This window comes from Streptomyces sp. NPDC002676 (assembly GCF_053592455.1).
Genome location: NZ_JBSFVT010000002.1, coordinates 449,892 through 506,502, shown reverse-complemented (window position 1 = coordinate 506,502; position 56,611 = coordinate 449,892). Strand labels below are relative to the sequence as shown.

Sequence of the window (56,611 nt, the reverse complement as noted above, 5' to 3'; positions counted from 1 at the left end):
AGCAGCGCCGCCGCCCTGCTGCCCACCCCGGGCGGGCTCGGCTCGCTGGACGCCGCGCTCGCCCTCGCCCTCACCGCGTCCGGCAGCCCCGGCGCGACCGCCGCCTCCGCCGTGCTCGGTTACCGGCTGCTGACGGTGTGGCTGCCCCTGATCCCCGGACTGCTCGTGCTCGCGATGCTGGTGCGCCGCAAGTCGCTGTGAGGGCAGGGGAGTTTCCCGCCCGCTCCCGCCAGGTAGGAGTGGATAGCGGGGTGTTGTCGTGCCACACAGAGGTGTGCCACACAGGGCTGTGCCACGCAGGAGGGGGAGCGACATGTCGGGGAACGACACCACAGGCCGGCCGCACGAGGCGTTCTTCGCGCCCGGGACCTCGTCCTTCACCGAGTTCCTGGCCGCGTACCGCCCCCGGCTGCTGCCCACCGCGCCACCGCTCCCCGAGGGTGTCCGGGCCGCCCCCGGCCGCTTCCCGCACGGCACGACCGTGCTCGCCCTGACCTACCGCGACGGCGTCCTGATCGCCGGCGACCGCCGGGCCACGATGGGCAACCTCATCGCCCAGCGCGACCTGGAGAAGGTGCACCCCGCCGACGAGCACACGGCCGTCGCCTTCGCCGGCACAGTCGGACTCGCCCTCGACATGGTGCGGCTCTACCAGGTCGAACTGACTCACTTCGAGAAGATCGAGGGCATACCGATGACCCTCAACGCCAAGGCCACCCGCCTCGCGACCGTGATCCGGCAGAACCTCGCCCAGGCCATGCAGGGCCTCGCGGTCGTCCCGCTGCTCGCCGGCTACGACGTCACCGCGCCCGGTGGCGGGCAGGGCCGCATCTTCAGCTTCGACGCGGCCGGCGGCCTGTACGAGAAGCGGGACTTCCACGCCGAGGGCTCCGGTTCGCCGTACGCCCGCGGGGCCCTGAAGAAGCTGTTCCGGCCGGACCTCACCCGCCGGGAGGCCGCCCTGGCCGCGCTCCAGGCGCTGTACGACGCGGCGGACGACGACTCGGCGACCGGCGGCCCCGACCTCAACCGCCGCATCTTCCCGGTCGTCGCGGTCATCACCGAGGACGGCTTCGAGCGGCTGCCCGAGCCGGAGACGGAGGAGCTGAGCCGCGAGATGATCGAACGCCGCGGCAGCCGTCCGGACGGACCGCACGCGACGCCCTGAGCCCAGGCGCGGGGGTGGCAGCGCTCAGGATCCGTCCGGGTTCCGGCCGGAGGCCGCGCTGGAACAAGGTGCCCGAAGTCACCGTCTACGTCTGGGTGATCAAAGATGAGGGCGCCGGGCGCGGCTGCTAGCCGGCGGGCAGGGTGAGCACGAACCGAGCCCCCGGGGCGTGTCCGGCGTCGTGGGAGACCTCGCCGCCGGCGGAGCGGGCCAGGCGTCGCGCGAGCGGCAGCCCGAGGCCCGCTCCGCCGTGTCCGTCGTCGGGGTCGGCGCGTTTTCCGGGCTGGAAGAGCAGGCCCGTGAACGCCTCGGGGACGCCGGGCCCGTCGTCCGTGACCGCCACCCGGATCCCGTCGGCCGTCGGGCCGGCCGACAGCATGACCGTCGTACTTGCGTAGCGCACGGCGTTGGCGAGCAGCGGGCTGACGATCCGTTCGAGGAGTGCCGCGGGCACGCCCGCCGTGAGCGGTCCCGGGCCGGCGGTGACCGTGACGCGCACCGCGGCGGGGGCGTCCGCCGCCGTGGCCAGGCGGTGCAGGACCGGCTGTACGGCGGCGGTGCCGGGCGCGCTCGGCACGCCTTCGCGGGCCTCGTCCAGCAGGGTGTCGCAGATGGTGCGCATCGACTGCGCGGCCTCGGCGATGACCTCGTGGCAGGCGCGGGTCTCGGCCTCGGTGCGGGGGCGGGAGCGCCACCAGTCCAGTTCGGCGACGATCCGGCTGAGCGGGGTGCGCAGTTCGTGCGACAGCTCGCCGGTCAGCTGCCGCTCGTGCCGCAGCACCGCGCGTATCCGGTCCAGCAGGGAGTCCAGCGAGGCGCCGAGCGCGGCCAGTTCGGCAGGCCGCCCCCGCCCGGCGAAACGCTCCTCGGAGGTCACGGCGCTCCATTCGGTGGCCTGGCCGGTCATGTTGCGCACCGGCCGCAGCGCCCGCCCCACCGCCAGCCGGGTCAGCGCGTAGGTGCAGGCGAGCATCACCGCGTCCAGCGCGAACGAGCCCAACAGCAGCGTCCGGGCCGAACTCCGGTACGGCGACAGGTCCAGGGCGGTGACCACGGTGGCCCACGAGGTACCGCCCGGCACCGGCTCCGCACACAGCCGGACGGCGTCGGGCCCGCCGACCGTGCGGCAGCCGTGCCCGTCGGCGGCGAGGGCGTCCGCGGCCCGGGTGAGGGAAGCGGCGGTGGACGGCGGGTGTTCCAGCAGGCGGGTACCGGCGTAGATCCACGCGTTGGTGTCCAGGAGCCGGTCGTTGGGGGTCTCCAGCACCCGCACCCGGCCCCGGTGGGTGTCGACGGTGGTGGCGACGGCCGCTGCCCGGGCGCGCAGTTCGTCGTCCGCCTCGCGTTCCAGGTGGTGGCGGACGACCATGTTGAAGATCACGGTGAGGATCAGCATCAGCAGCGCGGCCGTGGTCAGCGCGACCAGCGAGAGCCGGCCGCGCAGGGTCTGCGGAGTGAGCCGGGCCAGGAGACGGGCGGGACGTGTCATGTCAGGCGGTGGCCTATGCCGCGCGCGGTGCCGATGGTCAGCTCGCTGCCCGCCGCGCGCAGCTTGCGCCGGAGCCGGGTCAGGTACTGGTCCAGCGTGTTGTCGCTGACGTGCGCGCCCTCCGGCCAGCCCGCCCGGAGCAGGTCGCGGCGGCGTACGAGGTCCCCGCCCGCCGCCGTCAGTGCCGCCAGCAGCCGGAACTCAGTGGGCGTGAGCTCGACGCGGTCGCCGTGCACGGTGGCGCTGTGCCGTACGGCGTCCAGCACCAGACCGCCCGCCGCCGCGGGCGTCGGCGGGGGCGAGGCCCGGCGCAGGGCGGCCCGCAGCCGGGCGGCCAGCTCGGCGAGGTGGAACGGCTTGGGCAGGTAGTCGTCGCCGCCGGCCGAGAACCCCGACAGCCGGTCGGTCAGCCCGTGCCGTGCCGTCAGGAAGACCACGGGAGCGTGGAAGCCGTTCGCGCGCATCGCCTGGCACACGTCCCGGCCGTCCGCGTCGGGCAGCCCGACGTCCAGGACGGCGGCGGCCATGTCCGGGCCGGCCAGCCGCAGCGCGGTGGCGCCGTCGGCGGCGCACACCGTGTCGAAGTCCTCGTCGTGCAGGCCACGCCGCAGCACGTCACGCAGGGCGTGATCGTCCTCGACGACCAGGATCTTGGGGCGCATGTTTCTCCACCGGCGCAGTGGCCGTGTCGGCGGTGTCGGTCGCGTCGTTCGCGTTGCTGTCGTTCGCGTCGGTGTCCGGCGTTGCGTTCGTCGCCGTCCTACCGGTCGCGGTCCTGTCGGTCGTGGCCGTAGCACGGGCGGGTACGAGCCACGCCGGCAGCCACCAGGCCGCCGCGCACAGGCAGACACCGAGCCAGCCTACGGCGTACAGCCAGCCGCCGACCACGTCGGTGAACCAGTGCACGCCCAGGAAGACCCGGGTCAGCCCGACCCCCGCTCCCCAGCAGGCGACCACCGTGCAGAGCGCGGTCCGGCCCTGCGGGGCGCGCAGGCACACGGCGAGGATCACCAGCCCGGCCGCCAGGGCCGAAGTGGTGGTGTGACCGGAGGGGTAGGACCAGCCCGAGGCGTGCGTCTGCCAGTCGGCGTGCGGTGGGCGGGGCCGGGCGACCAGCTCCAGCACGCCGTACCGCACCGCCTGGCCCGCGGCCAGACAGGCCGCGCCGAGCAGGGCACACGCCAGCCGCTGCCCTCTCGTGCGGCCGACGAGCAGCCCGGCGAGCACGACCAGGGCGTAGGGGAACACTCCCGTGCCCGTGTCGGTCAGCCCGCGGGCCGCCGCCAGCGCGACCGGCGGGCGGTGGCCGAGGGACCAGGACAGCAGGCCCTGGTCCAGGTAGAGCGGGCCGCCGTGGCCGTACACGATCAGGGTCAGCACCCCGAAGGCCACCCAGGCACCGAGGCCGACGCTGCCCGCCAGCTCGGCGACTGCCTTGCGGTTCATGACGTCGTGAGCAGGGGCCGCAGCCGCGTCGCCGACAGCCGTCCCGGCAGGTCCTTCGGCAGGCGGTGCAGCGCGGCCATCGCGAGGAGCGCCACCGCCGCGCCGACCGCCGCCCCCGCGGCGACGTCGTGCGGATAGTGCACTCCGACCCACACCCGGGACGCCGCCATGGCGCCCGCGCACACAGCCGCCACCAGGCCGAGCCGACGGGAGACGAAGTACAGGGCCACCGCCGCCGCGAAGGCGATCGCGGCGTGATTGCTCGGGAACGACCAGTCCCCGCGCGCGGGACACGCCTCCAGCGTGCGGTACGCCAGGCCCCGGCAGGGCCGGTCCTCCCGCACCAGCAGCTTCAGCCCGGAGTCGGCGGCGAAGGCGAGCACCACGACCACCGGCACGGCCAGCGCCGCCAAGGCCGCGTCGGCCCCCGCCCGGCGGGCCCGCCACCAGCCGACCACCATGAGCAGCGCGAACACCGCGAGCCCGTACGCCGACCAGGCCGCGATGAGGTCGTCCAGCCAGCCGGGGGAGTGGTGGGCGAGGCCCACCACGTCCCGGTACAGCGGCCCGTCGACGGACGAGCCGGTCAGCGCGAGGACCATCAGGGGGTCTCCTTCGCAGCCTTGCGGGAGCGCAGCACCTCGGCGGCGAGGGGGACGAGCGAGACGACCACGATCAGCGCGATCACCGGCAGCAGGTACTTGTCGATGTTCGGGATCGAGGAGCCCAGCGCGTACCCCGCGAGGGTGAGGCCGAGGCTCCACACCAGGCCGCCGGTCACCTGCCAGAGGGTGAAGGTCCGCGCGGGTACACCGAGCGCGCCCGCCATCGGGTTCAGCACCGTGCGCACCACCGGCACGAAGCGGGCCAGGACGATCGCCTTCGCGTACCCGTACCGCTCCAGCAGTTCCTCGGCGCGCTGGGCGCCCTCGTGCAGCCGGGCCGATCTGCTGCGGGCGAGCAGCGTCCCTCCCGCCTTGCGGCCGAGCAGATACCCGCACTGCGAGCCGGCCAGCGCGCCGACGGCCGCCGCCGCCAGGAGCGGGCCGAGCGACAGGTGCACCCCGCGGTCGGACGCGCCCGTGCACAGCAGGCCCGCCGTGAACAGCAGCGAGTCGCCGGGCAGGAAGAAGCCGATGAGCAGGCCCGTCTCCGCGAACAGGATCACACCGACGCCGAGCACGCCGAAGGCGGCGAGCAGCGAGTGGGCGTCGAGCACGTTGACCGCGAGCTGCGACGCCAGGTGCGGGGGAGTGGCCATCGCCGCACGCCCTTTCCTTGGACAACATCCGATTGCATCCGACTACACATTTGTAGACCGACTACTGGACTGTAGACGAATGTGCGGCCCGTTTCGTTCCCGACCTTTGCCCGGCGATTGCCGATTTCCTGGACGAGTGATCATCCGGCACTTGATCCGGATCGCCCGCCCCCACCGCCGGAGGGACAATGACGCCATGGCCCCGCGACCCGGCGAGGTGAGCGCCGCTGCCCGGCTGGCCGGTGCCGACGAGGATATCGGCGCGGACGAGCTCGCCCTCGCCACCCGTAACCACGGTCTCCCGCTGGAGGCGCTGCGCTACGACGTGACCCCGCCCGGGCTGCACTACGTCCTCACGCACTACGACATCCCCTACGTGCCCCAGGCGGGCGCCTGGCGGCTGGCCGTCGACGGCCGGGTGCGCCGCCCGCTCGACCTCAGCCTCGCCGACCTGCTGTCCTTCCCGCAGGTCACCACCCGGGTGACGATGGAATGCGCGGGCAACGGGCGGGCCCTGCTGACCCCCCGCCCGGTCAGCCAGCCCTGGCTGGTGGAGGCCGTCGGCACCGCCGACTGGTCCGGCGTACCCCTGCGGCTGCTGCTGGACGAGGCGGGAGCCGACCCGGCCGCCGTGGACGTCGTCTTCGCCGGTGCCGACCACGGGGTCGAGCGCGGCGTCGAGCAGGACTACCGGCGCGCGCTGCCGCTGGCCGTGGCCACCGGCCGCGACCCCGAGGTGCTGGTCGCCACCGCCATGAACGGCGCCCCGCTGCCGCCGCAGCACGGCAGGCCACTGCGGCTGGTCGTGCCCGGCTGGTACGGCATGGCCCACGTGAAGTGGCTGCGCACGGTTACCGTCAGCGGCGTACCGTTCACCGGCTTCCAGCAGCGCGTGGCCTACCGGATCCGGCACAGCGACGAGGAGGAGGGCGAGCCCGTCACCCTGATCGAGCCCCGCGCCCTGCTGGCTCCGCCCGGCTTCCCGGACTTCATGTCCCGCACCCGCGTCCTGCGGCCGGGAAGCGTCACGCTGGAGGGCCGCGCCTGGTCCGGACAGGCCCCTGTGACCTTGGTGGAGGTCAGCACCGACGGCGGCCGGAGCTGGCGGCCCGCGGACCTCGACGCCGCCGCGGACGCGTACCGCTGGGCCTGGCGCGGATGGCGCCACACCTGGACGGCGACCCCCGGCGAGCACGCCCTGGCCGCCCGCGCGAGCGACGCCGACAGCCACACCCAGCCCCTCGACCAGCGGTGGAACCGCGGCGGCTTCGCCAACAACGCGGTGCGGTGGGTGCGCGTGGTGTGCGTCGACACGGAGGACGACCTCCCGGAGACGGCCGCCGCCACCCCGCATGCGCACACACGCTGACGCATTGCGCACACGCGCGAAGCGCCGGCCGGGCGCCACCTCGCCCGGCCGGCTTCCCCGTTCGTGTCGTTCGTGTCGTGTCTCGCGTTCCCCGGACGCCCTAGGGGGCCAGCTTCTCGACCGCCGCCTGGCCCTCCGTCTCCAGCTTGCGTCGCGCCCAGTCGAGGTTCTTCGGTGTGACGTCCCTGCCCGCCGCCATCACCAGGTCCTCCGCGGTGACATTCGCCGGCGGAGCCGAGTGGAGCAGGGCGTCCGGGGTGATGGAGTCCTCGGTCGAACGGGACCCTTCAGGTGTGGATGTCGACATGTTGCCTCCTCGTCGGTCCGGATGAGTTCATCCGTGCCGGTGCCGCCGAACGGGGCACCCTCTTACCATTCCCCGGCTCGGCGCACCCTGCATCCCGAAGGGCCCGCGCACCGGGTCGCGGAGCGCCTGCCCTGTACCGCCGGAAAGCACTCGCTCCTAAGCTGGAGAACATCCAGCACCCCGCACCGGGAGGCCCGATGGACCAGACGCCGTTCGCGCAGGACGCACTCCGCAGCTCCCGCTACCTGCCGATCGCCGAGCACGGGCTCATCGGTGACCTGCGCAGTGTGGCGCTGGTCGGCAGCAACGGCACCATCGACTGGTACTGCTCCCCGTCCTTCGACGCCCCCAGTGTCTTCGCGGCCATCCTCGACGCCGAGCGCGGCGGCTCCTTCGAGCTGGCCGCAGCCGTACCGGCACGCACCAAGCAGTTCTACTTCCCCGACACCAATGTGCTGATCACCCGGTTCTTCACCGAGGAAGGTGTCGGCGAGGTCCAGGACTTCATGCCCGTGACCGGGGACGACCACCATGCCGGCGATACCGCCCGGCACCGGCTCATCCGGCGCGTGGTGTGCGTACGCGGCACCGTGCCGTTCCGGGTGCTCGTCGCGCCGCGCTTCAACTACGGCGCCGACCCGCACACCCTGCGCATGGTGGACGGCATGGTGTTCTTCGAGTCGCCGCAGCGCTCGCTCGCGCTCACCTCGACCGTCGCCATGGAGTGCGACGACCGTGACGCACGCGCCGACTTCAAGCTCTCCGAGGGCGAGAGCGCGGTGTTCGCCCTCGACCAGGCCGGTACCGCGGTGGCCCCCCGCAGCTGCGCCCACGCCGAGGCCGAGCAGCAGTTCAACGCCACCGTCGCCTACTGGCGGCGCTGGCTGCAGCAGTCCCGCTACCGGGGCCGCTGGCGCGAGATGGTGCACCGCTCCGCGCTCACCCTGAAGCTGCTCACCTACGCTCCCACCGGCGCCATCGTCGCGGCGCCCACCACCAGCCTGCCCGAGCAGGTCGGCGGCGAACGCAACTGGGACTACCGCTACGTCTGGGTGCGCGACGCCGCGTTCGCCGTCTACGCCCTGCTGCGGCTCGGCTTCAGCGGCGAGGCCGAGGCCTTCATGAAGTTCGTGACCACGAACATCAGCCCCGGCTGCTGCGGCGGCTCCGGTCCGCTGCAGATCATGTACGGCATCGACGGCCGCTCCGACCTGCCCGAACGCGAGCTGCCCCACCTCGAAGGACACCTGTGCTCCGCCCCCGTCCGGGTCGGCAACGCCGCCACCGACCAGCTCCAGCTGGACATCTACGGCGCCCTGATCGACTCCATCTACCTCTACGACAAGTGGGCGCAGCCCATCTCCAGCGGCCAGTGGGACGACCTGTGCCACCTGGTCGACTGGGTGTGCGTGAACTGGGACCAGCCCGACGAGGGCGTGTGGGAGACCCGCGGGGGCCGCAAGAACTTCCTGTACTCCCGGCTGATGTGCTGGGTGGCCGTCGAGCGCGCCATCCGCCTCGCCAACCGGCGCGGCCTGCCCGCCGACCTGCCCCGCTGGCGCCAGGCCCGCGACGCCATCTACCGACGGATCATGGACCGCGGCTGGTCCGAGCGCCGGCAGGCCTTCGTGCAGTCCGAGGGCGGGGACGTGCTGGACGCCGCCGTGCTGATGATGCCGCTCGCCAAGTTCATCGCCCCCACCGACCCCAAGTGGCTGTCCACCCTGGACGCCCTCACCGAGGACCTGGTCTCCGACTCCCTCGTCTACCGCTACGACCCGCAGGCCAGCCCCGACGGACTGCGCGGCGACGAGGGCACCTTCTCCATCTGCTCCTTCTGGTACGTCGAGGCCCTCGTGCGGGCCGGCCGGGTCGACGACGCCCGGCTCGCCTTCGAGAAGATGCTCACCTACGCCAACCATCTCGGCCTGTACGCGGAGGAGATCGGCCGTACCGGCGAGCAACAGGGCAACTTCCCCCAGGCGTTCACCCACCTGTCCCTGATCAGTGCCGCGTTCAACCTGGACAAGGCGCTCGGCTGACCCGGCCGTGTACCCGCCGGCCGCACGGGTACCCGGGGTGTGCGAAGGGCCCATCCGCTCAGGGTCCGCACAAGGAGGAGACCCGATGGCCAGCACCGACGAGACCGGCGGCATCACCGGTACCCGCGACAAGAACTACGACCTGATCTGGTACGTCGAGGCGTGTCTGGACAACGCCCTGCGCCTGGAGACGTACATCAAGGACGCCGACCGCGACCACGACAACCAACTCGGCGACCTGTTCCGCAAGGCCCAGGCCGACAGCCGCAAGGGCGCCGAGATGGGCAAGGAACTGCTGCGCTCCCGGCTGGAGGACTGACCGCCCGGGCCGCCCGGGCCGCTCGCGCTCAGGGCAGCAGCTGCTCCGCCCAGATGATCTTTCCGTCGGCGGTGTAGCGGGTACCCCAGCGCTCGGCGAGCTGGGCGACCAGGAACAGGCCCCGGCCGCCCTCGTCGGTCGTTGCCGCGTACCGCAGATGCGGCGAGGTCGTGCTGCGGTCGGAGACCTCGCAGATCAGCGTGCGGTCGCGCAGCAGCCGTACGCCGATGGGCGCGCGCCCGTAGCGGATGGCGTTGGTGACCAGCTCGCTCAGGATCAGCTCCGTGGTGAACTCCAGCTCGTCCAGGCCCCACTCGGCCAGCTGCCTGGTCACCGAGGCCCGGACCTGTGAGACGGCTGCCGGATCCGACTGCACCTCCCACTGGGCGACCCGGTCCGGGCCGAGGACGTGGGTGCGCGCGACGATCAGCACCACGTCGTCGCTGGGCCGCGCCGCGAGCCCGTCGAGGACGGTGCGGCAGGTGTCCTCCGGGGAGGCGTCGGCCGTGCGGAGCAGCGCGTCGCGCAGCAGGTCGAGGCCGACGTCGATGTCCCGGTCGCGGCCCTCCACCAGCCCGTCCGTGTACAGCACCAGCCGACTGCCCTCCGGCAGCTCCAGGTCGGCCGTCTCGAACGGCAGCCCGCCCAGGCCCAGCGGTGGACCGGCCGGCACCTCCGGGAACTCCACGGTGCCGTCCGGGAGCACCAGCGCGGGCGGCGGATGCCCGGCCCGGGCGACGGTGCAGCGCCGCGCCACCGGGTCGTAGATCGCGTACAGACAGGTCGCGCCGGTCACCGCCGCCGCGCCGTCCGAGGCGGTCTCGTCCTGGTCGATCCGGCCGACCAGCTCGTCCAGCAGGCTGAGGAGTTCGTCCGGGGCCAGGTCGAGCGCGGAGAAGTTGTGCACGGCCGTGCGCAGCCGGCCCATGGTCGCCGCGGCGTGCAGCCCGTGCCCCACCACATCACCGACGACCAGCGCCACCCGGGCTCCGGACAGCGGCAGCACGTCGAACCAGTCGCCGCCCACTCCCGCCTGCGCCGGCAGATAGCGGTAGGCGAGTTCCAGGGCGCCCTGCTCGGGCAGCGTGCGCGGCAGCAGGCTGCGCTGGAGCGTGACCGCCATGGTGTGCTCGCGTGTGTACCGGCGCGCGTTGTCGATGGACACCGCGGCCCGTGCCACCAGCTCCTCGGCGAGGGCCAGCTCCTCCGCGTCGAACGGTTGAGGCTTCTCCGAACGCCAGAAGTTCGCCACGCCCAGCACCAGGCTGCCCGCCCGCAGGGGCACGGTGATCAGCGAGTGGATGCCGTACGTGATGACCTGCTGGGTGCGTTCCGGATCCTGCGCCTTCCAGCCGGTCGCCTCGCGCAGCCGGGGCTCCACGACCGACTGCCCGGTCGTCAGGCTGCGCGCCTGCGGCGAACTGGCGACGAACCGGATGCGCTCGCCCACCGGGTACAGCGGCGAGTCGTCGCGGATCCCGGCGCAGGCCGCGCGGTGCAGCGTGGTCCCGGGCCGCGGCTCCTCGCCGTTCAGCACCGTCTCGAACAGGTCCACCGTGGCGTAGTCCGCGAACCGGGGCGCCGCCAGCTCGGCCAGTTCCTCGGCGGTGCGGGTCACGTCCAGGCTGGTGCCGATGCCGACCCCGGCGTCGTACAGCATGTTCAGCCGCTCGCGCGCCACCTCCGCGCGGCCGGAGAGCGCGCGCAGCTCGGTGGAGTCGCGCAGCGTGGTGACGCTGCCGGCCGGGCCGCCGGCCACGTCCGTGGGCCGCTGGTTGATCGCCAGCAGCCGGTCCTTGACCAGGTGCACCTCGTCCGTCGCGACCCGCCCCGAGGCCAGCAGGGCGGCCGTCTCGTCGTCCAGGCCCAGCTCCAGCACACTGCGCCGCTCGGCGCCCTCGGGCAGGTCCAGCAGGCGCTGCGCCTCGTCGTTGGCGAGCAGCAGCCGGCCGTCGCCGCCGACGATCAGCACGCCCTCGCGCACCGCGTGCAGCACCGCGTCGTGGTGCTCGTACATCCGGGTCATCTCGTACGGGCCGAGCCCGCGCGTCTGCCGCAGCAGGCGTCTGCTCACCAGGGCCGTGCCCGCCGTGGCCAGCGCGAGAGCCGCCGCAGCCGCCGTGAGCAGCAGCGGAATCTGCTGGTTGGCGGCCCTGCCCACGTGCTCGGTGGTGACCCCGGCCGACACCAGGCCCACCACCTTGCCGCCGGCGTCCTTCACCGGCACCACGGCCTGGACGAGCGGCCCTATCGTGCCGGTGATGCGCTCGGTGACCGTCCCTCCCGCCAGCGCCGGGGCGAGGTTCCCGACGAACTTCTTGCCGATGCGGTCCGGGTTGGGGTGCGTGTAGCGGATGCCGTCGGTGTTCATCACGACGATGAAGTCCACACCGGTCGCCTTGCGGGCGGCCTCGGCGCGCGGCTGCAGCACGGCCGTCGGGTTCGGGGTGCGCAGCGCCGCCACCGTGCCCGGCGCGTTCGCGAACGTCTCGGCGACGGCCAGCGAGCGGTTGCGGGCCTCCAGGTTGCTGTCGTGCTGTACCTGGAGCACCTGCGCCACCACGGCCGCCAGGACCAGCAGCAGCACGATCACCACTTGCAGGAGGAAGACCTGCCCGGCGACGCTGCGCCCGGTCACCGCAGCCCGCAGCGCCCCCGGCGGACCGCCGTCGGCACCGCCGCCCTGCGGACGGCCGCCTCGCGACGGGCGCGGCTGCCCGAAGGGACGGGGAGGCCGCGACACGGGCCGGCCGGGCAGTCGGACCATGAGCCCATGTCTACACTGCCCGGCTCCCTCAGGCCAGAGCACGGGGGGAGGTGACAGCCGCTGCCAGGGGCGGTGTACACCGGTCACCTGCGCGGCACGGACGCCGGGCGCCGGGCGGCCAGCAGCAGCGCCACGTCGTCGGGGCGGTCGGTGGCCTGCCGGGCGGTCGCGGTCAGCCGGTCGGCCACCCCGCCCAGGGACCGCCCGCCCCGCCGCCCCGCCGCCGCACCGGCCTTGGCCAGCGCCAGCCGCAGTGCCGTGATGCCGTCGTCGATGTCCGCGCCGGGCCGCTCCACCAGGCCGTCCGTGTACAGGGCGAGGATCGCGCCGGGCTCCAGCAGCAGCTCCGTCACCGGGTACCGGGCCTGCGGATCCACCCCGAGGACGACACCGCCCGGGATGTGCAGCACCCGGGTACGCCCGTCGGGGGAACGCAGCAGCGGCGGCGGATGCCCGGCCCGCGCGATCCGGGCCAGGCCGGTTGCCGGATCCAGCCGCAGATAGCAGCAGCTGGCGAACTGGCCGGGGTCCAGGTCGATGAGCAGGTGGTTGGTGCCGCTGAGCACCTCGTCGGGCGGCCGGTCGCCGAGCGCGAACGCGCGCACCGCGCTGCGCAGCTGGCCCATGGTGGCCGCCGCCTGCACGCCGTGCCCCTGCACATCGCCGATGACCAGCGCGAGCCCGTCCCCGGACGCCACCACGTCGTACCAGTCGCCGCCCACGTCCATGCCCTGCGTGCCCGGCAGATAGCGGCCCGCGGTCTCCACCCGCGGATCCGCCGACAGCCGCCGGGGCAGCAGGGCCTGCTGCAGGCCCCGGGCCAGTGCCGCCTCGCTCTCGTACCTCTGCGCCCGCTCCAGCGCGTGCGCGATCAGTCCGGCGAGCGCCGTGAGGACCGTACGCTCCTCGGTGCTGAAGCTGCGCGACCGGTCGAAGCCGAGGATGCACGAGCCGACCGGCCGCCCGGAGGCGATCAGCGGCAGGAACGCGCGGGAGCCCTCCACGGCGTCCAGCGGGATGCCCGGATAGTCGGCGGCCAGCTGCTCCATGGACTCGAAGAACAGTGGCCGGCCGGTCGTGAGGGTCTCCACGCCGGGCAGGTGCGCGTCCAGGCCGACGCCGTCGAAGGGAGCGAGGAAGCCCTGCGGGAAGCCGCTCTCCCAGGCCAGGAACAGATGCCGGTCCTGGAGCAGGTAGATGGCCAGGCGCCGACCGCCGAACACGGGCAGCAGCTCCTGCACGACGACCGCCGACACCTGCCGGGCCGTCACCGCGTCCGTCAGCGCGATGGCCAGCGCGATCGGCCGGTACAGCGGCGCCAACGAGCGCCCGGCCGCCACCGCCTCCCGCGGGGCCTGCGCCGGCGCGACCGGTTCCGGCGGCGCGTCCACCCGGCTGGCCGGGACCATCGTGCAGGTGAGCAGCTCCGCACCCGAGTGCACCGACACGGCGAGCCAGTCGCCCTCGCCGTCCTGTGCGCGTGGCCCGGCCGGCCGCCGGACGTGGAAGTGCACCGGCTCCGGTGACAGCAGCGCCTCGCGCAGATGGTCGTCGAACGGCGGCCCGGACAGCCACGGCAGCGCCTCCCACAGCGGACGCCCGACCAGCCCCTCCGGCTGCTCGTCCGCCAGCCGGGCCGCGGCCGGGTTGACGTAGACGAGCAGCCCCGTCCGGTCCAGGCAGAACACGCCCTGCGGCAGCAGGTCCGCCGCGCCGTCCCCGGCCGCGGCCGGGGACGCGTCGAGCACGATCCCGCCGACCGGCGCCGCGCCGCCCGGGTACGCCTCCAGCCACAGGTCCAGCAGCAGCGGGGCGCCGTCCGGTGAGCGCACGCTCAGCGGCGCGCCCGGTGGCTTCCCGGCGGCGGTGTCGCGCAGCGCCGCCAGGATCCGGTGGGTGTCGGCCGGTGCCATCGCCTCCATGAGTGCCGCCGCCGTCCCCGTGCCCGCGAACTCGCCCGGCCGCAGCCCGAGGAGGGTGTGCAGCCGTTCGTCCGCGCGCACCACGGAAGTCTCCGGATCCCAGGTGAATCTCCCCATCCGGGCGTGCGGCGGCCGGCTCGAAGGCGGCCGTACGCACAGCGGCTCCCCGTCCCACAGGACCGCGCTCTCGTCCCCGTCGGCCAGGCCCAGCAGCTCGGCGCCCAGCCCCTCGGCGAGGCGGGCGACCGGCTCCCGGTCCACCAGCTCGTCCACGGCGTTCGCCGCCGACGCACGCAGCACCGTGAGCACCCCGAGCGGCTCGGCACCGCCCGGCACGGGCACGTGCACCGACCCGAACTGGAAGGGCAGGCCCGCCGCGAACTGCGGGTACCGGTGCACCGTCTCCGCGGCGTTCGGCAGTACCACCGGCACCCCGAGCCGGTAGGCGTCGGCGATGGGGAAGGGGCGGCCGATGTGCATCCGCCACCAGGGCCGGAACAGCGGGCCGGGCAGCCCCACGAGCACCGCGAGGCGCAGCATGCCGGGCGTGCGCGAGCGCAGGTACACGCCCGCCACCCGGCCCCCGGACACGCCGAGCGCGCCGGTCGAGGCGTCCACGAGCAGCGCGGCGAGCCGGGCCCGCGTCCGGACCGCGCGCTCCCCGCTGCCAGCCATCGACCCACCTCGTCCCGTGCGCCGCCGAGTGGATGACACAGCAAGAATGCGCCCCCCGGACTGCGGAAGCACCTGGGCGGAGCAGACAGAATGCGGGGGAGGGGTGCGGCGCGCCGGGGAGCGTCCCGGAAATCCGGTCCACCGGGCCGGTTGGCCGGGCCTCGGCCACGGGTAGCACGTTGACGACTACGCCCTGTGCGGCCCGGCGGCCGGGCCGTGACCCGAGGAGATCCGAGAGGAGCCGCCTCCCGTGGCCGAGCACGCCGAGGGCCCCGAGCGCACGGGACCGGCACCCGCCAGCCTCTCCCTGCGGACCACCGACCTGGACGAGGCACGCGCCGCGATCGGCGCGATGTACTACGACACCTTCATCGACCTGCTCGAACCGGGCCGGCACCTCGACGCGGTCTTCGACATGGCCCGCCTCGGCCCGTTCACCGTGGGCGAGCTGCGCTGCGGCGCGGACGTGCGCATGCGCTTCGACGAACTCGGTTCCTACCACGTGGACCTGCCGCTCACCGGCCGGCTGGCGTGGCGGCAGGGCCCCCGGGACACCAGGGTGGCCACGGCCGCCCGGGCCGGGGTCTTCCAGCCCGAGGGACGCACCACCCTCGAACACTGGGAAGGCGCCTGCCGGGTGCTCGCCGTCAAGGTCGAGCCGCAGGCGCTCGTACGGCACCTGGAAGCCCTCACCGGGGAGGCGCTGCACGCCCCGCTGCGTCTCGCGCCCACCATGGACCTCACCGTCGGCCCCGGCCGCAGCTGGGCCCGGCTGGTGCGGGTCGTCGCTGACGAGATCGGCGGCGAGCGGGGGCTGCTGGACCAGCCGCTGCTCGCGGCCGGTATGCAGGACGCGCTGCTCACCGGGCTGCTGCTGGCCACCGGTCACCCCTGGCGGGAGGCTCTGGACCAGCCCGCCCCGCACGGCTACGCCCGCCCCGTCAAGCGTGTGGTCGACGCCATCCGTGCCCGCCCCGAACACCCGTACACCACCCCGGAGCTCGCCGAGGTCGGCGGCGTGAGCGTCCGCTGGCTGCAGGAGGTGTTCCGCCGTCAGCTCGGCACCACCCCCATGGCATATCTGCGGGACGTGCGTATGGAGCGGGTCCGCGACGAACTCGTCGGCGCCGAGCTCGAGGTGACGACGGTGAGCGACGTCGCCTACCGCTGGGGCTTCGGACATCTGGGCCGCTTCGCGGAGCAGTACCGCTCCCGCTTCGGCGAACTGCCTTCACAGACCCTGCGCTCGCGCTGACCGCCTTACTCAACCGGTGGTCTCCGGCGGAAGCGGACGGGGTGTGCGCAGGCTGCGCAGGGCGAGGAGCAGGACGCCGATGTCGTCCAGGTAGACCGGGTCTGGCAGCAGGTCGGTGGGCAGCAGCAGGTACGCGATCGCGCCCCAGAACACCCAGCGCGGGCCGGTCGGCAGTCCGGCCCGGCGCAGGGTGCGGCGGGCGCGGACCAGCCGGACGAGGAGGGCGACGGCGACGGCCAGCAGCAGCGCCGCGAGGACGGCGGCGATCAGCAGCAGGGTCGTGGTCGTGGCATCCATACGGTCTCCTTGTGGCCTCCTGACCAGGGGAACGTCTACTCCGGCCGCACGGTTGCGCCGCTGTCGCCGGGGTCGTCGACCTCACCCGGGCGCGGCCCCTTGCCGGTGAACTTCAGCCGTTCGAACGTCCGCGTCAACTGCTGCAGCGCGGACGGCGTCCGGGAGCCGGGCCGCTGCTGCGGCAGGGCGGCGGGTGCCGACGCCGGTGTGTCGCGGTAGGCGGACAGCGCGGCGTGGGCCTGTTCGGCGGCCTCCCGGTACAGGTCCCGGGACTTCGTCATCGCCTCCAGCGCCTCGGCGTACATGGCGACGAGCTGCTTCGCGCGCTCCAGCTCCTCCTGGACGGTCATCAGGGTCCAGTTGTCGCGCAGGTCCGCCAGCGCCTCCTGTGCGTCCTGCGGCAGGGGGCGGGGCAGGGCGGCGAAGTGCCGTAGCGCCGCGAGGAGTTCGGCGGGTTCGGTGCCGTCCAGGAAGACGCTGCGCACGCTGTGCTCCTGGCCGTCGTAACCCTTTGGCGCCGGGTCCGGGGGCAGCAGTACGGCGCCGCCGCGCGGCACCTCGACCCCGAGGTCCTTCAGCGCCCAGTTGACGGCACGCAGTTGCTGCGGGGCGGCCCGGTGCTCCACCACGCGGTGCCTGAGGCCCGGCGGCAGCAGCCGGGCCAGCGGCAGCCGGCCGCGCTCGTCCGGGGTCATCGCCTCGTGCACGACGACGTTGAGGCACCAGGACGCGCGGGCCGCTTCGCGCAGCCGGCGCCGCATCTCCTTGTCGTCCGCGGGCAGCGCGTTGACCTGCCGGAACCGTACGCCGCTGAGCGTGGGGTGATGGTCCCAGGAGCCGTCGTCACCGTCCGCGGGTCCGGCCTCGGGCCAGAACAGGGTGGCGGGCGAGGGCCACGCCTCGTCCCACGGGCGCTCGGCCTCGGCGACGAGCGTCCACTCGTCTGCGCCGGGACGGCCGGGCCGCGGTACGAGGGTGAGCCGGGCCCGCACGGTCACCGTGCCGCCGGCCCGCCAGCGTGCCTCGAAGATCCGCCGTGCGGCGTCCTCGGGCGCGGGCGGCTCCGCGAAGTCGTCGATGTCCCCGCTCTCCTTGTGCCGGGACAAGGTGCGGCGGACGACGTCCGCTGCGTCGGCACCGGTGTGGCGGCCCCGGGCCGCCCAGAGGGTCTGCGGAATGGTGGCGCGGTCGGTGGCGGAGTTCGACATGAGTCAATCTGCTGATGGGGGCGAGTGTGCTTCCCAGTATCACCGCCCGGGCCCGTGACACGTCGGCGGGGGCCCGCGGCGGCGTGTGGTGTCGCCGCGCGCGGGTCTGTGGGGGTGTGCGCCGCGCGCACGGAGAGCGCGCCGCTCACCCGGGGCGCGCGCGGTGCGCGTCAGGCGACTGCCGTTCACTCATGCCCGGCCGCCCGCCGGGCCCCCACAATGGTCCGTCGTGCAGGGCCCGCCCGCCCATCCGCCAGGGGCGGGCCCTGTTCTCCACGAGTTGTGGTGCGTTCTCCGCGAGTTGTGGTGCGGTCGTGGTGCCGAGGACCTACGCCCCGCTCTCCCGCAGCATGTCCTCGCGCTCGACGAGCTTCACGCGCTCGCGTCCCTGCGGCTCGCCCAGCGCGCGCTCGGCGGCGTCCAGCTTGTACCAGCCCTCCCAGGTGGTGTAGCGGATGCCGCGCTCGGCGAGGAAGGAGTCCACGGCCTCCGGCGCGGGCGAGTCCGGCGTGTGCAGGCGGCCGCCCGCGTAGTCGTCCAGCAGGTTGGCCACCGTCTCGTTGGCGTCGCCCTTGGTGTGGCCGATCAGGCCGACAGGTCCGCGCCGGATCCAGCCGGTGACGTACGTCGACTGCAGGTGGGCGCCGCTCTCCTCGATGACCCGGCCGCCCGCGTCCGGGACGGTGCCCGACTCGAGGTCCCAGGGCAGCTTGGGGAGCTTCTCGGAGAGGTAGCCGACCGCGCGGTAGACCGCGGTGACGTCCCAGTCCTTGAACTCGCCGGTGCCCTTGACGTTGCCGGTGCCGTCGAGGGCGGTGCGCTCGGTGCGCAGGCCGGCGACCTTGCCGTCCTCGCCCAGGATCTCCGTGGGCGACTCGAAGAAGTGCAGGAACAGCTTGTGCGGCCGGTTGCCGATGTCGCGGATCGCCCAGTTCTCCAGGGTCTTGGCGACCATGTCGGCCTGCTTGTTGCCGCGCCGGGTCTCGATCGAGCCCTCGTCGTAGTCGATGTCCTCGGGGTCGACGATGACCTCGATGTTGGGGGAGTGGTCCAGCTCGCGCAGCTCCATCGGGCTGAACTTCGCCTGCGCGGGGCCGCGGCGGCCGAAGACGTGGATCTCCAGGGCCTTGTTGGCCTTCAGGCCGTCGTAGACGTTGGCCGGGATCTCGGTCGGCAGCAGTTCGTCCGCCGTCTTGGCCAGGATCCGGGCCACGTCGAGCGCCACGTTGCCGACGCCGAGCACGGCGACCTTCTCGGCCTCCAGCGGCCAGGTGCGCGGCACGTCCGGGTGGCCGTCGTACCAGGAGACGAAGTCGGCGGCGCCGTAGGAACCGTCCAGGTCGATGCCCGGGATGGGCAGCTCGCGGTCGGCCGTCGCGCCGGTGGAGAAGATCACCGCGTCGTAGAAGGCGCGCAGGTCGTCCAGGCTGATGTCGGTGGGGTAGTCCACATTGCCGAACAGGCGGATCTGCGGCTTGTCGAGCACCTGGTGCAGGGCGGTGATGATGCCCTTGATGCGCGGGTGGTCGGGTGCGACGCCGTAACGGATCAGGCCGAACGGGGCGGGCATCCGCTCGAAGAGGTCGATGGACACGCCGGGTTCGGCGGCCACCCCGGACTTGAGCAGGGCGTCGGCGGCGTAGATCCCGGCGGGGCCGGCTCCGACGATGGCTACCCGTAGGGGGCGCGGCATGATCAGGTTCCCTTCGAGTGATCGGGCGACTCGACTGGGAAGCCTAAGCTAAGGCAGACCTAAGTTAGTACCTGGGTCAGGTCTATGACCTCATAAGGCGATCTTATGACTTCCCCAGGGGTGTCTTATGCCCACCCTCCGGGTCCGCCTTGACGGGCGTCATGCCGGCCTGACGATCCGGTGGATAGCGCCCTCCCCGGCGCCGTAGATCGACTCCTCGCGGATGTACGACCCCGGTCCCGGTGCGTGGATCATCATGCCGTCGCCGATGTGCAGGCCCACGTGGCGGTCGTCGTCGAAGAAGAGAACGAGGTCCCCCGGCTCGATGAGGGCGAGGGGGACCGGGGTCCCGGCGAGCGCCTGCTGGTACGCGGCGCGGGGGAGCGTGACTCCGGCGGCCCTCCACGCTCCCTGGGTGAGGCTGGAGCAGTCGTAGGAGTCGGGCCCGGTTGCGCCCCACACGCACGGCTTGCCGAGCTGGGCCCGCGCGAAGGCGAGCGCCTTGGCGGCACGTCGCGCGTAGGCCGACTCGGGGGCTGCGGCGACGGGAAGGACAGCGGCAGCCGCGGCGGGGGTGGGGTCGGGGTCGGGCAGGGGGGCCGCGGTGTGGCGGGACAGCAGGTCGCGCGCGGCGGCGATCTTGCGCTGGTTGTCCGCCTTCGAGGCTGCGGGGGCGGGGCTGTGCGGTGCGGCGACGGGGAGCGCCCTCGTCGTGGCCGACGGCGCGCCCGATGCTGCGGGGAGCGCGGGCCGGGCGGAGCCGGGCAGTTCGGGCACGGCGGGCCGGCCTGTCAGCTCGGCCACCGTGCGCGTATCCGCCCGGCGTGCTGTCAACTCCGGTCGTGTGAGCCGGAGTTCTTGTCTCTCCCCCTCGCCCCCGCTGGGCATCCGGTCAGCAGGCAGCACTGCCGGAACGGTCGGGCCGAGCTTGGCGCGAGCCGTGTCGAACCACTGCCGAGTCACCTCGTCGAGTGCCGGATCCGGTTGCCGGTCCGACCGCTTGGCCGGCGGTACGCCTCGCGCGCGGGTCCCCGCCGCCGTCGCCGCCCGGGTGGCGTTGTAGTTCCCCGTCGCGGTCTCGGCCTGGTCGTAGAGGGATTCGATCCGCTGTCGCACCTCGTTGCCGCTGTCCGTCGCCATGAGATGTCAACGTAGCCAACGTGTGTGGCTCGTGTGAAGGTTGAAGTGTGCAATGTCCCTATCTGGGTTTGGGAGACAGGGTGTGAGCCCGGCGGTATTCGCCGCGGGCGAGCAGGGAGAACACGATCGTCGCGCACAGCGCGAGGGCGACCACGGCCCACTCGACGGCCCCGCTGTGTGCGTCGGGGTCGACGCCGAAGACCCGCTCGATCCAGTCGGGCCAGACCAGGGTGACGAGGAAGAGGAGCCCGCTCACGCAGGCGGCGATCGCCTCCAGACGGCCTCGTGTGCGCATGTTCGGTGTCATCGCCGTCTCCTTCCCCTCACCGTTGCACACCCGAGAGATCGATCCGGAACATGCCGCGGCCGTGCGTGGCGCACAGCAGCGTCTCGTCCATCCAGAACAGCTGGTCGACCGAGCAGTTGGTCGGCCCCTCGTTCGTCGGCGACCAGTTCTGCCCGGCATCCTCACTGGCGAACAGCCCGAGCTCCGTGCCGCAGTAGACGAAGTCCGGCCGTCGTGGATGGAACGCAAACGTCCTGAGCGGGACGTCGGGCAGCTGGGCGGAGAGGTCCTGCCAGCTGCCGCCGCCGTCGTGCGTCACCCACAGGTTGTCCGGCGCGAAGCCGCCGAAGGTGACGTACGCGGTGTCCGTGTCCGTCGGGTGCGGCGCGACGCACGTGCAGAACCGCTGCGGGTTCAGCCGCTGCTGCCCGGTCGCCCCGACCCGGTCCCAGGCGGGCGTCGGCGCGGTGCCGTTCGCCGTGCGGAAGAGTTTGCCGTCGTCGTGTCCCACCCAGATGACGTCCGAGTCGGTGGGTGCCACCGCGATCGCGCTGATCGGCCGGCCCGCGCTCGGCTTGATCTGCCGCCAACTCGGCCCGGACGTAGGCGTGTTGGTCTCCTTCACGTTGTCCGTCCGCCAGAGCGACAGGCCGCCGGCGAGCATCCGGTCCGGGACGCTCGGGTCGAGCATGAACGGCGCGATGAACAGGGCCTGTTGGTTCATGGCGTCGGGGATCCGGAACGGCAGGGGTTTCCAGTCCCAGTCCTGCTTCCGGTCGTTGAAGAACTGGCCGGTGATGTATCGGTCGCCGTTCGTGTCGTCGCTGCTGCCGCCGTCGGTGTTGCGGTGGATGCCCAGGAAGACGTACTCCCCGTAGAAGACCTTGGGATCGCCCGGGTCTGCCGCGCACCAGCCGCCGTCGCCACCGAAGATCTGCCGCCAGTCCTCGGTGCCGCGGGCCGGGTCGAAGCAGATGGTGCCGTTGTCCTGGGCACCGCCGATGATGCGTCCGGTGCCGGTGTGCCCGGCTCCGCTGTAGAACTGGGTGACCCCGTAGTTGTTGTCCAGCTCCGTCCAGCCCTTCACGAACGGCGGTTGCGGCTCCACCCCCACCTTGGTCAGGTCGGCCGCCATGAAGACGCCGCCGTCGTTGCCGAAGTACACCGTCCGGTTGTGCTTGCCGTAGCCCGGGTGGGAGACGATCGCGTGGTGGTCGGCGTGCACGGACCGCGGATCGAACCAGGTGCTGATCTCGGCCAGGTGCTCGCCGCCGTCGGTGCTGCGCCAGAGGTTGATGCCCCCGACGACGACCAGGTTCTCGTCGTCCGGATCTCCGGCCCACACCGCGTTGCCGTACCAGCCCTGGTCGCCCAGGTAGTCCGCGATACGGCCGTCCGCGTCCAGGGTTCCGGTGACCTTGTACGTCAGCCCGCCGTCCGTGGACCGCCAGATGCGGCCGCTGGTCATCTGGACCGAGGCGTAGACGACGGCGGGATCCTTGGCCGCGTAGGCGAGTTCGACCCGGCCCGACCAGGGGCCCGCGCCATGGCCGGCCTTCTGCCAGGTGCGCCCGCCGTCCTGGCTCGCCCAGGCCGCGCCCGCGTCCAGGGCCCCCGCCACCGCCCGGTCTCCGTCGCGCGGGTCGAACAGCACGATGCCGAGCGGGTCGTCCAGGACCTTGGTCCAGGTCGACCGGGCCGGGTCGGCACTGCGGAACAGCCCGGTCTCCGTCGCCGCGAGGACCACCTCCCCGGTGGGCGAGACCGCGATCCGGGTGACGGCCTGGAAGTCGTCCGTCTGCGTGGCCGTGATCGGCTTCCAGGAAGCACCGTCGGTGGTGCGGAAGACGCCGTTGCCGCGCAGGGCGTCCGAGTTGCTGAAACCCTCGCCGGTGCCGGCGTAGATCGTGTCCGGGTCCGAGGGGTCCATGGCCAGGCAGGAGCAGGCCAGGTTGCCCAGGAAGTCGTCGACCGGCGCCCACTGCTTGCCGGCGTCCTCGCTGTGCCACACCCCGCCGCCGGCACTCGCGGCCCACAACTTCCCGGGCTCTCCGGGGTGGATGACGATGCCGCGGGTGCGGCCACCGATGTTGCCCGGCCCGAGCCACTCCCAGTGGGTGAGCGCCATGCCCGCGGTGGGTGCCGGACCGCGGGTACGTGCGCCGGGGGCCTGACCGGTCGGTACGCCCGCGGTGAGCGGACCGGGCGCACCGGCCCTGCTCTCCAGCACGGCACGCAGCCGGTCGAGGGCCCTGCCGCGGGCGTGCAGCGGCACGCCGCCGTCGTCACCGCGTTCCTGCGCAAGCCGGTACGCACGCCGGGCGTTGGGCAGATCCGGGTAGTTGAGGCGGCGCAAGGCCCGGCGTACGGCACCTTCGGAGAGCGCTTCGAGTGTCTGGCTCGTCACGCCCCGGCTTCTGCGCAGCTGCTGTACCTGCGCGACGGTGATGTTCTTGTTCTGTGCCAGCTGTTCGTCCGAGATGGCCATGGCACCTTCTGGAAGCGGTGAGGCCACGCACGCGGGGGCCGCCTCGGAGGGCGAGGCGCGCGGGGTATTGCGAAAGGGGAGCGACCACGTCGCTCAGGACGCCCGGACGACGGACGTATTGACGGGGCTCCGTTCGGACACGAGCCCGGAGTTCACCTCCATGGTCCCGCCGTCGCCGGGAGGTCGCAACGGGAGCGGAGTTCTGACCTGCGGAGGGTCGGTGGGGCAGGAGTTGTCCGGTGAGCGGGCCGGGTGTCGACTGGAAGAAGGAGGAGGTGCCTACCAGGGAGGTCACTCATGGTAGACGTCAGGAAAGTCGAGGTCCCACGCCGCGGATCTTCCTGGTACCAGCGGATCAACGCACACGTGGCGCATCTCCAGGGGCAGTTGAACAAGTTCGTGGCCCAGCGCAAGGCCAACGGAGGGATCTCGGGCGCGGACACGGAGATCGCACTGCAGATACAGACGCATCTGACGGAAGCTCAAGATGTACTGCAAAAGCGTAACTTGTGGAGACGGATGACGGGGGCGTCCGCCGACCGGGCGCTGGCGAACGCACACGAGGCCGAGGTGGCCCTCCTCCGCATCGCGCCGAACGAGGAACTCTTCAACAAGGGGGTCTACGTCCTGTCGCACGCCCGGCTGCACCTCAATAAGGAGGACACGTGCCTGCAGCGGCTGGAAGCCGCGATGCGGGACCCCCGACTGATCGGCGCCGACCCCGCCTACCTGAACAACTTCAGGGAACTCGCCGCGATCACCCTGCACGCCGCCTATCAGGCGGAGGAGGCGCAACGGGCCAGAGTGCGCAGCTTCATCCACATCGTGCTCGTGGCCTCCTTGGCCCTCTGCTTTCTGGCTGTCGGCCTCGGGTTGTGGGCGAGCCTCGCCCCGGACGTGGCCGCGCGCTTTTGTTCTCCGCAGACCAAGGCTCGCGGCCAGATCTGCCCGCTCGGCCGCGACGCACACGGCGTACCGAAGGCCAGTGGTGTCTACTTCCTTGAGTTTCTCGGTGTGTGCGGAGCGGCGGTGGGCGGTGCCGTTTCACTCAGGAACGTGCGGGGGACCTCGGGTCCGTATCACGTGGCGTCGGGACTGGTAGTCCTGCGGCTGCCCATCGGCGCGCTCATCGCCGCCATCGGAATACTGCTGGTGAGCGCCCAGTTCATCCCTGGCCTGACGAGCCTGGACACCCCCACCCAGATAGGCGGCTGGGCCTTCGCGTTCGGCCTACTGCAGGAATCCGTCACTCGCGCCGTGGACCGGCAGGGACGCACCCTGCTGGACGCCGTCAAAGGCCCCGGAAGTCCGACGGCGGATCCGGCTTCCCCCGCCGCCAGGCACGATCCCCCAGCCCCCCAGCCGACCTAGCCGTCGGTCCGCACAGCGGCGGACCACCCGCCGGCCTACGCCGTACGCAGCGTCCGCTTGGCCAGTTCGTACGCGGGCCGCATCGCCTCGTGCTCCTCGGTGTCGAGACCCCCGAGATGTACGACGACCGGGCCCTCGGGCGTGCTGACCGCGAAGGCGGTCTCCTTCTTCGTCTCGTTCAGGAGCTTGCTCGTGTAGAGGTACTCCACCTCCACGCCCGCGACGCCGCCGCCCGTCTTGATGGCGTGGTACTTCTCCTTGCTGACTCCGCCCTCGGCGGCCACGAACCGCCGCAGCACACTGCCCGCGTCGGAGTCGCCCGGCTTGCCGGTCCACACCCGGATGAAGCCGATGTTGCCGGCGGGCTTGGCGTCGATCTCGCAGGCGGCCGTGACCGGGCCCTGACGCAGGATGGTGTCCAGTGCGTCGGCCAGATCGCCGTCGGAGCCGCCCGACTTCTTCGAAGTCTTCTTCGCGGCGTCGATCGACTCGGCCTTCCAGTGCCGGGCGATGTCGAAGCTGACCGGCAGTTCGCAGGCCGACCCGGCCGCGCCGACGGTGCCACCGCTCGCCGCCGCGTCCTTCGCCGCCGCGCCGTCCGCGCTCGGCGAGGCGTTCGTGGCCGCCTTTAGGCCGCTGTCGTCTCCCTGTCCGCAGCCTGCCAGCACGGCGGCCAGCGCCACCGCCAGCACCGCTCGCCCGCCCATGGACCCCACCCTGACCTGCACCTTCATCTCCCCATTCTGTTCAGGGCGGTCACTGTAACCGAGGGCACCGACAGTGTCGTACGGAATATCAGTCCGCCTCGCGGCGGCAGCGCAGGAAGAGGTGCGGCTCGGGTACGGCGTCGGGGTGGGCCGGGGTGAACAGGGCATGGTCCTCGCCCAGTACCGTCAGGCCCGCCATGGCCACCAGCGCGGTGAAGTCCTCGGCGGCGAAGCTCGTCACGCGCACCGGCTGCCCCATGAAGACCGCCTCGACGTCCTCGATGTCCAGCGGGACGGTGGCCAGCGTCACCAGCCCGCCGGGCCGTACCGCGCGCGCCAGCCTCGCGAGGACCGCGGCCTGCTCGGCACGGGACATCTGGAGCAGCGCGAAGTAGCAGCAGGCCGCGTCGAACGAACCGTCTTCGAGCGGGAGTTCACGGATGTCGGCGCGCTGGAAGACAGCCTCCGGGACCTGGCGGGAGGCCAGGTCGACCATCACCGGGGAGACGTCGACTCCGAGCACCTCGTGGCCCGCCTCGGTCAGGGTCTGCGCGGTAGGCCGGCCCGTCCCGCTGCCCACGTCCAGCACCCGGCTGCCCGGTTCCAGCCCGTCCAGCAGCCACCGCAGTGACGCCCCGTGCGGTTCGGACGCGGCGAACGCCTTCTCGTAGGCGAGCCCCAGCGCGTCGAACACCACGGCGGCGGGCAACCGGCCGTCGTTCGCGGAGTTCTCGTCGTTCGCGGAGTTCGCGGAGTTCGCGGAGTTCGCGGAGTTCGCGGAGTTCTCGGAGTGCTCGGACTTCTCGGCGTGCTCGGGCAAGACAGTTCCTCCCGTCGTCCTGTGCCGGGCATCGTCGCACCCCCGGCCGCCGCCCACAACGCCCCCGGATTCCGTGCCGTTTGCGAGGGGCGGCGCGCTCAGGGCAGGGTGCGGGATGTGTCCACACTGCTGATCGTCCACCACACCCCTTCCCCCAACTGCCAGACCCTGTTCGAGGCCGTCGTCTCCGGCGCGACGACACCGGAGATCGAGGGCGTCCGTGTCGTGCGGCGGGCGGCCCTGTCCGCGACCGTGTCCGACGTCCTCGAAGCCGACGGCTATCTGCTCGGCACACCGGCGAACCTCGGCTACATGTCCGGCGCCCTGAAGCATTTCTTCGACCAGGTGTACTACCCCTGCCTGGACGAGACCCGGGGCCGCCCCTTCGGCTACTACGTGCACGGCGGCAACGACGTGACGGGTGCCGTCCGTGCCATCGAGGCCGTCACCACCGGGCTGGGCTGGCGTCGTACGGCGGAGCCGGTGACCGTCACGGGCACCCCGGACAAGGCCGATGTGCAGGCCTGCTGGGAGCTGGGGGCCACGGTCGCGGCCGGGCTGATGGACGGCTCCTGACGCTCCTGAGCGCGGGGGCGGCGGCGCGCGGCCACCGGAGTGATCTTCGTGGCCCTGCCTGCCCCCGCTCACCGGCGTGGACCGGGCCGCCGGTGATGATCGGCGGGGGACCGGTCCGGTCCCGGAGAGGAGCACCCCGCGATGCTGTCCGCATGGGCCGGGGCCCTGGTGCCCGTCTTCAGCCACATGACCGTCAGCGGCACCGCCCACCTGGATCAGGCGCCCGGCCCCGGCCGTATTTTCGCCGCCAACCACACCTCGTTCTTCGACCCGGTGCTGCTCGTCGGCACCCTGCAGTGGCTCGGCCACCGGCCCGCCGTGCTCGCCACCGCGGGACTGTGGCGGGTGCCCCTGCTGTCCTGGGCCCTCACCCGTGAGGGCCAGGTGCCGGTGCACCGGGGCAGCCGCCGTGCCCCCGACGCCCTGCGGCAGGCCGCCGAGGCGCTGTCCGTCGGGCGCAGCGTCCTCATCTGTCCGGAGGGCGGCCTGCCCGGCTCCCGCACGTCCCACGCCCGCCCGGCCGGCCGCCTCGCATCGGGCGTCGTCCGGCTCGCGGTCTCCACCGGAGCCCCGGTGTTCCCGATCGGACACGCAGGGGCCCGCCGCGTCTCCTCCGGAGGCCGTGCCCGGGGGCTGGCCGGCTGGGCCACCGCCCCCCTGCGCCGCCCCCGCGTCCATGTGCACATCGGCCCCGCCCTCCGGCTCGACACCTGCGAACGGCCCCTGGCCGACCTGGAAGCCGCGCTCGCCGACGCGTGGTCGAGCGCGGTCCTGGCCCTCGAAGGTACGCCGGGCTGACGACCGGTACTCGATCTGCTGACGGTGCGTCAGAAAAGCTCGCGCATCAGGGTGGCCGCGTCTGCTCCGGATGAGCCGAACGCGCTGTCGGGGACGATCACCGCCGTGACCGGCCCGGATCATCACGGCTCATGCAGCTGGCGAAAGCACGCGTTCCCACGAAGCGCGCCCTCGTGGCCGTCACCGGGCTCGGACCTGGTCGCCCCGGCCGGCGTCGGCCGCGACGCGGCCTGGGCGGGCGTGCGCGCCGGGAACTCCACGGCGCCGGCCACCCGGGCCCCGACGGGCTGCCCGTGGCGTTCTCGTGCCGGGTGCCCGAGCTGGACGCGGCCGGCCGGCTCGGGCACCGGCCGGCCCGCCGCCTCGACCGGTTCACCCCCTTCGCGCTGCTTGCCGCCCGCCAGGCCGTCGCCGACGCCCGGCTCGCCCCCGACGGCTGGGACGGGGCCCACGTCGGCGTCGTCACAGGGGTCGGCACCGGATCCATGCAGGGTTGGCAGGCCGAGCGGCAACGCATCGCCGCCCGGCGCGAGACGACGCCCTGAGCCCCGTCAGGCCCAGCGCATGCCGAGTGCGGACAGCTCGCGGACGCGCTCCGGGGTCAGGGCGGCGGCGCGGCTGCGCTGGTTGCTGATCCATCTGCCGAGCCGGACCGGCCGCTCCTCGTCGTCGGTGCGGATGGTCTCCACGTGCCCGCGCGGCACGACCAAGTGGCCTTCCCGGGAACGGAATTGCTGTGCGGCGGCCAGGTTCAGCGCCCACTTGTCGGCGTGCGGGACCCGCGGCTTCGGCCGTTCCTCGTCTCCGGCGGGCCCGAAGCCCAGCACGTGCTCGCACAGCCACCGCCGGCCCACGTTCAGCCCGTCCCAGCCGAGCCGCTGCGCCCGCACCCACCGTCCCAGGTCCTCGCCCTGCCGTACGGCCTCGCCGGGAGCGGTCGGCAGCCGGCCGCCCTCGGCCAGGTGCAGCCGGGTGAGATGGAAGCAGCGCTGCCACTCCACCGGCCAGGCCGGGCACCAGGACGGGTCGATCTCGTCGAGCTGTTCCCGTCGCTCGTCCGGGAGTTCGCCGCTGCGGGCCCGCTGGTTCTTCAGCCAGATGCCGACCCGGAACCCCTGGTGCGTGGCGTCGTGCGGGGCGAGCAGATGGCCGTGCTCGGCCGCCCAGGCGCGGGCGGCGGCCAGTCCCTCTTCCCAGGCGACGTCGGAGTGCGACCAGATCATGCCGAGCTGGTCCAGCTGCCGTACCCGGTCCTGGTCGAGCGTGCCGCGCGCGCGGAAACGGCGGGCGTCGGCGATCCACTGACCGAGCGGGAAGCCGGCGAGCGCACCGGGCCAGCCCGACTCCTCGGCCTCCGCGTCTTCCTTGGCTTCATCGGCCTCGGGCACCCTGAACGTGAACGGCACCCGCAGATCCCCGTGCAACCGGACATGACAGGCCGCCGCCTCGACCCCGCGCCGCCAGTGGGCGCGCTCGGGGTTCACGACACGCAGCTCGATGAACGCGGCCAACTGCGCCGGATCGCGGGGCGTGGAGAACTTCAGCAGCGCCCGCGCAGGGCCACTGACGCCGGGCGGCCCTTCCTCCCCCTCTCCACCCAGCTCGCGGCCCTTGGGGGAGCGGCTCGGTGCCTGCGGCACGGCCAGCCGTTCCACGATCCGGGTGTCGTGCGCGCGCAGCGCCTCCAGCAGCCGGGCCAGGCCCGCGTACGCCCGGCTGGAGAGCATCGAGTCCGGGGTCTCGCCCGGCCCCAGCAGCACCGGTACAACCAGGGAGGCCGTCTTGCCCTCGCCGGGCCGCAGCCGCAGCGCCCGGCCCACCGCCTGCACCAGGTCGGGCATGGAGCCGCGGACGTCGGCGAAGTACACCGCGTCGCAGTGCCGGGTGTCGACGCCCTCGCCGAGCACCCGCACCGAACTGAGGAACGCGCGCCGCCGGGTGCGGGCGAACTCGTCCAGGACACGGCGCCGGTGCGGCGCCGGATGATCGCCGCACAGCCACTCGGCCCACACCCGCCCCGGATACCGCCGGGGGCTCTCGGCGTGCAGCCGCTCGGCCACCTCGGGCAGCCCCGCCGCGAAGGCCTCCGCCTCCCGCACCAGATGGTGGAAGACCAGGGTGCGCCGCAGGCCCTCGGTGCCCGCCGCCTTGACCAGCGCCGTCTGCAGCGCGGCCAGCCTGGCCCCGCGCACCTCGTCCGTACGGCCCTCCATGCCGAGCAGCTGGGCGGCCTGCAGCCGGGTGTCGGTGACGTCGACGCACACCACCTGGTACGGCGCGCAGATCCCGCGGTCGATGGCCTCCGACAGCGTCAGCGTGTAGCAGCGGGCACCGAAGGGCCCGTCCGGGGCGTCGTCCATGGAGGCGACCAGCTCACCCGGCGCACCCTCCTCCTGGTCGCCCTCCGGCTGCCACAGCCGCGGTGTGGCCGTCATGTACAGCCGTCGCAGGGCGGGGATCCGGGTGTTGTCGTGGACGACCGCCCACGGCTTGCCGATCCGGCCGGACGTGCGGTGGGCCTCGTCCACGACGATCAGGTCCCAGCCCGGCAGCCCGGCCGCGTGCGCGCGCTCCAGGGTGCCGAGGCCCAGCGAGGCGTACGTCGCGAAGACGGTGACCTTGTCGAACGGGCTTGCCCAGGCGACCAGTTCGCCGACGTTCGTGGTGTTCGGGAATGCGGCCTGGTCACCACGCAGCGAGGAGACGCCGATCATCGGGCCGGTACGGCCGCCCGCCCGCCAGGCCTCCTCGGTCTGCGCGAGCAGGTCCAGCGAAGGCACCAGCACGAGCACCCGGCCCGCCTGGAGCTCCTCCGCGCCGCGCACCGCGACCAGGGTCTTGCCGGACCCGGTCGCCATGACCACCTGGGTGCGCAGCCCCTGCGGCGGCACGGTGCCGCCGGCCGGCAGCCCGAGCGCTCGGACCACCCGGTCCACGGCTTCTCGCTGGTGGGGACGGAGTCTCACACAGCCGACGATAGCCGCCCCGCCACCACGCCCGCGCCGAAGACCGCGGGGCTCGTGCCGAGGCGGCTCGCCGTGGCCCTCAGCTCACGTGGCGCTGCGGGCCGGGCTTCGGGTGAGTGCGGGTCCAGGACGGGTCGGCGGGCAGGTCGGGGTTCGGTACTGCTCGGTGCATGAAATCGGATCCTTCGTACGAGGTGCGTGCGAGTGGGGGGGTGGTCCGGATGCGGGGTCCGGCCGGATGGGGGCGGTCGGGCCCAGGGACCGGAGCAGAGCGTCCACTGTGGCACCCGGCGACGACGCCTCGCAACGCGCAGCTTGAAATGTGCAACAAGCGACGTACTTGCTGCTTTTGCCGAGCAAAGATCGAACGAACCGGTGTGGAAAGGCTTCCGCGTCTCCCGCGCCCTCGTCGTCGCATGGCCCTGGAAAATCTCGCCGGCTCGTCGAGGGGCGTAACCGCCCGCGGTCTGAAGTGAGTTGACCGAAAGAATATGAAGCGGCGGAACCGGCGGACGGAAATTACGCTCTTAGGGGTCGTCGACGGCCGGAGTAAAATCGGCCGCGAAGAAACCGGGGGAATCACGCACATGTCCGTCCGCAAGCGCAGCACCCTGCTCGCCGCCGTCACCGTCACCGCCGGCCTCACCCTGGTCGCCGTGACGCCCGCCCTCGCGGGCACCGGCGTGAGCCACCGCAGCCGCCCCGCCGCCTCTTCCGTCGCCCAGGGAGACGCGCGCAACGTCACCCAGCACGTGGCCGACTTCTACGGGGCGTACATCGACGCCGTGTGGGCCAACGAGGACACCACCGCCGGAGCCGCCGCCAAGGCGCTGCGCGGCTTCTACCTCTCCGCCGCGGCCCAGAAGAAGGTCGCCGCCTACGAGAAGAAGGAGCACGCCGACGGCATCCTCTTCGCGCAGAACGTGCCGGTGAAGTGGAAGGTCGCCTACACCGGCTCCGGCGCCGGCCACGCCACCAGCAGGGTCACGCTGACCTGGGGTGACGGAGCCGGCGCGGAGGTCAGCCGGATCGACGTCGTGTCCGACCTGAAGACCCTGAAGATCACCGACCTGAAGCCGGTGCGCTGACCGGCCGGCGACACGGCGCGCAGCCCCGCCCCGCCCCACTCGGGGCGGGGCTCGCGGTTGCCCGAGGGGCTTTCCGGGGGGTCGTCCGAAGGGGCGTCCGGTTCGCTCAGTCCGATGCGCGCGGGTAGTACGGCCGCGGCAGCGGCATGCCCCGGTCGGCCATGATCTGCCGCACGTGGTTGGGGTAGTTGGTGATGATGCCGTCGACGCCCATGTCCATCAGCGCCTCCACGGTGGCCGGGTCGTCGCACGTCCACGGGACCACCTTGAGCCCGCGCTCATGCGCCTCCGCGATCATCGTCGCGTCGGGATAGAAGCGGAAGCCCGGGTCGCCGATCTTTCCGGACTGCGGGAAGCCGTAGTTGGGGGAGAGGGTGGTGAGCCCGGGAATCGTGGCGGCAGCCTTCACGAAGTCACCGCCGTAGTCGTCGGCGTCGATCCCGCCCAGCCAGGGCGACGCACCGGGCTTGCCGACCTGGAGGAAGTCGTAGTTGGTGAGCGCCACCAGCGGCCATTTGGGCGCCAGTTGGTGCATCAGCTTCAGCGCACCCCAGTCGAAGGACTGGATGGTGACCTGCCGCTCGATGCCCGAGCGGTGGATCTCCTCGTACACCCGGCGCACGAACACCTCGCGAGGCGCGGTCTGTTCGGGCGCGCCCGCCTCGACCTTGGTCTCGATGTTCAGCTTGACCTGCCAGGCGTGGTAGCTCTTGACCAGGTTCAGGACGTCCTTCAGCTCCACCATCCGGAAGCCCTTGACGACCTCCTGCTCCGGGAAACCGGGCAGTTGCTGGTAGCCGCAGTCCAGCGTCCTGATCTGAGCCAGCGTCAAGTCCTTGATGTACTTCCCGACATAGGGGTACATCGGGTCGCCGGGCGTCACCGGGCCGGTGTCCCGGCACTTGACGCCGCTGATCTGCCGGTCGTGGTTGACGACGACCTTCAGGTCCTTGGTGACGTGGGTGTCCAGCTCCAGGGTGGACACCCCGAGCCGCATGGCCTTGCCGAAGCCCTCCAGCGACTCCTCGGTCGTCATACCGATGCCGCCGCGGTGCGCCTGGAGGTCGAAACGGGCCTGGGTGCCGCCGGGGTCGGCGTGCGCGACGGCCGGGAACGCGAGCGCCGGCACCAGGGCGAGGCCGGAGAGCAGGTGTCGTAAGGACGGTCGTACGGGCATGGGAACCTCACTCGGGCGGGAGCAGGCAGAAGCGGGCGCAGAGTCTCGCAACGGCCTCACCGGGTGGGCCACCTCCGGCTGAACTTTTGCGCAAAGGATGTTGAACGCATGGGCGGCCGGGTCCGGAACCGTCACCCCGCCCGGAACCGGTACCGGCCTGGCGCCGTCACCCCGCCCGGTGCCGGAACACCTCGGTCCCGGCCGCCAGGCCGTGGTGGCGGCGCCGGTCGGCGGGCGTGCGGTGAAGTGCGATCAGCGCGGCGTCGTCGTTCAGCCGGCCGCCGACATGGGCGAGCAGATCGCGCCGCAGATGGTGCACCAGCGCTTCCGGACTGTCGTCGGTCCACCGCGCGACCCGCTCCGCCAGCGGATAGAACCGGCCGCGGCTGTCCCGGGCCTCCATCACACCGTCCGTGTACAGCAACAGCGTGTCACCGGCTTCGAAGGAGAACACGTCCAGCGTGTGCTCGGTGCTGCCCTGCACTCCGAGGGGCGGTGACGGGTGCAGGCTCGGGACCGTGACGACATGCCCGGGACTCAGCAGCAGCGGCGGGGGATGGCCGCAGCTGGTCATCCGGGTGACCGGGTCCTGGTCCGGAATGTCCACCAGCAGGGCGGTGGCGAACCGCTCGCCCGCCTCCTCCGGCGACTCCAGGTCGGCCGTGTAGCGGGTGATGCTCTGGTCCAGCGTGGCCGCCAGCTCGTGCAGCGGGATGTGCCGGTGCGCGCTCTCCCGGAACGCGCCCAGCAGCAGCGCGGCCTCACCGATGGCCGGCAGGCCCTTGCCGCGCACATCGCCGATCAGCATGCGCACGACATCATTGGACCGGGTCGCCGCGTACAGGTCACCGCCGATCTGCGCCTCGTCCTCCGCCGCCAGGTACAGCGAGGCGATGCGCAGCGGGCCGATCTCCTCGGGCAGCGGCCACATCAGCACGTGTTGCGCGGCCTCGGCGACGGTGCGGACCTGCGCGAGCTGGGCCTGCCGCCGCTCGCGCAGGGCGCTGTAGACCACCGTCATCGCCGAGAGCACCGCGAGGGTGATGGTCTGCACGATGTGGTTGGTGGTGCCCAGCCCCCCGTGTACGGAGCCGATCAGGATCTGCGCGGCCACCGCCAGCGCCCCGACGAAAGCGGTGGTGCGGGGACCGGCGAACGACGGGGTCAGGGCCGGCGCGATGACCAGCGTCGGGCCGAGGTGAACATCGGCGGGGGCGCGGGTGTCCACCACCGTGATCACGACGATGAGCGTGATCGGGAGCAGCAGCAGCGCGCCCGAGGACTGCCACCGTCGCCACCGCTGCCGCAGTTCCGCCACCGCCTGCCGGGGCCTCATGCCTACCAGCGTGCTCCCGGCCCGGTGGCCTGGCCACCGGGCAGGTCGGCATTTGGGTCAGCGGTTCACGGACCGCATCCCCGCCTCGTCGTAGCGCTCACCCGCCGCCTCGGGCAGTTCGGCGTCGATACGGGCGAGGTCGTCCTTGGTCAGCTCGATGTCGACCGCGGCGGCGTTCTGCTCCAGGTAGGTGCGGCGCTTGGTGCCGGGGATCGGCACCAGGTCCTCGCCCTGGGCCAGCACCCAGGCGATCGCCAGCTGGGCCGGGGTCACGCCCTTCTCGGCGGCGATCTCCTTCACCTTCGCCGCGAGCCGCTTGTTCGCCTCGATGTTGGCGTCCGTGAAGCGCGGGGTGCTGCGGCGGTAGTCGTTCTCGTCCAGCTCGTCGGCCGAGGTGAAGCGGCCCGCGAGGAAGCCGCGGCCCAGCGGCGAGTACGGCACGAACCCGATGCCCAGCTCCCGGCAGGCCGGCAGCACCTCGGCCTCCACGTCCCGCGACCACAGCGAGTACTCGCTCTGCACCGCGGTGATCGGGTGCACGGCGTGGGCGCGCCGGATGGTGTCCGCGCTCGCCTCGCTCAGTCCGATGTGCCGCACCTTGCCCTCGGCGACCAGCTCCGCCAGCGCGCCGACCGTCTCCTCGATGGGCACGTTCGGGTCGACCCGGTGCTGGTAGTACAGGTCGATGTAGTCGGTGCCCAGCCGTTCCAGCGAGCCGTGGATCGAGCTGCGGACGTGCTCGGCGGAACCGTCCTGCGGGCCGATCGTGCTCATGTCGCCCGGCACGGCGTTGTCCATGCGGTAGTTGAACTTCGTCGCGATCACGTACTCGTCGCGGTGCCCCCGGACCGCCTCGCCGACCAGCGACTCGTTGGTCAGCGGGCCGTAGAGCTGCGCGGTGTCGAGGAAGTTGACGCCGATTTCGAGGGCGCGCCGGATGGTCGCGATGCCCTCGTCCTGGTCGGTGGAGCCGTAGAAGGCGGACATGCCCATGCAGCCGAGGCCGATGGCCGATACCCGAAGTTCCCGCAGACTGCGCTGTCGCATCTGGTGTCCCAGCCTTTCCCTGCACATTCGTTCGTCATCAGTCCCGTACGGCACGGGGGTCTCTCATCCATCAAGCGACGGATTCCGTCACCGGGCATCCCAGGGGGAGACCGGCTGACGCGACCCGCGTGAACCGCCGGACGTCCGCGACGCTACGACTTGGAGCGCGCTCGAAGTCAAGGCGGGAAGGCAACGCCGGATGGACACGCCCTCCCGCACCTCCGGAGGACATGTCCTGTTCTCGCCGGCTGCACGAGGGGATCCTGCACCGGCTTGACGACACCGGCCTGCTCGATCTCTCCCGAGCGGTCCTCGACTCCGCCCATGTCCGCGCTAAAAAAGGGCGGCGAACTCACAGGTCCGAGCCCCGTCGGCGTCTCGGCCGTCAACACCCACGACAACCACGCCCTGAAGCCCATGATCACGGGCCTCCAAACGAAACACGACCCCTACCGCGGCCGCAACTTCAAGCCCCGGCGTCTCCACGTCGACAAGGCCTACGACATACTCGGCTGGCCGCCGTATGGCGACGGCACCGCCCGGACGCCGGAGTGGGGCCGCTGCACTTCGCGGGGTCAGCCCGGGTAGTCGTCGCCGAGCACGGCCCGCCGCTCGCTGTCCGCGCGCCGGTCGAGTGCGGCGTGCATGCTGTATGCCGCCTTGCATCGCCGCTACGAGCGCAAGCCTGAGCATTTTTTCTACCTTCGTCGGCATAGCGGCAGCCCTCATCAGCTACCGCAGACTTACCAACTGAAACATCATCTTTGGTTATCGGCTCGTGTACCGAGTGCCATCGAAGCGGTAGGGCCAGCTTGCCCGGGCGGCGATGGACACTTCATGGGACTCCGCCGGAACCTTCAGTACGGTCAGTGACAGTTGGCTCTGGGTGAAGGCGGCCCAGCGCACTCCCACAGTGCCCGGCCATCCGCTGGAGGCGAACTTGACGTACCGGCCGGACCCCATAGCTATGGTTGTCTTCGTCACGACGATGCACGCGACGAGCGCTCCGCCGTCGGTAGTGCGCCAGATCGGACCGTGATGCGCCGACTCGGGGTCCTCGCTGAAGTTGACCGACGCGGGATTGTAGAACCGGGCACGCAGGTCCTTCTCCGCTGTCGCGGCTGAGGCACGTGCCGTGCGTATCTCCTTGCTCCACAAGGCATCATCCTCGGCTCCGGTTCCGCTCCTACCGGCGACGTAGTCTCCGTAATGACGGCAGACCGAAGACGGCGGCGTGGCCAGCTTTGAGACATCGCCCGAGGTCACGGCCTGGCCATCGCGACCGGTGGCAACCGCGGGCAGCGCGGTACGTGAAGGCGCCAACGCCAGGAAAGTCCTGCGCCAGCCCCCACCCTTCCGCTGGTGATACAACGACCAGTACGGCTCCGCCTTCTTGGTCGCATCTCCGACCGAATACCCTTGCGCCTCATATGCACCAAGGATCCATCGGTCACCATCCGGCCCGGCTGCCGCCCATGCGTGGACCTGCGCGGAGACCTTCGGTGACCCCTTCGGTTCCGAGGCGGCATTGGTGCCGTACTTCTTGCGGGCCTCCACGGCGGCGAGCCGCTGCTCCAGCCACGGCCCCTCGGCGATATTCCGCCAGAAAGCCGCGTCCCAGTTTTCGGTGTCCTCGCGTTTGTTCAAACTGATGACTACCTGGCGTGTCTCGTCGGCGGTCATCGGCCGTACCGCAGCAGTACCACCAGCGCCAGCGGGCCCTCCGTGTGTCTTCGCGGCGGACGGCCCATCACAGCCCACCGCGGTGATCAGCAGCAGCGTGGCAACTGCCGTGATCGAGCGTTTCATCCTGCCCCCTTCACGCAATGAATCGTCACCTGATCATGCCTCAGAGGTGCGGGGGAATGCTGCCGTGCGCCCCGATGCCCGATCACATCTGGGCGCTCCAGCATCAGTGAGACACCTTGCTGGGCGTCCTGATCTAGGAAGTTCTCAAAGGTAACCACCCATGCTGGGGGTTGACGTCGCCAAAGGAAACGGCTTCCTACTCCCCGCTGACAGAACTGCGGCCAGTGGCCGCCATCTACCACGAGGGAGTGCGCGTGAAGTGGTGGCCCCGGCGAAAGCCCTCCCGAGCGTCCGACGACGGCGGCCCTGTCCTGGTCGGCGACACGTGGGCGGCTGGCTCGCCGGTGTCGAGACACGCGGCGAGGAGCGGCGCGCCATCACCTCGGTGCCGTGGAACCGGGGCGGCGCGGCCAGCTCGTCATCGATGAGCGCGGAGCGGGCTCTGTGCCTGGCCTCGGTGTATGCGGCGGGCCGGATCCTGTGCTCGAACCTGTCGGCGGCGCCGATCCGCCAGTACCGGCAGTCCGGTGATGCGATGCAGCAGTTGCTGCTGTCGTCGCTTTTCGTGTAGCCATCGGTGCAGGGCACGACGCACGACTGGATCTGGCGGTGCGTGGCATCGATGGCGTACCGCGGCAACGCGGTCGGCTACATCACGTCGACGGACTGCTACGAGTACCCGACCGGGATCAAGTGGCTGAACCCGGACTGGGCGCACGTCTGTTCTGATCCTGCGCTGGCACACGTGTCGGCGCCCGATCTGGTCGTCGCGTTTGTGGGCGTTCGGCTCGGCCTGGACGATGAGGGGATGACGATCCGCCACTGCGGCAAAGTCCTTGGTGAGCAGATCGAGGCAATCTGGCACTCAGTGGATCCCGAATACGACATGCTGAGCCTGCCGCTGACCAGGAGCGCTGACCAGCCCTCTGACCTTGAGGAGCCTCGCCCGGACAACGGCCTGGATCGATTTCTTCCAGAGTGGCCAACAAACAAGCTCAGAGTGGCCAACTGGCGTGCTCAGTCACAGCATGCCAGTCAGGCTTTGCGTGGCCTCGACGACCAGGTGCCAGGGGTACTCCTTCGGCTTGCCCTGGCCCGGCTGGTTCGGGACGAAACCGCCCTCGCCGTACAGGACGTGCACACCCATGTCGCGCAGCTCGGCGATGCTCCGTTCAAACTGGCGGTGCTGCACGTAGGCCGCGTTCACGCACGGCATCGTCACGATGGGGATACCCTTGCCGATTCCCTCGGCGACGACGCCCACCACGAAGTCTCGCGTGATGCCGAGAGCCCATGCGTTGACCGTGTTGAAGGTCGCCGGCGCCACTGCGATCACATCCGCCTTCGGCCATACATCTGGCTCGCCGGGCATCTTGTACTCGCTGCGTACCGGGTGCCCGGTGAGCCGCTCCAGCTCTCCCAGCTGCGGAGTGAGCCAGCGGGCGGCGGTCGGGGTCAGTCCGAGGCACACGTCGAACCCTCGGGCCTGCGCTTGCTGAATCACCGACGCGACGTCGAAGACGGGCGGGGCCGCCGAGCCGAACAGGTAGAGCACACGGTCAGTTGTTGCCATGAGGCCTATCCGATCACATGCAACCACCCCCAATCGCAGGGGAGTCGGGGGCGGAAGGGTGCAACCACGCCACTGGGCGCGAGTACTGTTCCAAGTGGGTGCTTAGAACGGAGACCAGTATGCCCACACTGGATGACAACCACACGGGCGCACGCATCAAGGAACAGCGCAGACTGGCCAGGCTCACGCAGCGCCAGATGGCCGACCTGCTGCCCTACTCCTACAGTTACCTCAACCAGGTGGAATGCGGTGCCCGTCCGGCGACTGCTGCCTTCGTGGCCGCATGCGCCAAGGTCCTCAAGGTCGACGTGACTGTACTGACTGGGCAGCCGTACGTGACCGAGTTGCAGCGCGATCGGCTTGCCGAGCTGGTGCGGCCGATCCGCGAATCCCTGGACCTGTACGACCTCGGGCCGAACCCGGACCTGACCGTACGACCGGCGGACAAGCTCATCGCGGGATCGGACCAGCTATGTGAAGAGGTCCGCGCCACTCATCTGCGCAATGCGGCCCGCAAGCTGCCGGGCCTCATTGCCGAACTGACACACGCTGCTTGGTCGTCACCCTCCAGTGAACTGTGGCAGGCGCTCGCCTCCACATACCGCACCGCGCACGACATCAGCGTCAAGCTCGGCTACTACGATCTGTCGGCGGTGGCCCTCGACCGGATGGACTGGGCGGCGCAGCGTGCCTCCGACCCGTGCCTGGCGGCCGTACGGCAGTACATGCGGGCCCTGGTGTACTTCCGCGAGGGCGAGTACCGGATCGGGCGGCGCCTCGTCGCCTCCGGCCACAACGTCGTCGCGCAGGCCGACGACACCCGCGAGGCCCTGGCCGTTGCCGGGCAGCTTCATCTCGGAGCCTCGGTAATCTCCGCAAGGGCCGAGGATGCGACCGGGGCAAAGACCCACATCGCCGAAGCCCGCCGGATCGCGAAGCGCATCGGTGACGCCTCCCAGGTGTATTGGCTCAGCTTCGGACCGACCAACGTGGACCTGCACGAGATGTCCGCTGCCGTCGAGATGCGCCAGTACGACGCCGCACTGAAGAAGGCCCGCACGATCGGCAAGAAGCTGCCGACGCAACTCGCGACATCCCGCCGCGCCCATTTCCTGATCGACCAGGCTCGCACTGAAATGGAGACCGGGCACACAGAGGACGCGCTGATGTCTCTGATCGAAGCTCGTCGCATGGCCCCTGAGCAGACGCGGTATCACCCGGCGGCCCGCGAGACGATCACCGGCCTGATCCACCTCTCGCGCCGGACCCCAGACACCCTCAACCACATGGCCGCCTGGGTCGGCCTGTAGGGAACGCTCACAACGCTCACAAAACTGTGAGCGTTCCGGTCTTCTCAGAGCGTCACGCTGTTCTCACACCTCGTCAACGGCGAGTGGGGAACGACGGGATGAGCCGGGGCCGGAACGCTCCGACGTTCACCCTCGCTACCCGCCAACGTCGGCACAAGGTGGATCCCGGCGACCGCGGGAACGGCCCCGGGAGTGGCCAACGCTCATACCAGCGAGGGAGCGTCGACATGACGAACGGTACCGCCCTGCCCGGGGCCAGCGCACGGGGCAGCGGCATGACGATGCGGGTCTACTCCGTGGACCGCTACGGCACGATCAGCCAGGACCGGGGCACGGTCACAGTGACGTACGGGAACCAGTTGTCGCCGGAGCCGGTGATGAGCACCGCCTTCCCGCCGTGCGAGTGCTCCCGGTGCCTGTCCGGACGGGCGGTGCGCCGGTGAACGCCACAGTGAAGCGGGGCAACGACACCGGCCTGGTGGACATTGCGACGATGCGCGAGACAGTGGCGCTGCTGCTGGGGCCGGACGAGGGGCCCGAAACGCTTCCCCTGGCCTCCCGAGAGCTGGACACGCTCACCGCGATGCTGCGCGGACACCTGGGGCTGCTGATCCCCGAGGTGGAGGCGAAAGCCGGGCGACTGCACAAGGACAGCGTCCCCCGGTACTGCGCGCTCGCCTGCGTCGGTGAGGCACGTGGCAAGCTCAGCGCTCGGGCCGGCGCGGGCCCGCACGGTGCAGCGGCGTACGCACGGAAGCTGGCCCGCACGCTCAGAGCACTGTGCGACCACTTCGAGGCGCTTGCCGGGCAGGGCGTATGCGTGGCCTGCGACCGGCCGATGCGCGCCACCGACGAAACGGTCGATTACGACCGGGTCAGCAACTCTGGCGGCGCCCTGACGAGTCGCATTCACGCCGCGTGCGCCGAGCATCCGCGCCCCGCTTTCTGAGCGGCATCACCCAGCCCCGGGTCCAGGGGCCCCACGGCGACCGCAGGGTCAGGGTCGCGACGAAGCCCCCGCCCCTCCGGTGTCCCGGAAGACCTGGTGCGGCGGGTCACGCCCGCCCCGTCGGCGTCCCGCAAGTCGCTGGCGGCACGGGTTCATCCACGAACGCTCTAGGAGGAATCAACGATGTCCGTTTCCAAGTCCGAAGTCGCAGTCACCTCGGTGTCGGCGGAGGAGCCCGAGGAGATCACCGGCCCTGTGGTGGTCGCCGTGGACGTTGAGGACGACGACCCGTACACGGCCTGATCCCGTGGCGCCTCTCCCATCTCGTTGGTCCCGTTGGGGTCCGGGGAGGGGCGCCTCCTCGCGTTTGACCGCATGGAGGTCTCAGTGATTCACGTGTTCGTCGGGCCGACGCTGTCACGGTCCGAGCCGCAGCTTGCCGCACCCGGCGTGCGGGCGTGGCCGCCGGTGCGGCACGGGGACCTGTTCGATCCCGCGATCAGCGACGGCGAAACTGTGGTGATCATCGACGGGGTGTATCACCAGGCTCCGGCGCTCCGACATAAGGAGATCCTGGTCACGATGGGCCGGGGCGTCCGGGTGATCGGGGCGGCGAGCATCGGCGCACTGCGCGCGGCCGAGCTGGCGCCGTTCGGGATGGTCGGGATCGGCAGCATCTACACCGCCTACAGCCAGGGAGACATCGACGGCGACGACGAGGTTGCGGTTGGACAGAGGCCAGACGGGGATTGGGATGCCCTGACGTGGCCGGTGGTCAACCTCCGTCATGTCCTGGACCTGGCCCAGGGAGCAGGGGTGCTCGACGGCGAGCGCGCCGCCAGGCTGCTCAAGGCGCTGCGAGCGGTCCACTACCCGCAACGCACATGGGCTGCGGTCCGGGCCGTGTGCCGCCGCCACGACGAAACAACGTTCATCAGCTGGCTGGCCGACCAGACCGAGCGCGACCAGCACTTCGGCGACCTCAAGCGCGTCGATGCCCTCGCCGCCGTCAGCACGGCACTCCAAGGCCTCCCGCCGGCTGAGACTGCCCCTCCATCCCCGCACACGTGGGAAACGCCGTACTTCCGCCGCTGGTCCAACACCTTCGCCCGCGCCCGCGTTGACGGGCTGGACCTGTCCACCGAAGACCGGCTCATCTACAAGCAGGTGTTCGACCCCGCATTCCGGGCGAGGTGGGCGTCCTACCTGGAACACCACTCCTGGCGCCCTGCCGGCGGAACCCCCGGGCTGCCGCTGAGGACCCGGTTGGCGCAGGTCACCGGCGGTACCCTGCCCGCTCACCGGGTGTTCCACCCCACCGTGGACCTGCGAGACGAGGCAGCGGTGGTGCTGCTGCTGGCCGACGAAACCTTCGAGGACCGCGCGGCGGTCGCCCGCTACGCCGACGCCCTGGCCGAGGTCCGCCACAGCCGGCCCGGATTCTCGACTGCGGCAGTGCGGGACGACCTCGCTCGCCAGATGCTGCTGCGGGTGTGGCGGTGCCCTGAGCACGTGCTCGACGAGGAAGCCTCTGCCCGCGGGCTGGTCTGCGGGGCGCGGGCGGTCGAGGCGGCGAAGCGGCTGGTGCCCGGGTATCTGGCCGAGTCATCTGAGCAAAGGGAGGCGGCCAGTGCTGCCCGCTGACGACCTGGTGATACTGCCGGGCACGATGCGAGCCCGGCCTGCGGAGGAGACGTGGCAGACCCTCGCCGGGCTGTTGCCGTCGTACGGCATCACCCGCGTGGCCCGGCTGACGGATCTGGACTGCATCGGGTTGCCGGTCTGGACGGCGATCCGGCCCGCGTCCATGACCCTGAGCACGTCCCAGGGCAAGGGCGCCACCGACCTGCTGGCCAAGCTGTCGGCCGTGATGGAGGCGATCGAGCTGTGGCACGTCGAGCAGCCGCTGCCGATTGCGGCACGTGGCTCAGCCGTGGAGGTCGCCCCCGACTATCCGATCTCCGCGCTGCCGCTCACCGTCTCGTACCCCGAGGACACTCTCGCCCGGATGGTGTGGGAGTGGACCACGGGAACTGGCCTCATGAGCGGTCAGAAGGTGCTGTTGCCGGTCGACCTGGTCCGTCGCCGGGCGCAACGGCCTAAGTGGAGCCCGGATCTGCTGCGCGCGACGAGCACCGGTCTGGCGTGCGGGAACACCCGCGACGAGGCGTTGCTGCACGCGCTGTTTGAGGTCGTGGAACGGGATGTGCTGTTCCAGGACGGACAGTGCGGTGGCCAGCGGCGGACGGTGATCGACCCGGCGACAGTCGATGACCCCTACGGCCGGGAGGTGATCGACCGGTTGAGTGCCGCCGAGATGGCGTTGGAACTGGCGCTCGTAGACGGCCCGTACGGGATCCCGGTGTGCCTGGCCTACCTGTGGTCCGAGGACTTCCCGGTCGTTTTTGCCGGCGGCGGGTGCCACAGCAGTCCGGTCATCGCCCTGACCCGGGCGGTGACCGAGGCGGCGCAGTCACGGCTGACAGCCATCGCCGGAACGCGGGATGACCTCCCGAGTGACCTCGCTTGGTCAGACACCCCGCCCTTCCACCCAGAGCAGCGAACAGGGCTTGCCGTGTGGCCGGAGGCAGCCAGCCACTTCGCCTCGGTCCCGGGCGGCTTCGCCGACCAGGTCCGGGACGTGGCGCGGCGGGTCGAACTCATCACCGGATACGAGCCGATGGCCCTTGACCTGTCGGACGCGTGGGCCCCCGTCTACGCGGTCCAGGTCATCTGTCCCGGCACCCGATCACGGATCAGGAGGGCGATGCCGCGATGACACTCCACTGCGTCACCCCATCCACCCCACAGCCCCAGCAGCTCGCGTCCCAGTACGATGCGCTGCACGCCGCGCGGGCACGCACCCCACTGGTCGCCCGCTTGTACGCCGAGGCGATGGACGAGGACTACCCCGTAGAGGTCAACGCCTCCAGCTCGTGTGACTGGCCCTTGCTGGGGCTGATGACCGCGCGCCTGCGGATGCGGCCAGGTCAGCTCCTGGTGGATGCCGGCTGCGGCAACGGCGGCATCGGACTGTGGCTGGCCCGCGCCCTGGCCGTACGCCTGGTGGGCTTCGACATCTCTGCCGTTGCCGTCGCGCAGGCCACAGCCCGGCGCACCGACTTCGTTCCCGCCGACCAAGCGGCCTTCCGCGTCGCCCGGTTGGACGCCACCGGCCTGCCCGACGGCTGCGCCCACGGCGCGGTGTGCGTGGATGCCCTCGGCCGCGTCGGAGACCGGCAAGCAGCACTACGTGAAGTCGGCCGTGTCTTGGCGCCCGGCGGTCGGCTGCTTCTCACCCGCGGCCTGCGACCCGACGTGAAGCCGGCCTGGGAGGAAGAGGCGCCTGCCGCCGGGCTGATCCTGGAGCACCTGGACGAGCGGCCCACCGAGCCGGCCATGTGGGAACGGCTCTACCGGCTGTGGATCCGGCATGCCGACGAGCTGCGGCGCGAACTCGGCGACGTTCCGGCCCAGAACATGCTGATCGAGGCGGACCGGATGCTTCCCGTACTTCCCGGCCGCCGTGCGGTCCTGCTGACCCTGCGGCGCGCTGGCACGTCACCGGCCGCGCCCTACGCGGCCGGTACGATGGCGCAGCCCAGCCGCCCCCAGGGCGGTGGACCCGTGTCCACCGAGAGGATCCCGCAGTGAGCCAGAACCGCCCCGCCCGCGTGGCGGTGTTCTCGGCCGGGTCCTGGGGTACGGCCGTGGCCAAGATCCTGGGCGATGCCGGCACCAGCGTGATGGTGCATGCCCGCCGGGATGAGATCGCCGACGGGATCAACGCCCGGCACCGCAACGTCGGCTACTTCCCGGACATCGAGCTGCCTGCCGCTGTGATGGCGACGACCGACCCGGCCGCCGCGCTGGACGGCGCGGACTTCCTGGTGCTGTCGATCCCTGCGCAGACCCTGCGGACCAACCTCGCCACGTGGGCGCCACATATCGGATCCGGCACCGTGATCGTGTCGCTGATGAAGGGGATCGAGCAGAGTAGCGGGCTGCGGGCGAGCCAGATCATCGCCGAGGTCACCGGCGTGAGTGCGGACCGGGTCGCGGTGCTGTCGGGTCCGAACCTGGCGCGCGAGATCATGGAGGGCCAGCCGGCCGCGGCCACCGTCGCCTGCCTGGACGAGGACGCCGCCCGCCGCTTCCAGCAGGCGTGCCACACCCCGTACTTCCGGCCCTACACCAGCACCGACGTCATCGGCTGCGAGCTGGGCGGCGCGGTCAAGAACGTCATCGCCCTCGCGGTCGGCATCGCCTCAGGCATGGGTCTGGGCGACAACGCGACGGCCATGCTCATCACGCGCGGGCTGGCGGAAACCACCCGGCTGGGCACCGCCATGGGCGCCCACCCGGCCACCCTCGCCGGTCTGGCCGGCCTCGGTGACCTGGTGGCCACCTGCGCCTCGCCGCTCTCCCGGAACCGCACCTTCGGCACCCACCTCGGCCGGGGCCTGAGCGTCCAAGAGGCGACGGCCGCCACCCGGCAGACCACCGAGGGCGTCAAGAGCGCGGAGGCGGTCCTCGCCCTGGCCCACGCTCACGACGTCGAGATGCCGATCACTTCCGTGGTCTCAGCGCTGCTGCACGAGAAGGTCACCCTCACCGAGGCCGCAGCCGCGCTGATGCAGCGGCCCCCCAAGCCCGAGCGCTGACCCCCAGCGCCCCGTAACCGGGCGCACCTTCATCACTTCACCCTCCCTGCCCGGAGGTTCCTGCCATGCTGTCCGCTGTCCAGATCGCCGTCACTTTCGGCCTGGTGACATGGATGATCACTGGCTTCACCCGCCTGCCCGGCCGCTGGCTGCGCTGGCGGATGTTCTGCCGCGCCACCTTCACGATCATCTCGCTCACCGGCACCACCATGGACGGGCACACCGAGCCCGTGAACGTCTACGACTACCTGTCCCCGGGAAGCTTCATCCTCGGGCCGCCCCAGCTCCAGACGATCCTCAACCACCTCACCCGCAGCGGCCGGTACGACCGGATCGACGGACACGGCCGCGTCCTGTCCGCCCGCGGTGAGCAGCCCGTGGAGGTGAGGGGCAGCCGTGTGGTTCTTTGACGCCGCCGCCTCCGGCTTCCAGCACCCCACCGACCCCGGACACCTCCAATCCTTCCGGATCATCTTCGGTACCGTGCTCACCCTGCGCTTCATCCTCGCCTTCGGCCAAGGCGGCTGGGACCGCTTCACCCCTGGATCGCTGAGCGCCCACCTTGCCGAGCAGCGCCTCGGCCCCGCCCGGGCCCGCCTCCTGATCACCGTCTACCGGCCCGCGCTGATCGTCCGTACGGCCGTCGCCCTCGCCCTCGCGCTCGGCCTCGTCCCCCGCCTCGCGCTGCTGGTGGTCTTGGTCGGCGCCGCGATGGAGTTGCTGTACCTCAAGAGCCCCAATGCCATCCGCTATACCCTGCTGACCGGTACGTGCCTCCTGTTCGCCAAAGACCTCGGCCATGGCCTGCACGTCGAGCACGGCCTGAGCACTGCGAACACGTGGTCGCAATGTCTCCTCGTGCTGATCACCACCGACATCTACTGGAACAGCGCCTGGCAGAAACTCCGCTCCCCGCAGTTCCGCACAGGCCTCTACCTCGCCCAATGGATCCACACCTACACCCAGGTCAGGGACCTGCTTCCCTACCGGCGCCAGTACGCCGTTCCCGCCCTCGTCCGCCGCCACGCGGGCAACCTCACCGACCGGGACGTCCGCTTCTGGCGCGTGGTTGCGGTCACCGTCATCACGGCGGAGATCGCACTGCCGCCCGCGCTGCTCATCCCACAGACGATGCCGTTCGCGGTCGCCACCGGTATCGGGATGCACGCGGCGTTCACCTGCCTCAAGCCCCGCCAACTGCTCACATTCTCCGGCCTGACTGTTGGCACTTACGTCGCCTTCTCCGCATGACAGCAGTCCCGGAAGCCTCGGCGGGGCGGGTCTCCGGCATAAGAAGCGCGCATGGTCGGTTTCTCCCAGCACGGCGGGGCTTTCTGTGTTGCAGGCTCGGCGCAGGAGAGGTCGGCGACGCCGGGATTCCGTCACCGGGCATCCCAGGGGGATACCGGCTGACGCGACCCGCGTGAACCGCCGGACGTTCGCGACGCTACGACTTGGAGCGCGCTCGAAGTCAAGGCGGGAAGGCAACGCCGGATGGACACGCCCTCCCGCACCTCGGAGGACGTGTCCTGTTCTTAGAAGGACGCGTTCCAAGCGGTCGAAGTTGCCTCCGACCCGCGCGTTTCCCGCCCCGCGCACCTGTGGGTCTTCCCACACCCGACGGCACCGGGAGCGGATCTTGACGCCCGCCTGCCCGCTCGCTGAACTGAGACGGATCGGGTCGCGCGAGCCCGCGGGGCCCAAGGAGGGGGAAGGGGTCTACCCGTGACCGTGTTCACCAGAGCGGGCGCCTGAGCCGAACCGCCGCGGCGAGCCGAGGGAGCTCGCGCGCGACAGAACCGTACAGCGCGACAGAACCGTACAGAGCAGGGCGGATCGACCGGAAAAGATCCGCATATCTATACGATGGCGCCTGAAACGGGCGGATATGGAGACAACACCTCGCACGGCGGGAATGTCGGGAGCGAGGCACAAGGGGGCGATGCGTGTGACGGGGGAGCCGGAAGCGATGGGCTGCCGTGCCACATGACCACTGAAGGGCACAAAGAGCTGCTCCGCCCGGCACTCGCACGCCTCGCCCGGTTCACCGGGCGCACGCTGCGGGGCGAGTGGCATGCCATCGTTGTCGACCCGGTGCGCCAGCTTGCCCGGCGCGGTCTGTCCGGGCTGCTGCTGGGGGTCGTCGCCACGGTCGGCGTCGTCTTCTTCCACGACCTGGCCCAGCGCCCGACCGGAGCCTTGTGGGTGAAGCGGCTCGGCGGCGTCTACGCCGACCTGCCGCTGTGGGTGTCCCTGCTGCGCACCCCGGTGTCGCTGTACGTCCCGGCGCTGGATCTGCCGGTGTGGGCGGGCATCACCCAGCTGTTCCTGGCCTTCGCGCTCGCCGAACTGGCCCTCGGCCGGGCCCGGACCCTGGCGATCGCCTACGTCACGACGCTGGCCGGCACCCTCACCGCGCGCGTGATGATCGCGTTCGGCCCGGGCTGGTGGGGATTAGGGCTGCCGCCCGAGTGCGGGAAGGTGCTCGACACCGGGCCCTCCGCGGCCGTCGTGGGCCTGTTCACCTATCTCGCGGTGGTGCGCCGCGCGCCCGTGGTGTTCACGCTGACCGGCGGGTCGATGGTGTGGGAGTCGATCGCGGTGCCCAATCTGGCCGGCCGCGAGCATCTGATCGCGGTCGGCGCGGCCATCGTCCTCGGCGTGCTGCACGGCCGCCGGGGGTGGCTGCGGGCCGTCGTACGAGCCCTGTTGCCGTCGTCGCGGGCGGCCGAGCCCGCTCCCGCGAAGCCCGTGACGGTGCCGGCCCAGGCGGTTGCCGGCCGTCCCGGAAACACCACGTCACGCGAGGTCTCCATGACCTCCGCCGAACGCTAGGCCCTGTCGTCAAATTCCCGCCTGCCCCGCGACGCCTGGCACGCACTCCCCCACTGCCTCAAGGGCGTGGGGGGACCCCCAGCCGCGTTGCCGGAGCGCCCACGTGACTCCTCCCCCACGCTCGAACACGCTCGCGCGGGGGGACCCCCATCGAGGCCGCTCCGGCGCCTTGCGATCGCACGCACCAGACGCCGCGGGGCCCACCCTTCGGGCGGACGGCGGGAATTTGACGACAGGGCCTAGGACGACAGGACCTGGGAGCAGGTCCTGGCCGGTCTCTTGCACCCCACAGCACAGCCGCGTCCAACCACCCGGCAACGGGTGCGAAACTCCACGTCAATGTGACGGTTTTCGCACTTCGACATGTGCGGGCACCCCCTATGGTTGCCGCCAAGTACGGCAGTGCGGGGCTGACACCGTGGTGTTCGTCGCCGGCGCAGGCTGAAGGGAATCCAGGATGTTCCGCAAGGTGCTGGTCGCCAACCGTGGAGAGATCGCGATCCGCGCGTTCCGGGCGGGCTACGAGCTCGGCGCGCGCACAGTCGCCGTGTTCCCGCACGAGGACCGCAACTCGCTGCACCGGCTCAAAGCTGATGAGGCGTACGAGATCGGGGAGCCAGGGCACCCGGTGCGGGCGTATCTCTCCGTCGAGGAGATCGTGGGGGCAGCCCGCCGGGCCGGCGCGGACGCCGTCTACCCGGGCTACGGGTTCCTCTCCGAGAACCCGGAACTGGCCCGCGCCTGCGAGGAGGCGGGCATCACCTTCGTCGGCCCGAGCGCGGCCACGCTGGAACTGACCGGCAACAAGGCCCGCGCGGTCGCCGCGGCCCGCGCCGCGGGCGTGCCCGTGCTGGGTTCCTCCGCGCCCTCCACCGACGTCGACGAACTGGTGCGCGCCGCCGACGAGATCGGCTTCCCCGTCTTCGTCAAGGCCGTCGCGGGCGGCGGCGGGCGCGGCATGCGCCGCGTCGAGAGCCCCGCCCAGCTGCGCGAGTCCATCGAGGCGGCGTCCCGCGAGGCCGCGTCCGCGTTCGGCGACCCGACCGTCTTCCTGGAGAAGGCCGTCGTCGACCCGCGCCACATCGAGGTGCAGATCCTCGCCGACGGGGACGGCAACGTCATCCACCTGTTCGAGCGGGACTGCTCCCTGCAGCGCCGCCACCAGAAGGTCATCGAGCTGGCGCCCGCGCCCGACCTCGACCCGGGGCTGCGCGAGCGGATCTGCAACGATGCCGTGCGGTTCGCCCGTGAGATCGGCTACCGCAACGCGGGCACCGTGGAGTTCCTCCTCGACCGCGACGGCAACCACGTCTTCATCGAGATGAACCCGCGCATCCAGGTCGAGCACACGGTGACCGAGGAGGTCACGGACGTCGACCTGGTCCAGTCCCAGCTGCGCATCGCCGGCGGTGCGACCCTCGCCGACCTCGGCCTGTCCCAGGACACCGTCAAGCTGCGCGGCGCCGCACTGCAGTGCCGTATCACCACCGAGGACCCGGCCAACGGGTTCCGCCCGGACACCGGCCGGATCAGCGCCTACCGTTCGCCGGGCGGCTCCGGCATCCGCCTCGACGGCGGCACCACCCACGCCGGTACCGAGATCAGCGCGCACTTCGACTCGATGCTGGTCAAACTCACCTGCCGGGGACGGGACTTCACGTCCGCCATCGGCCGGGCCCGGCGCGCGGTCGCCGAGTTCCGCATCCGCGGTGTGGCCACCAACATCCCGTTCCTCCAGGCCGTCCTGGACGACCCGGACTTCCAGGCCGGGCGGGTCACCACCTCCTTCATCGAGGAGCGCCCGCACCTGCTCACCGCCCGGTCCTCCGCCGACCGTGGCACCAAGCTGCTCACCTACCTCGCCGACGTCACCGTCAACAAGCCGCACGGCGAACGGCCCCGGCTGCTCGACCCGGTCACCAAGCTGCCCCCGCTGCCGGCCGGCGAGCCGCCCGCGGGCTCGCGCCAGCTGCTGGTGGACCTCGGCCCGGAGGGCTTCGCCCGCCGGCTGCGCGAGTCGCCGACCCTCGGCGTCACCGACACCACCTTCCGCGACGCCCACCAGTCCCTGCTCGCCACCCGCGTGCGCACCAAGGACCTGCTGGCCGCCGCCCCGGTCGTCGCCCGCACCCTGCCGCAGCTGCTGTCCCTGGAGTGCTGGGGCGGCGCCACCTACGACGTCGCCCTGCGCTTCCTCGCCGAGGACCCGTGGGAGCGGCTGGCCGCGCTGCGCGAGGCCGTGCCGAACATCTGTCTGCAGATGCTGCTGCGCGGTCGCAACACCGTCGGCTACACGCCGTACCCGACCGAGGTGACCGACGCCTTCGTGCAGGAGGCCGCCGCCACCGGGATCGACATCTTCCGCATCTTCGACGCGCTCAACGACGTCGGCCAGATGCGGCCCGCCATCGACGCCGTACGCGAGACGGGAACGGCGATCGCCGAGGTCGCCCTCTGCTACACCGGCGACCTCTCCGACCCGGCCGAGCGGCTCTACACCCTCGACTACTACCTGCGCCTGGCCGAGCAGATCGTCGAGGCCGGCGCCCACGTCCTCGCCGTCAAGGACATGGCCGGCCTGCTGCGCGCCCCGGCCGCGGCCACGCTCGTCTCGGCCCTGCGCCGCGAGTTCGACCTGCCCGTGCACCTGCACACCCACGACACCGCGGGCGGCCAGCTCGCCACCTATCTCGCCGCGATCCAGGCGGGTGCCGACGCGGTCGACGGGGCCGTGGCCTCCATGGCCGGTACGACCTCGCAGCCCTCGCTGTCGGCCCTCGTCGCCGCCACCGACCACTCCGAGCGGCCCACCGGCCTCGACCTGCGGGCCGTCGGCGACCTGGAGCCGTACTGGGAGGGCGTGCGGAAGATCTACGCGCCCTTCGAGGCGGGCCTCGCCTCGCCGACGGGCCGCGTCTACCACCACGAGATCCCCGGCGGCCAGCTGTCCAACCTGCGCACCCAGGCCGTCGCCCTCGGCCTCGGCGACCGCTTCGAGGACATCGAGGCGATGTACGCCGCCGCCGACCGCATCCTGGGCCGCCTGGTCAAGGTCACCCCGTCCTCCAAGGTGGTCGGCGACCTGGCCCTGCACCTGGTCGGCGCCGGGGTTTCGCCCGAGGACTTCGAGTCGACCCCCGACAAGTTCGACATCCCCGACTCCGTGATCGGCTTCCTGCGCGGCGAGCTGGGCACCCCGCCCGGCGGCTGGCCCGAGCCGTTCCGCACCAAGGCGCTCCAGGGCCGCGCCGCGGCCAAGCCCGCCCCCGAGCTGTCCGCCGAGGACCGCGCCGGACTCCTCAAGGACCGGCGGGCGACCCTCAACCGGCTGCTGTTCCCGGCCCCGACCCGCGAGTTCGAGGCGCACCGCCAGATCCACGGCGACACCAGCGTGCTGGACAGCAAGGCGTTCTTCTACGGCCTGCGCCCGGCCAAGGAGTACGCGGTCGACCTGGAGCCCGGGGTCCGGCTGCTGATCGAGCTGCAGGCGATCGGCGAGGCCGACGAGCGCGGCATGCGGACCGTCATGTCCACCCTCAACGGCCAGCTGCGGCCCATCCAGGTGCGCGACCGGGCGGCGGCCTCCGACGTGCCGGTGACGGAGAAGGCCGACCGCACCAACCCGGGCCACGTGGCGGCGCCGTTCGCCGGAGTGGTGACGCTCGCGGTGGCCGAGGGCGACGAGATCGAGGCCGGTGCCACCGTCGCCACCATCGAGGCGATGAAGATGGAGGCCACGATCACCGCGCCGAAGGCGGGCCGGGTCTCCCGGCTGGCCATCAACAAGATCCAGCAGGTGGAGGGCGGCGACCTGCTGGCCGAGATCGGCTGACCTCGCGACTCGCCGCGGCCGGCGCACCCGGCCGCGGCGAGCGGACCTGTGGCCAGCGGTTCAGTGGCTAGCGCGCGAGGTAGTGCCGCAGCCGGGCGAGGAGGAGGTTCGCGTCCTGCCGGGTCTCGTACGCGGCGCTCGGCACGTACACCGTCCGGCCGCGTACGGCCACCGAGGTCGGGTTGGACAGCCCCTCCTGCCGGCCGAGGAGGACCGTGCTGCTGCCGTCGCTGCGGACCAGGACGAGCCGGCTGCTCGTGTTCAGCGTGACGAGCACGGCGCTGCCGTGGCCGGGGAAGTCGAAGTCGTCGATGCCCGCGAGCCCGCGGTGCCGGGTCTCCACGGGCCCGGCGGAGCCGTCGTCGCCGACGGGGATGCGCAGCAGCGTTTCCCGGTCGGTGTTGGACACCCACACGGCTCCCCGGTGGACCTTGATGCCGTTGGCGCCGAAGCCGGGGGCCGGCGGCGAGGGCAGCGGGTGGAGGTCCGCCGCCGTGGCCCAGGCCGTGGCCGTACCGCCCGAGCGAGGGACGCGCCAGACGGTGCCGAGGGCCGAGTCGGCCACGTAGAACACGCCCCGGCGCTCGTCCAGGGCCAGGCCATTGGGGTAGCTGGTCGGCGGAAGCCGGACGATCTGCACCGGGGCGCCGCCGCCGGGGTCGAGGCGCCAGATGCCGGTCCTGCTGGTGCCGGTCACGTAGTTGACGTACAGCGTGCCGTCGTGGGTCCGGACGATGCCGGTGACGACGGCTTCGTGCACGAGCGGGGAGTTCGGGTTCGCCTCGGCCGGCAGCCTCGCCAGGATCCGGGTGTGCCCGTCGGGGGTGACGCGGGCGACCTGTCGGGCGAACGCCAGGGTGAGGTCGGCCGAGCCGTCGCGTTCGAGCGCGATGTTCTCGGGCGTCTGCCCGGCGGCCAGGTCGAAGTGGGCGACGATATGCGGTTCGGTGAACGGCCGGTCCTGCCCGGCGGCCTGAGCGGCCACGATCAGGCCGAGGGCGAGGGCTGCCGTGGCGGCACCCGCCAGGCGGGGAAGTCTGGGCAAGGGTGACCTCTCTTCGGACGGCGCACGAGGCGTCGACGTACTGGATCACCACCATGATGCAGCGTCAGCCCAAGGCGCAGGCCGCCGTGGCCGCAGGGTTCGCCCGCGCGGCCCACTGCCGCGCGCTCAGTCCCAGAGCGGGTAGGTCATGACCTGCTTGAAGCCGTCCGGCCGGGGGCCGGTGTAGGTCAGGCTCATCTGGCCGTAGCGCTGCACGGACGGGTGCTTCTTCCAGGGCTTGGGCTCGTCGAGCCGGACGATCACGGGGTAGCCGTGGAAGGTCCCGGCCGCGCAGTACGGGTCGCAGTCGTTGACGTAGTTCACGCCCGTGGCCGTCGCCCCACCCGGGCTCCACTGGGTCCAGTGGAGCCCGGTGAGGCGGCTGTTGCCGTCGCCGCAGGCCAGGATGAAGTCGGCCGGGCGGACGTTGCGTTGCCAGAAGCAGTCGACCAGCACAGGCCGCGGGGGCCTGGCCGTCGGCGTCGGGGAAGGCGGGCTGGCCGAGGCCGTGGTCATGGCCGCCGTGAGCAGGGCTCCTGCCGCGAGGGTGATCGCCGTTCCCGTCACTGATCCGCGCATGGTCGCTCCCACCCGTCGTGCCATGTCCGAGCGCGTGCACCTCGACGCTACGACCGTCCCGCCGTTTGCACCAGTCGCGCAGGTCGCACCGCGTGTCAGCCGTGACAGGGCGGGGCCGGGGCCATCGATCAGCAGGCGCCCTCGTCCTGCCACGGGCCCCACTGCGAGGCGCCGGGCACCTCGTTCTGGGTCCACCACTTGGCCTTCCAGTTGTGCTTGTTGTACGAGACCTCGTTGCCGGCCGTGTACACCGCCGACGCGCTCCAGGTGGCCTTGCAGGACGTCGGCGTGGGCGTGGGAGTGGGCGTCGGAGTCGGTGTGGGCGTGGGGTTCGGCGGGGTGACTCCGGCGAACTTCACCGAGTACTCGGCGAAGTCCCAGGAGCTCTGGGGCACGCTGGAGCAGGTCCCGGACGTACGGCCGCCGTTGTCGGCCGGGGTGCACTGGCGGTCGCGGTTCAGAGACCAGAACGTGAACCGGTCCATGTTGTGGCTCGTGGCGTAGTCCAGCACCGTCTGGAAGTCGGCCTGCGTGAAGTACTCACCGGTGTCGCTGCGGCCGTTCATGCCGGAGAAGCCCTCGTGCGCGTACGCGGTGGCCTGGTCCCAGCCGAAGGTGGACTGGAGGATCGCGTTGAAGTCGGTCAGCGCGCCGGTCTGGCTCGCGGCCCCGTTGAAGCCGCCGTCGAACGGCATGATGGAGAAGTTGTTCGGGGTGAAGCCCTGCGCCTTCGCCTCCAGCAGCATCTGCTTGCCGAACCAGCCGGTGCCGTCCGCCGTGCCGGCCGTGGTCACGGAGACGTACAGACCCGGGTTGTTCTGCTGGAGGATCTTCGCGGCGCCGATCTCGTTCTTGATGGCCGCCGTGTTCTCGTACTCCGGCTCCTCCAGGTCGAAGTCGATCGCGTGCAGCCCGTACTTGGTGATGACCTGCTGGTACGCCGCTGCCGTGGACGCCGCGTCCGCGCAGGCCTGGCCCAGCTTCGTGCCGCCGTAGCCGCCGACGGAGACGGACACGTCACCGCCCTTGGCGCGGATCGTGCCGATCACCGACTGGACGGCGGTGTCCGAGGAGACCGCGGCGGTGCCGCCCCAAGTCGGCGAACAGCCACCGCCGTTGGGGGCGAGGATGAACGCCAGCTGGAAGGCCTTGAGGCCGGTGGCGTCCATGATCGTGGATGCGTCCGGCGGGTCGTTGTCCAGCGGCATCAGATAGGGGGCGGCGGCGTACCAGCGGTTCGCGAGCGCGGTGGTCGCGCCCGAGGCGTCGGCCGCGGTGAGCGCGGTGGTGCCCGCGGCGGCGAGCGTGACGGCCGCCGCCGCGCCCAGACATGCGTGAAGACGTCTCACGGGGAGCCTCCAGAGGGTGGGGGTGAGGAGCCCCCACCCTCCGGGAGCTGTTGCGGTCACGTCAATCAGTTGGACTAGACCAACATTCACTTTGGACTAGACCATACGATTTCTTTACCTCCCGTCGACCAGTTGAACGGTGAAGTCGCGGTCCAGCGGCAGGCTCGGCGTCGTGATCGTCGTGACGTGGCTGTCCGCGTCGTACGACCAGGCGGAGTCCGGCAGTTGGCGCCCGTCGACCAGCACCCGCGCGGGCGCGTGGTCGCCGTGCACGGTGAACCGGTACGTCCGGGCGTCCACCTTGCCCGCGTAGGCGCCCTTGCTCGCGCCGACCGCCACCGTCGTCTCGGCGGCGCCGGTGTGCACGGACACCCGCTGGGAGGCCGCCGCGCCCTTGGCGAAGTCACGCGTCACGCCGTCGTCCTCGTACAGCGTGTAGTGGCTCGTGCCGTGCGCCGACGGGTAGAGGTCCCAGTCCAGCTCGTGCCGGTCGCGGGTCTGCCAACTGGTCGTCCCCTTGGGCCACATGGGGACGATCGCACCTTCCCGCACGAACAGCGGGAGCGTGTCGAGCGGGGCGTGGTAGCCGTTCAGGGTGGTGGGACCCTCGTAGGTTCGGCCGGTCCAGTAGTCGGTCCAGGTGCCCTTCGGCAGGTAGATGCCGTCGCGGGTGTCCGAGTCCTGGTAGACCGGCGCCACGAGGAAGTCGCGGCCGGACAGGAACTCGTACTTCGCCTGAGCGCCAAGGGTGTTCGGGTCGTCCGGGTACTCCAGCCACAGCGGACGCACCGAGCCCACGCCCGTCTTCGCCGCCTCGGCGGACAGCGTGTACATGTACGGCAGCAGCCGCTCCTTCAGCTGCAGGTACTTGCGGTTGATGGAGGTGTACGGCTCCCCGTCACGCCACGGCTGCTGGTCGGCGGGCTTCCTGGTGGTGATGTCGCTGGCCCAGCCGTCCATCGTCATGATGGCCGGGAGGAACGCCTTCCACTGGAGATCGCGGGCGTACATCTTGGGGTCGTGCCGGTAGATGCTGCCCACGTCACCGGTGTTGTAGGCGATGCCGGACATGGTCGCCCCGGCGTACGTCGGGATCTGCCAGCGGATGTAGTCCCAGGACAGCTTCTGGTCGCCGCTCCACAGCACGCCGCAGCGCTGCGCGCCCGCCCAGGACACCGGAAGCCACACGAACCCGCGGGCGTCGCTGTTGTCCTCGATTCCCTTCTTCGCGGCGTCACAGGCGTCGAGCGCGAACTTGTAGCCGTTGCCGACCCAGGCCACGTCGAGCTTGGCCACCCGCTGGCCCGCCTTGACCTGGTCGGCCAGCTTGTCGATGCCGTCCTGCGTCCACAGGCCGAGCTGGGCGTGGTGGTCCTGGAGCCCCTTGGCGGTCTGCTGCAGGTTCTCGTACCCGCAGCCGTAGCCGTCGTTGACCAGCATCCAGCCGAGCGGCATCTGGTTCTCGGTGTATCCGTCGGCGATCTTCAGCGCGTCCAGGGTGTGCCGCTCGCCCCGGTTGGCGTTGTGCAGGTAGCAGTCGGAGTCGCCGGGTTCGAGGCCGTAGACCGGCGGCATGAAGGGCCTGCCCGTCAACGCCGTGTACTTGCGGATCACTTGCTTGGCGTCACCGAGGAAGTAGTAGGCGTCC

50 protein-coding genes and 1 pseudogene (2 of these 51 only partly in view) are annotated in these 56,611 nt (G+C 71.6%); 25 read left to right on the top strand and 26 right to left on the bottom strand.

Annotated elements, in window-relative coordinates:
* Together ACWD3E_RS09375 and prcB are read left to right on the top strand one after the other, a co-directional pair.
* Positions 1-201, top strand: the final stretch of a protein-coding gene (locus ACWD3E_RS09375; RefSeq protein ID WP_451386933.1) for a lysylphosphatidylglycerol synthase domain-containing protein. The gene continues 747 nt to the left of window position 1, outside the view; only the last 201 of its 948 coding nucleotides appear in the window; its start codon lies beyond the left edge, outside the window; its stop codon occupies positions 199-201.
* Positions 202-313: 112 nt separating this feature from the next.
* Entirely contained in the window at positions 314-1,168 is an 855-nt protein-coding gene (gene prcB, locus ACWD3E_RS09370) for a proteasome subunit beta (protein ID WP_451386932.1), read from the top strand.
* Between the two features lie 127 nt (positions 1,169-1,295).
* On the opposite strand, the gene ACWD3E_RS09365 is transcribed toward prcB, so the two are convergent.
* Genes ACWD3E_RS09365 through ACWD3E_RS09345 form a run of 5 tightly spaced genes read right to left on the bottom strand, consistent with a single transcriptional unit; the run spans position 1,296 to position 5,364 of the window.
* On the bottom strand, positions 1,296-2,657 hold the full coding sequence (locus ACWD3E_RS09365; protein WP_451386931.1) for a sensor histidine kinase: 1,362 nt from the start codon (positions 2,655-2,657) through the stop codon (positions 1,296-1,298).
* Complete coding sequence (locus ACWD3E_RS09360) at positions 2,654-3,319, bottom strand: response regulator transcription factor (RefSeq protein WP_451386930.1); 666 nt, start codon at positions 3,317-3,319, stop codon at positions 2,654-2,656. The genes ACWD3E_RS09365 and ACWD3E_RS09360 overlap by 4 nt, the downstream gene beginning before the upstream one ends.
* Complete coding sequence (locus ACWD3E_RS09355) at positions 3,273-4,103, bottom strand: phosphatase PAP2 family protein (RefSeq protein WP_451386929.1); 831 nt, start codon at positions 4,101-4,103, stop codon at positions 3,273-3,275. The genes ACWD3E_RS09360 and ACWD3E_RS09355 overlap by 47 nt, the downstream gene beginning before the upstream one ends.
* Entirely contained in the window at positions 4,100-4,705 is a 606-nt protein-coding gene (locus ACWD3E_RS09350; protein WP_451386928.1) for a phosphatase PAP2 family protein, read from the bottom strand. Before ACWD3E_RS09350 ends, ACWD3E_RS09355 begins: the two co-directional genes overlap by 4 nt.
* Positions 4,705-5,364 carry a DedA family protein gene (locus ACWD3E_RS09345; protein WP_451386927.1) on the bottom strand — a complete coding sequence of 220 codons (660 nt, stop codon included), beginning with the start codon at positions 5,362-5,364 and terminating at the stop codon, positions 4,705-4,707. The genes ACWD3E_RS09350 and ACWD3E_RS09345 overlap by 1 nt, the downstream gene beginning before the upstream one ends.
* Before the next feature lie 196 nt (positions 5,365-5,560).
* On the opposite strand from ACWD3E_RS09345, the gene ACWD3E_RS09340 reads away from it, so the two are divergent.
* The gene (locus ACWD3E_RS09340) at positions 5,561-6,733 is read left to right on the top strand and encodes a molybdopterin-dependent oxidoreductase (RefSeq protein ID WP_451386926.1); all 1,173 of its coding nucleotides are present in this window, start codon (positions 5,561-5,563) and stop codon (positions 6,731-6,733) included.
* Between the two features lie 100 nt (positions 6,734-6,833).
* On the opposite strand, the gene ACWD3E_RS09335 is transcribed toward ACWD3E_RS09340, so the two are convergent.
* The gene (locus tag ACWD3E_RS09335) at positions 6,834-7,040 is read right to left on the bottom strand and encodes a hypothetical protein (protein ID WP_451386925.1); all 207 of its coding nucleotides are present in this window, start codon (positions 7,038-7,040) and stop codon (positions 6,834-6,836) included.
* A 197-nt stretch (positions 7,041-7,237) separates the two neighbouring features.
* Between ACWD3E_RS09335 and ACWD3E_RS09330 the strand changes: the two genes are divergently transcribed.
* Together ACWD3E_RS09330 and ACWD3E_RS09325 are read left to right on the top strand one after the other, a co-directional pair.
* Positions 7,238-9,082, top strand: a complete 1,845-nt coding sequence (locus tag ACWD3E_RS09330; RefSeq protein WP_451386924.1) for a glycoside hydrolase family 15 protein — start codon at positions 7,238-7,240, stop codon at positions 9,080-9,082.
* A gap of 85 nt (positions 9,083-9,167) precedes the next feature.
* Positions 9,168-9,401 (top strand): hypothetical protein, encoded by a 234-nt coding sequence (locus ACWD3E_RS09325; protein WP_451386923.1) that lies wholly within the window; start codon positions 9,168-9,170, stop codon positions 9,399-9,401.
* A gap of 28 nt (positions 9,402-9,429) precedes the next feature.
* On the opposite strand, the gene ACWD3E_RS09320 is transcribed toward ACWD3E_RS09325, so the two are convergent.
* The gene (locus ACWD3E_RS09320; protein ID WP_451386922.1) at positions 9,430-12,168 is read right to left on the bottom strand and encodes a SpoIIE family protein phosphatase; all 2,739 of its coding nucleotides are present in this window, start codon (positions 12,166-12,168) and stop codon (positions 9,430-9,432) included.
* An 83-nt stretch (positions 12,169-12,251) separates the two neighbouring features.
* Complete coding sequence (locus ACWD3E_RS09315; RefSeq protein WP_451386921.1) at positions 12,252-14,765, bottom strand: SpoIIE family protein phosphatase; 2,514 nt, start codon at positions 14,763-14,765, stop codon at positions 12,252-12,254.
* A gap of 250 nt (positions 14,766-15,015) precedes the next feature.
* Here ACWD3E_RS09315 and ACWD3E_RS09310 point away from each other — a divergent pair, with 250 nt between their 5' ends.
* On the top strand, positions 15,016-16,020 hold the full coding sequence (locus ACWD3E_RS09310) for an AraC family transcriptional regulator (protein ID WP_451386920.1): 1,005 nt from the start codon (positions 15,016-15,018) through the stop codon (positions 16,018-16,020).
* Positions 16,021-16,029: 9 nt separating this feature from the next.
* Here ACWD3E_RS09310 and ACWD3E_RS09305 read toward each other — a convergent pair whose 3' ends face one another.
* The 6 genes from ACWD3E_RS09305 to ACWD3E_RS09280 form a co-directional block, all read right to left on the bottom strand.
* Entirely contained in the window at positions 16,030-16,317 is a 288-nt protein-coding gene (locus ACWD3E_RS09305) for a DUF1232 domain-containing protein (protein WP_451386919.1), read from the bottom strand.
* 35 nt (positions 16,318-16,352) lie between these two features.
* The gene (locus tag ACWD3E_RS09300) at positions 16,353-17,525 is read right to left on the bottom strand and encodes a hypothetical protein (protein WP_451386918.1); all 1,173 of its coding nucleotides are present in this window, start codon (positions 17,523-17,525) and stop codon (positions 16,353-16,355) included.
* 328 nt (positions 17,526-17,853) lie between these two features.
* Entirely contained in the window at positions 17,854-19,218 is a 1,365-nt protein-coding gene (locus ACWD3E_RS09295; RefSeq protein WP_451386917.1) for an FAD-dependent oxidoreductase, read from the bottom strand.
* Positions 19,219-19,377: 159 nt separating this feature from the next.
* The gene (locus ACWD3E_RS09290) at positions 19,378-20,358 is read right to left on the bottom strand and encodes a C40 family peptidase (RefSeq protein WP_451386916.1); all 981 of its coding nucleotides are present in this window, start codon (positions 20,356-20,358) and stop codon (positions 19,378-19,380) included.
* Positions 20,359-20,416: 58 nt separating this feature from the next.
* The gene (locus ACWD3E_RS09285; protein ID WP_451386915.1) at positions 20,417-20,665 is read right to left on the bottom strand and encodes an ABC transporter permease; all 249 of its coding nucleotides are present in this window, start codon (positions 20,663-20,665) and stop codon (positions 20,417-20,419) included.
* A gap of 16 nt (positions 20,666-20,681) precedes the next feature.
* The gene (locus tag ACWD3E_RS09280; RefSeq protein ID WP_451386914.1) at positions 20,682-23,132 is read right to left on the bottom strand and encodes a WD40/YVTN/BNR-like repeat-containing protein; all 2,451 of its coding nucleotides are present in this window, start codon (positions 23,130-23,132) and stop codon (positions 20,682-20,684) included.
* 366 nt (positions 23,133-23,498) lie between these two features.
* Here ACWD3E_RS09280 and ACWD3E_RS09275 point away from each other — a divergent pair, with 366 nt between their 5' ends.
* Positions 23,499-24,503 carry a hypothetical protein gene (locus tag ACWD3E_RS09275; protein ID WP_451386913.1) on the top strand — a complete coding sequence of 335 codons (1,005 nt, stop codon included), beginning with the start codon at positions 23,499-23,501 and terminating at the stop codon, positions 24,501-24,503.
* A 35-nt stretch (positions 24,504-24,538) separates the two neighbouring features.
* Here ACWD3E_RS09275 and ACWD3E_RS09270 read toward each other — a convergent pair whose 3' ends face one another.
* Positions 24,539-25,237, bottom strand: a complete 699-nt coding sequence (locus tag ACWD3E_RS09270) for a lipoprotein (protein ID WP_451386912.1) — start codon at positions 25,235-25,237, stop codon at positions 24,539-24,541.
* Positions 25,238-25,298: 61 nt separating this feature from the next.
* On the bottom strand, positions 25,299-25,919 hold the full coding sequence (locus tag ACWD3E_RS09265) for a class I SAM-dependent methyltransferase (protein WP_451387123.1): 621 nt from the start codon (positions 25,917-25,919) through the stop codon (positions 25,299-25,301).
* Positions 25,920-26,147: 228 nt separating this feature from the next.
* Here ACWD3E_RS09265 and ACWD3E_RS09260 point away from each other — a divergent pair, with 228 nt between their 5' ends.
* The 3 genes from ACWD3E_RS09260 (at position 26,148) to ACWD3E_RS09250 (ending at position 27,949) form a co-directional block, all read left to right on the top strand.
* Positions 26,148-26,606: a flavodoxin family protein gene (locus tag ACWD3E_RS09260; protein ID WP_451354188.1), complete on the top strand. Its 459-nt coding sequence runs from the start codon at positions 26,148-26,150 to the stop codon at positions 26,604-26,606.
* A 141-nt stretch (positions 26,607-26,747) separates the two neighbouring features.
* Complete coding sequence (locus tag ACWD3E_RS09255; protein WP_451386911.1) at positions 26,748-27,404, top strand: lysophospholipid acyltransferase family protein; 657 nt, start codon at positions 26,748-26,750, stop codon at positions 27,402-27,404.
* A gap of 131 nt (positions 27,405-27,535) precedes the next feature.
* Positions 27,536-27,949 (top strand): beta-ketoacyl synthase N-terminal-like domain-containing protein, encoded by a 414-nt coding sequence (locus ACWD3E_RS09250; protein ID WP_451386910.1) that lies wholly within the window; start codon positions 27,536-27,538, stop codon positions 27,947-27,949.
* A gap of 6 nt (positions 27,950-27,955) precedes the next feature.
* Here the strand turns inward: ACWD3E_RS09250 and ACWD3E_RS09245 are convergent, their stop codons facing one another.
* Entirely contained in the window at positions 27,956-30,370 is a 2,415-nt protein-coding gene (locus ACWD3E_RS09245) for a Helicase associated domain protein (protein WP_451386909.1), read from the bottom strand.
* Between the two features lie 587 nt (positions 30,371-30,957).
* Here ACWD3E_RS09245 and ACWD3E_RS09240 point away from each other — a divergent pair.
* Positions 30,958-31,458 carry a hypothetical protein gene (locus ACWD3E_RS09240; protein WP_451386908.1) on the top strand — a complete coding sequence of 167 codons (501 nt, stop codon included), beginning with the start codon at positions 30,958-30,960 and terminating at the stop codon, positions 31,456-31,458.
* A 106-nt stretch (positions 31,459-31,564) separates the two neighbouring features.
* Here ACWD3E_RS09240 and ACWD3E_RS09235 read toward each other — a convergent pair whose 3' ends face one another.
* The 3 genes from ACWD3E_RS09235 to ACWD3E_RS09225 form a co-directional block, all read right to left on the bottom strand.
* The gene (locus tag ACWD3E_RS09235) at positions 31,565-32,635 is read right to left on the bottom strand and encodes a glycerophosphodiester phosphodiesterase family protein (protein ID WP_451386907.1); all 1,071 of its coding nucleotides are present in this window, start codon (positions 32,633-32,635) and stop codon (positions 31,565-31,567) included.
* Positions 32,636-32,801: 166 nt separating this feature from the next.
* The gene (locus tag ACWD3E_RS09230) at positions 32,802-33,971 is read right to left on the bottom strand and encodes a PP2C family protein-serine/threonine phosphatase (protein ID WP_451386906.1); all 1,170 of its coding nucleotides are present in this window, start codon (positions 33,969-33,971) and stop codon (positions 32,802-32,804) included.
* Positions 33,972-34,028: 57 nt separating this feature from the next.
* A complete protein-coding gene (locus ACWD3E_RS09225; RefSeq protein WP_451354180.1) occupies positions 34,029-35,018 on the bottom strand; it encodes an aldo/keto reductase in 990 nt (329 codons plus the stop codon).
* 324 nt (positions 35,019-35,342) lie between these two features.
* Here ACWD3E_RS09225 and ACWD3E_RS09220 point away from each other — a divergent pair, with 324 nt between their 5' ends.
* Positions 35,343-35,606, top strand: coding sequence for a hypothetical protein (locus ACWD3E_RS09220; RefSeq protein WP_451386905.1), 264 nt, complete (start codon positions 35,343-35,345; stop codon positions 35,604-35,606).
* A 72-nt stretch (positions 35,607-35,678) separates the two neighbouring features.
* Positions 35,679-35,772, top strand: a pseudogene (locus ACWD3E_RS09215) (IS5/IS1182 family transposase); the annotation flags it as partial.
* 14 nt (positions 35,773-35,786) lie between these two features.
* On the opposite strand, the gene ACWD3E_RS09210 reads toward ACWD3E_RS09215, so the two are convergent.
* Positions 35,787-36,701 (bottom strand): hypothetical protein, encoded by a 915-nt coding sequence (locus ACWD3E_RS09210; RefSeq protein ID WP_451386904.1) that lies wholly within the window; start codon positions 36,699-36,701, stop codon positions 35,787-35,789.
* 451 nt (positions 36,702-37,152) lie between these two features.
* Here ACWD3E_RS09210 and ACWD3E_RS09205 point away from each other — a divergent pair, with 451 nt between their 5' ends.
* Entirely contained in the window at positions 37,153-37,398 is a 246-nt protein-coding gene (locus tag ACWD3E_RS09205; RefSeq protein ID WP_451386903.1) for a hypothetical protein, read from the top strand.
* Between the two features lie 450 nt (positions 37,399-37,848).
* Here ACWD3E_RS09205 and ACWD3E_RS09200 read toward each other — a convergent pair whose 3' ends face one another.
* Entirely contained in the window at positions 37,849-38,400 is a 552-nt protein-coding gene (locus ACWD3E_RS09200) for a flavoprotein (protein ID WP_451386902.1), read from the bottom strand.
* Positions 38,401-38,519: 119 nt separating this feature from the next.
* Between ACWD3E_RS09200 and ACWD3E_RS09195 the strand changes: the two genes are divergently transcribed.
* From ACWD3E_RS09195 to ACWD3E_RS09145, 11 genes are all read left to right on the top strand, one after another.
* Positions 38,520-39,710, top strand: a complete 1,191-nt coding sequence (locus tag ACWD3E_RS09195; protein ID WP_451386901.1) for a helix-turn-helix domain-containing protein — start codon at positions 38,520-38,522, stop codon at positions 39,708-39,710.
* 227 nt (positions 39,711-39,937) lie between these two features.
* Positions 39,938-40,153, top strand: a complete 216-nt coding sequence (locus ACWD3E_RS09190) for a hypothetical protein (RefSeq protein ID WP_451386900.1) — start codon at positions 39,938-39,940, stop codon at positions 40,151-40,153.
* Positions 40,150-40,659, top strand: a complete 510-nt coding sequence (locus tag ACWD3E_RS09185) for a DUF6415 family natural product biosynthesis protein (RefSeq protein WP_451386899.1) — start codon at positions 40,150-40,152, stop codon at positions 40,657-40,659. The genes ACWD3E_RS09190 and ACWD3E_RS09185 overlap by 4 nt, the downstream gene beginning before the upstream one ends.
* Before the next feature lie 387 nt (positions 40,660-41,046).
* On the top strand, positions 41,047-42,303 hold the full coding sequence (locus ACWD3E_RS09180; RefSeq protein ID WP_451386898.1) for a TfuA-like protein: 1,257 nt from the start codon (positions 41,047-41,049) through the stop codon (positions 42,301-42,303).
* A 25-nt stretch (positions 42,304-42,328) separates the two neighbouring features.
* Positions 42,329-43,438: a YcaO-like family protein gene (locus ACWD3E_RS09175; RefSeq protein WP_451387122.1), complete on the top strand. Its 1,110-nt coding sequence runs from the start codon at positions 42,329-42,331 to the stop codon at positions 43,436-43,438.
* Positions 43,435-44,313: a class I SAM-dependent methyltransferase gene (locus ACWD3E_RS09170; protein WP_451386897.1), complete on the top strand. Its 879-nt coding sequence runs from the start codon at positions 43,435-43,437 to the stop codon at positions 44,311-44,313. Before ACWD3E_RS09175 ends, ACWD3E_RS09170 begins: the two co-directional genes overlap by 4 nt.
* On the top strand, positions 44,310-45,323 hold the full coding sequence (locus ACWD3E_RS09165) for an NAD(P)H-dependent glycerol-3-phosphate dehydrogenase (protein WP_451386896.1): 1,014 nt from the start codon (positions 44,310-44,312) through the stop codon (positions 45,321-45,323). The genes ACWD3E_RS09170 and ACWD3E_RS09165 overlap by 4 nt, the downstream gene beginning before the upstream one ends.
* Positions 45,324-45,388: 65 nt before the next feature.
* Complete coding sequence (locus ACWD3E_RS09160) at positions 45,389-45,733, top strand: hypothetical protein (protein ID WP_451386895.1); 345 nt, start codon at positions 45,389-45,391, stop codon at positions 45,731-45,733.
* Complete coding sequence (locus tag ACWD3E_RS09155) at positions 45,720-46,574, top strand: hypothetical protein (RefSeq protein WP_451386894.1); 855 nt, start codon at positions 45,720-45,722, stop codon at positions 46,572-46,574. Before ACWD3E_RS09160 ends, ACWD3E_RS09155 begins: the two co-directional genes overlap by 14 nt.
* Positions 46,575-47,309: 735 nt before the next feature.
* Positions 47,310-48,158, top strand: a complete 849-nt coding sequence (locus ACWD3E_RS09150; protein WP_451386893.1) for a hypothetical protein — start codon at positions 47,310-47,312, stop codon at positions 48,156-48,158.
* A gap of 457 nt (positions 48,159-48,615) precedes the next feature.
* Positions 48,616-51,990, top strand: coding sequence for a pyruvate carboxylase (locus ACWD3E_RS09145; protein WP_451386892.1), 3,375 nt, complete (start codon positions 48,616-48,618; stop codon positions 51,988-51,990).
* Positions 51,991-52,057: 67 nt separating this feature from the next.
* Here the strand turns inward: ACWD3E_RS09145 and ACWD3E_RS09140 are convergent, their stop codons facing one another.
* The 4 genes from ACWD3E_RS09140 to ACWD3E_RS09125 form a co-directional block, all read right to left on the bottom strand.
* Positions 52,058-53,035: an SMP-30/gluconolactonase/LRE family protein gene (locus ACWD3E_RS09140; RefSeq protein ID WP_451386891.1), complete on the bottom strand. Its 978-nt coding sequence runs from the start codon at positions 53,033-53,035 to the stop codon at positions 52,058-52,060.
* 126 nt (positions 53,036-53,161) lie between these two features.
* On the bottom strand, positions 53,162-53,614 hold the full coding sequence (locus ACWD3E_RS09135; protein ID WP_451386890.1) for a hypothetical protein: 453 nt from the start codon (positions 53,612-53,614) through the stop codon (positions 53,162-53,164).
* 128 nt (positions 53,615-53,742) lie between these two features.
* Positions 53,743-54,963, bottom strand: coding sequence for a carbohydrate-binding protein (locus ACWD3E_RS09130; RefSeq protein ID WP_451386889.1), 1,221 nt, complete (start codon positions 54,961-54,963; stop codon positions 53,743-53,745).
* A 114-nt stretch (positions 54,964-55,077) separates the two neighbouring features.
* On the bottom strand, positions 55,078-56,611 hold the 3' portion of the coding sequence (locus ACWD3E_RS09125) for a TIM-barrel domain-containing protein (protein ID WP_451386888.1). The gene runs 1,088 nt beyond the window's last position; 1,534 of the gene's 2,622 nt are visible here — the last part of the coding sequence; its start codon lies beyond the right edge, outside the window — the gene reads right to left on this strand; it ends in the stop codon at positions 55,078-55,080.

Coding starts and splice junctions, on each gene's coding strand:
- prcB (WP_451386932.1), top strand. CDS start 314: ATGTCGGGGAACGACACCACAGGCCGGCCGCACGAGGCGTTCTTCGCG.
- ACWD3E_RS09365 (WP_451386931.1), bottom strand. CDS start 2,657: ATGACACGTCCCGCCCGTCTCCTGGCCCGGCTCACTCCGCAGACCCTG.
- ACWD3E_RS09360 (WP_451386930.1), bottom strand. CDS start 3,319: ATGCGCCCCAAGATCCTGGTCGTCGAGGACGATCACGCCCTGCGTGAC.
- ACWD3E_RS09355 (WP_451386929.1), bottom strand. CDS start 4,103: ATGAACCGCAAGGCAGTCGCCGAGCTGGCGGGCAGCGTCGGCCTCGGT.
- ACWD3E_RS09350 (WP_451386928.1), bottom strand. CDS start 4,705: ATGGTCCTCGCGCTGACCGGCTCGTCCGTCGACGGGCCGCTGTACCGG.
- ACWD3E_RS09345 (WP_451386927.1), bottom strand. CDS start 5,364: ATGGCCACTCCCCCGCACCTGGCGTCGCAGCTCGCGGTCAACGTGCTC.
- ACWD3E_RS09340 (WP_451386926.1), top strand. CDS start 5,561: ATGGCCCCGCGACCCGGCGAGGTGAGCGCCGCTGCCCGGCTGGCCGGT.
- ACWD3E_RS09335 (WP_451386925.1), bottom strand. CDS start 7,040: ATGTCGACATCCACACCTGAAGGGTCCCGTTCGACCGAGGACTCCATC.
- ACWD3E_RS09330 (WP_451386924.1), top strand. CDS start 7,238: ATGGACCAGACGCCGTTCGCGCAGGACGCACTCCGCAGCTCCCGCTAC.
- ACWD3E_RS09325 (WP_451386923.1), top strand. CDS start 9,168: ATGGCCAGCACCGACGAGACCGGCGGCATCACCGGTACCCGCGACAAG.
- ACWD3E_RS09320 (WP_451386922.1), bottom strand. CDS start 12,168: ATGGTCCGACTGCCCGGCCGGCCCGTGTCGCGGCCTCCCCGTCCCTTC.
- ACWD3E_RS09315 (WP_451386921.1), bottom strand. CDS start 14,765: ATGGCTGGCAGCGGGGAGCGCGCGGTCCGGACGCGGGCCCGGCTCGCC.
- ACWD3E_RS09305 (WP_451386919.1), bottom strand. CDS start 16,317: ATGGATGCCACGACCACGACCCTGCTGCTGATCGCCGCCGTCCTCGCG.
- ACWD3E_RS09300 (WP_451386918.1), bottom strand. CDS start 17,525: ATGTCGAACTCCGCCACCGACCGCGCCACCATTCCGCAGACCCTCTGG.
- ACWD3E_RS09295 (WP_451386917.1), bottom strand. CDS start 19,218: ATGCCGCGCCCCCTACGGGTAGCCATCGTCGGAGCCGGCCCCGCCGGG.
- ACWD3E_RS09290 (WP_451386916.1), bottom strand. CDS start 20,358: ATGGCGACGGACAGCGGCAACGAGGTGCGACAGCGGATCGAATCCCTC.
- ACWD3E_RS09285 (WP_451386915.1), bottom strand. CDS start 20,665: ATGACACCGAACATGCGCACACGAGGCCGTCTGGAGGCGATCGCCGCC.
- ACWD3E_RS09280 (WP_451386914.1), bottom strand. CDS start 23,132: ATGGCCATCTCGGACGAACAGCTGGCACAGAACAAGAACATCACCGTC.
- ACWD3E_RS09270 (WP_451386912.1), bottom strand. CDS start 25,237: ATGAAGGTGCAGGTCAGGGTGGGGTCCATGGGCGGGCGAGCGGTGCTG.
- ACWD3E_RS09255 (WP_451386911.1), top strand. CDS start 26,748: ATGCTGTCCGCATGGGCCGGGGCCCTGGTGCCCGTCTTCAGCCACATG.
- ACWD3E_RS09250 (WP_451386910.1), top strand. CDS start 27,536: ATGCAGCTGGCGAAAGCACGCGTTCCCACGAAGCGCGCCCTCGTGGCC.
- ACWD3E_RS09240 (WP_451386908.1), top strand. CDS start 30,958: ATGTCCGTCCGCAAGCGCAGCACCCTGCTCGCCGCCGTCACCGTCACC.
- ACWD3E_RS09235 (WP_451386907.1), bottom strand. CDS start 32,635: ATGCCCGTACGACCGTCCTTACGACACCTGCTCTCCGGCCTCGCCCTG.
- ACWD3E_RS09230 (WP_451386906.1), bottom strand. CDS start 33,971: ATGAGGCCCCGGCAGGCGGTGGCGGAACTGCGGCAGCGGTGGCGACGG.
- ACWD3E_RS09225 (WP_451354180.1), bottom strand. CDS start 35,018: ATGCGACAGCGCAGTCTGCGGGAACTTCGGGTATCGGCCATCGGCCTC.
- ACWD3E_RS09220 (WP_451386905.1), top strand. CDS start 35,343: ATGTCCGCGCTAAAAAAGGGCGGCGAACTCACAGGTCCGAGCCCCGTC.
- ACWD3E_RS09210 (WP_451386904.1), bottom strand. CDS start 36,701: ATGACCGCCGACGAGACACGCCAGGTAGTCATCAGTTTGAACAAACGC.
- ACWD3E_RS09200 (WP_451386902.1), bottom strand. CDS start 38,400: ATGGCAACAACTGACCGTGTGCTCTACCTGTTCGGCTCGGCGGCCCCG.
- ACWD3E_RS09195 (WP_451386901.1), top strand. CDS start 38,520: ATGCCCACACTGGATGACAACCACACGGGCGCACGCATCAAGGAACAG.
- ACWD3E_RS09190 (WP_451386900.1), top strand. CDS start 39,938: ATGACGAACGGTACCGCCCTGCCCGGGGCCAGCGCACGGGGCAGCGGC.
- ACWD3E_RS09175 (WP_451387122.1), top strand. CDS start 42,329: ATGCGAGCCCGGCCTGCGGAGGAGACGTGGCAGACCCTCGCCGGGCTG.
- ACWD3E_RS09170 (WP_451386897.1), top strand. CDS start 43,435: ATGACACTCCACTGCGTCACCCCATCCACCCCACAGCCCCAGCAGCTC.
- ACWD3E_RS09160 (WP_451386895.1), top strand. CDS start 45,389: ATGCTGTCCGCTGTCCAGATCGCCGTCACTTTCGGCCTGGTGACATGG.
- ACWD3E_RS09150 (WP_451386893.1), top strand. CDS start 47,310: ATGACCACTGAAGGGCACAAAGAGCTGCTCCGCCCGGCACTCGCACGC.
- ACWD3E_RS09145 (WP_451386892.1), top strand. CDS start 48,616: ATGTTCCGCAAGGTGCTGGTCGCCAACCGTGGAGAGATCGCGATCCGC.
- ACWD3E_RS09135 (WP_451386890.1), bottom strand. CDS start 53,614: ATGCGCGGATCAGTGACGGGAACGGCGATCACCCTCGCGGCAGGAGCC.